The following is a 55301-nucleotide window of genomic DNA, read 5'->3' on the forward strand; positions in this document are numbered from 1 at the left end:
CGCGCGAGCGCGGCGAACGCCGGCACGTCGCACAGCTCCATGCTCTGCGACGCGGGCGCTTCGAGATACAGCGCACGCGTGTTCGGCCGGATCAGCGCGGCGAGCGCGTCAACCGACGCGAGCGGATCGAAGTACGTCGTCTCGATGCCCGCGCGCCGCAGCACGCCGTCGCACAGCTGGCGCGCGGGCTTGTACACCGCGTCCGTCATCAGCAGATGGTCGCCGGCCGACAGGCACGACGACAGCGCGGTCGTGATCGCGGCAAGCCCCGACGGGCACAGCACGACGCCCGCGCCGTGATCGAGCGCGCGCACCGCTTCCTGCAGCGCGGCCGTGGTCGGCGTGCCGCGCCGGCCGTACACGTACGGCTGCGTGTAGCCCAGCAGGTCGGCCACGCTCGGCGCGAGCACCGTCGAGCCGCGATACACCGGCGGGTTGACGAAGCCGTGATAGGCGGCCGGCGCGCGGCCGCCCGTGACGAGCACGGTGTCGACCTGCGCATCGGCCGCCGGGTGGTTCGGGGCGGGCCGCACGGTCAGCCCTTCACGATCCGCACGGCGCCGCGCGCCGCGCTCGTCGTCATCGCCGCGTATGCGCGCAACGCACCCGACACGCGGCGCTGCCGCTTCTCGGGCTGCCACGCGCGCTCGCCGCGCTCCTCCATCGCCGCGCGGCGCCGCCGCAGTTCGTCGTCGGACACGAGGACGTTGATCGAGCGGTTCGGGATGTCGATCTCGATCGCGTCGCCGTTCTCGAGCAGCCCGATCTCGCCGCCCTCCGCCGCCTCGGGCGATACGTGCCCGATCGACAGCCCCGAGGAGCCGCCGGAGAAGCGACCGTCGGTGATCAGCGCGCACTGCTTCGCGAGCCCCTTCGATTTCAGGTAGCTGGTCGGATAGAGCATCTCCTGCATGCCCGGGCCGCCCCGCGGCCCCTCGTAGCGGACGATCACGATGTCGCCCGGGCCGACCGCACCGCCGAGGATGCCTTCGACCGCCTCCTCCTGCCCTTCGAACACGCGCGCGGTGCCGGTGAACTTCAGCATCCCGCCGTCGACGCCCGCGGTCTTCACGATGCAGCCGTCGCGCGCGATGTTGCCGAACAGCACCGCGAGCCCGCCGTCGCGCGAGAACGCGTGCTCGGCATCGCGGATGCAGCCGTTCGCGCGGTCGAGATCGAGTTCGTCGTAGCGGTTGTCCTGGCTGAACGCGACGTGCGTGCGCACGCCGCCGGGCGCCGCGCGATAGAAGCGCGACACCGAATCGACGCGATTGCGCATCACGTCCCAGCGCGCGAGCACGTGCGCGACGCTCGGCGCATGGACGGTCGGCAGCGTCGTATTCAGCAGCCCCGCGCGATCGAGTTCGCCCATGATCCCGATCACGCCGCCGGCCCGGTGCACGTCCTCCATGTGGACGTCCTGCACCGACGGCGCGACCTTGCACAGCACCGGCACGCGGCGCGACAGCCGGTCGATGTCGGCCATCGTGAAGTGCACCTCGCCTTCGTGCGCGGCGGCGAGCAGGTGCAACACCGTATTGGTCGAGCCGCCCATCGCGATGTCGAGCGTCATCGCATTCTCGAACGCATCGCGCGTCGCGATCGAGCGCGGCAGCACGCTCGCGTCGTCCTGCTCGTAGTAGCGGCGCGCGAGATCGACGATCGTGCGCCCGGCCTCGATGAACAGGCGCTTGCGCTCGGCATGCGTCGCAAGCACCGAGCCGTTGCCGGGCAGCGCGAGCCCGAGCGCTTCGGCGAGGCAGTTCATCGAGTTCGCGGTAAACATCCCGGAACACGAGCCGCAGGTCGGGCACGCGACGTTCTCGACCGCGCGCACCTCGTCGTCCGTCACCTGGGAGTCGGCCGCCACCACCATTGCGTCGATCAGGTCGAACGCGCGGCGCTTGCCGCGGAACGTCAGCTTGCCGGATTCCATCGGGCCGCCCGACACGAAGATCACCGGGATGTTCAGGCGCATCGCGGCCATCAGCATCCCCGGCGTGATCTTGTCGCAGTTCGAGATGCAGACCATCGCATCCGCGCAGTGCGCGTTGACCATGTACTCGACGCTGTCGGCGATCAGCTCGCGCGACGGCAGGCTGTACAGCATGCCGTCGTGGCCCATCGCGATGCCGTCGTCGATCGCGATCGTGTTGAACTCCTTCGCGACCGCGCCGGCCGCTTCGATCTCGCGCGCGACGAGCTGGCCGAGATCCTTCAGGTGCACGTGACCGGGCACGAACTGCGTGAACGAATTGACGACCGCGATGATCGGCTTGTCGAAATCGGCGTCGGTCATCCCGGTGGCGCGCCACAGGCTGCGCGCGCCCGCCATGTTGCGGCCGTGCGTGGAAGTGCGTGAACGATAGGTGGGCATCGTGATCCTCGGTTGATTCGTTGCGAAATGGGGCGGGCAGCGGGCTGCCGTCAATGCGGCCTGCCGGCCGCGCCCCAGTTGTTGTCGTTCTTCGCGAGCGTCGGCAGCACGAACGACAGGATCTTTCTCCGGTCGAGATCGGACGACACGCTGAGCTTGTATTCGAGCGCCGTCAGCTTGATCACGATGGACCTGAGCGCCTGGGTCAGGCGTTCGTAGCCCCCTTCGAAATAGAGTGAGCCGCCACGCTGCGCGATCACGCCGTGACGGGACAGGTAATGAAACAGCGCGACCGACGAGCGCGCGTCGTAGTTGTCGAGCGGCGGCGCCTGCAGCGGGTAGCGGATCAGGCGCTCGGCCAGGATGTACTGGATCGAAGCGCGCAGCACGCGGTCGTCCGAGCGCAGCCGGAACAGCGCGAGGATCGACAGGATGTCGACCCGCAACTCCTCCGCGCCCGCACCGTTGCGCGTGCTCTTCGCATCGAGGTACTCCGGGATCGGCAGGAAGCCCGTGCGATGGTGGTACTCGTGCAGGTGGACCCAGATCGCGCTCGCCTGCGTCAGCAGCTCGTCGTCCGCCGCGAGCAGATCCGGGAACGCGGTGGGCGACCAGTTCGCTTCGATTGCCGGGCGCGTATGGCGCTTGAAGCGCTCGACGAACTTGTCGATGAAGTAATACGCCTTGTGATACGCGCGCAGGTCGGCGTCGATGAAGTTCTCGCCGAATACCGCGACCGCGAGCGGATTGAGAAAGCCGTCCGTGCACATGCGGATCTGCACCGGCAGCGCGTTGCCGTCCGGCGCGATCGCGAGCACGCTCGGCGGAATCGGCACGGGCGCGATCGCGGCCGCCTCGAGGAACGCGTCGGCGTTGTAGGGCACGTCGAAGAACCCGAGGATGAAGCTCGGGTCCACCGAGTACGTGAGATCGAGCAGGCGCCCCGATGCGAGGCAGCGGTTCTCCAGCGCCACGAGCAGCGCACGCACATGCGGGTTGTCGGCGTAGTCGCCGAGATGCGCGCGTGCGCACTGCGCGATGCGCGCGACGTCGGTGCGAAAACCGCCGGCGAGGATCTCGCCGCGGCAGCGGTTGGTGGCTAGTACGATTTCGCGTTTCATGTCGGTCATCCTGTCGGCACGCGTCGTCACACGACGCGGAACTCCCGCTGCAGATAGACGAGCGTGTCGTCGTCGGGCGCCGCACAGTGCAGCGCCACCACTTCGCCGACCAGCAGCTCATGCGTCGCCGCGCTCATCGACGCGACGAGCCGGCAGTCGAGCGCGATGCGCGCGCTCGCCAGCACCGGCGCGCGTGTCGCAAGCTCGCCCCACTCGCCCACCGTGAAGCGCGCGTCGCGCTCGTGCGCGGTCCGGCCCGCGAACACGTCGGCGAGAAACCGGTCGGCGGCGCCGAGCGTGTTCACGCAGAACACCTCGTTCGCGATCAGCCGCTGCGCCGATACGCTGCCGCGATTGACGGACACGAGCACCGTCGGCGGCGCATCGGACACCGACAGCACGGCGGTCGCCGTCATGCCGCAGCGCCCGGCAGGTCCGTCGCTCGTGAGTACGTGAACGGCCGACGCCACGCGGCACATCGCGTCGCGAAAGCGCTGCGGCGAGGCGCCCATCGACTGGTCGGGGAACAGTGCGGGTTCGTTGTGGATCATGTCCTGTCTCCGTGCATGGGGGAAAAGCCGCGCATCGCTACCGGTTCACCAGCGCTTTCGGCAGCGACAGCGCAAGCAGTCCGCCCAGCGCCATGCAGCCCGCCATCATGTAGAGGCCCGCGTCGTTCGATGCGGTCAGTTGCTTGAGCAGCCCCATCAGGTAAGGGCCGAGGAAGCCTGCGAGATTGCCGACGGAATTGATCATCGCGATCCCGGCGGCGGCCGCGGTGCCGCCGAGGAACGCGGTCGGCAGGCTCCAGAACAGCGGGATCGCGGTGAGGATGCCCATCGTCGCGAGCGTCAGCGCCGCGATCGCAAGCCCCGTCTGATGCGCCCAGCCCACCGCGAGCACGAGCCCCACCGTGCCCATCGCACCGGGCACCGCGAGATGCCAGCGGCGCTCGCGAAGGCGATCCGAACTGCGTGCGATCGCGATCATCGCGACCACCGCAAGCGCATACGGCACCGTCGACAGCAGCCCGATCGTCAGCGGATCGGCCACGCCCGTCGCATGGATGAGCGTCGGCAGCCAGAAGCCGACGCCGTACAGGCCGATCACGAACGAGAAGTAGATCGCGCACATCAGCCACACGCGCGGATTCGCGAGCACCGCACCGAGCGACAGGTGAGACTTGACCGCGTCCTCGGCATTCACGTTGCGTTCGAGCAGCGCGCGCTCCTCGTCGTTCAGCCACTTCGCCTGCGCGATCCGGTCGTCGAGCAGCGCGTAGACGAGCAAGCCCGCGACGATCGACGGCAGCCCTTCGAGCAGATACAGCCACTGCCAGCCGTGCCACCCGTTGATGCCGTCGAACGCCTTCAGGATGTAGCCGGAAATCGGGCCGCCGACGACGCCCGACAGCGCGACGGCCGTCATGAACACCGTCGTGATCCGCCCCCGCCGATGGGCCGGATACCAGTAGGTCAGGTACAGGATCACGCCCGGGAAGAAGCCGGCCTCGGCGGCGCCGAGCAGGAATCGCATCGCGTAGAACGCCGTCGGCGTCGTGACGAACATCGTCAGCGCGGACACCGCGCCCCACGTCACCATGATTCGCGCGATCCAGACGCGTGCGCCGATGCGGTGGAGGATCAGGTTGCTCGGCACCTCGAAGATGAAATAGCCGAAGAAGAAGATGCCGGCGCCGAGCCCGTAGGCCGCGTCGGACAGCCCGAGATCGCCTGCCATCTGCAGCTTCGCGAAGCCCACGTTCACGCGGTCGAGATACGACACCAGGTAACAGAACAGCAGCAACGGCATCAGCCGCCACGCGACCTTGCGATAGGCGGCGTCTTCCGACACCCGCGCTGCGGGCAACACGGTCGATACGAGCGTCTCCATGATTTTTTTCCTTGTTTGCGATCGATTGTCATTCGTTGCGCACGGCGTCCTGCACGCGTCGCCCGACGGCGGCACCCGCGATCCGGCGCACAAGGCGGCGAGCCGTCCTCCTCCGGTCGGCTCGTTCTCGCATGCGGGGTGCCGCGTGCCGCACACCTGTGTGCGGCACGCCGGGCGGGTGTCGATCCGGCTCGCGGGCGCGGATCAGGTGCGCATCGGCCTCGCGAGGTCCGTTCGTGGCGTTGCCGCAGATCCGGGGGCTCGTTGTACGTCGTTGTGCCCGGGCGCTGCGTCGCAGGCAACGCGCAAGGTGCGCAAAACGCGCGGATGGTCGAAAGCCTTGTTCATGTTCAACCTTTTGCTCACATGCCCGCTTAGGGCGCCTTTAAAACGCTCGTCGACGTTCGAAGTCGCGAACGCACCGCTGGATCGGGCGCTCTTGTGGAGCGCTCGATGCCTTGATTCCGTCATGCCGCACGCGGCGGCCGATCGCGCAGCCCCGCCATGTAGGCGACCGTGCGGTCGCGATACGCCGCCGACACGCCCGCGTCGGCCAGCCCGCGAACCAGCAGGTCGCGGTAGCGCGCGCTCGGCGCGGCGTCGCAATCGAGCGTGACCGCACCGCGATACGTCAGCGCATGTACGCGCTGCCCGCCCGGCGCCAGCACCTCGACCGCATAGCGGACGTAGCGGCCGAGATGCACGCCTTCGCGACGCTCGAGCGCGTCGAGCATGCGCATCGGCAACCGGTACAGCGCGCCCTCGACGATCGCACCGGCAGCCGGCTCGATGTTCGCGCAGCAGACCGGCTCGTTGAGCGACGCGTAATTGAACGCGAGGCGATGGCCGTCGAGGCGCGCCGCGCCCGCGAAGTACGTCGCCGCGTCGCAGCCGAGCGACGTCGACAGGCTCGCGAGGTTCATGCACGAGCCGTATGCGAAATACGCGAACGGCTCGTCACGAAGCAGGTCGTCCGGCGTCATCGCGACGCGCTCGCGGCATGCGACGTGCCCAGCACGTAGTGGTCGTAGATCGCCGCGACCGACGCGATCGAGTCGAGCACGAAGTCGCCGATCGGGATGTCGATCCTGAGCGTCTGCTCGATGAACAACACGAAGTGCACAAGCGACAGCGAATCGAGCAGGTTGGCGTCGAGCAGGTTCGTCTGCGCGGTCACGCGCGCCGGCGCGCCCGGGTCGATCCCGGCCAGAAACGTCTTCACGCTGTCGATCAATTCGTCGAGGCTCATCATCCGCATCACGATCACGCTCCAGAAACGCACGTTCATCCCGGCCCGCGCGCATCGCACTGGCCGGCTTCGTCTTCACCGAACCGCAAGATCCTTCACATCGCCTTTCGCTTTTGACTTTCGATCGGGCGTCATGCACCATGCGACGCGTCGACACGACAAACCCGGTCAGCATCTCCACCAGATATAAATAGGAGACTTAACCAATATGACAACTCATACGCTGTTCTACTGCCCCGGCCATCTTTCGTTTGCACCGCACGTCATCCTGCGCGAGCTGGGCGAACCATTCGAACTCGCACTCGTCTCGATCAAGGACGGTGCGACGCAGAGCGCCGAATTCCGGCAGCTCAACCCGAAAGGCAAGGTGCCCGTGCTGCACACCGGCGACGAAGTGCTGACGGAGTCGTCGGCGATCCTGCTCTATCTCGCGCTGCGCTTTCCGCAGGCGCGGCTCGTGCCCGATACCGCGATGGGCCTCGCACGTGCCGTCGAGTGGATGAACTGGCTGGCGTCAGTGTTGCCCGGAACGGTCGCGCTCAACTTCCATCCGTCGCGTTTCAGCGAAGACCCGGCTGCGCACGACGGCATTCGCGCGAAAGGCCGCGCGGGCATCCTCGCTGCGTATGCGCAGATTGACGAACGGCTCGCGGCGCGCGACTGGGCGCTCGGCGAGCACTACTCGATCGTCGATCCGATGCTGCTGATATTTTTCAAATGGGGGAACATGCTGAAGCTCGACATGCGCGGGTTCGAACATTGGGCCGCGCATACGGAGCGCATGCTCCGCCGCCCTGCCGTCGCGACCGCGTTGTCGGTCGAACAGATCTCGATCTGGGCGTAGCGGCGAAGCCGGGTCGGGTTTGCGCCCGATCCGGAATGCCGCCCGCGTCCGTCGCGTCTCCTTCATCTTCTCAGGTCCTTTTCGCCGCTTTTCTTTGTCTGTTGCGCCGATCCTGCACACGCGCGCGCACATGCGTCGCGCACGCCGCGGATCGTCCAGGCCACGACTCCGGGAACAGGAGCCACGACCGCAATCGCATATGACGTTCTCTGCTTGTGCGGCGCTACACCGCTCAGCTCATTTTCTGCGATCGCATCGAATGCGTGAACAATGCAACATCCATTTCGTGACGTCCAATATATTTTTCGTCTTCCACTAAGTCGCCACGCATATTAATCAGCGATTGGCCGGCGAGTCCGATATTGCCAATCCTTGCGAATTGATTGCGGCGAATCGAGCGGGATTGGCGTGCATTGCCGGGGCAAAATCGGCTTCGACTGGCGACCAACCCCGAGCGGTTTCGATGCTGCACGCCAGCAACGCAATCCAACTTCCGGATTTCGTTGATTGCGGTCACTGAATGCTTCTGCCGCCGGCGTCGTGCCGGCTTGTTCCGCCGAGGTCGTTGGAAGCGCAACGAAAGCCTCGGTGGCCGCGCGGGACAGCGGCCCGCCGCTCACGAACGACAAAGTCGAGCCCGGCTGCATATAACCGAACGCATGGCGCCAGCCAGCCTGTGGGCCATTCGGATCGCCGATGCCGACGCGGCGGCGCAGGTGCGCCGTGCCGCCGAACAAAAGGAAATTGACCGGCTCGCCATCGGCAGCAAACGCGTCGCCGCCTGGGGCCGTGAGCATGACAATGAGAAGCAGGCGCGCTCAACACAAACGCGTGTCGACAAACTCAAGAAAGACCGGACCGTCGCCGCGATGAGCTGCGGTGAGCGCGCACGTCCGCCGTTTCCGGCACGGTCGACGGCCAGCGATCACCCGCGATGATCGGCCTCCCGCACGCTATGCAATCCGCAGGAACATCCCCGCCTTCTCCGGCAGCGACGACGGCTGAAAACCGTAGCGTTCATAGAACTTCGGCGTGCCGTGATCGGCCATCAGGCTGACATACGCGGTCGGCGGCGCATGCTCGTGAACGTAGCCCATCAGCGCCCGCATGATCAGGTCACCTACGCCTTTCTTCTGGTGAGCGGGCAACACCGCGATGTCCACGATCTCGAAGAAGCAGCCGCCGTCGCCGATGACCCTGCCGATTCCGACCGGCACACCGTCGCAGTAAGCCACGACGCTGAAAAGCCCGTTCTTCAACCCGATCGTCGCGGCCTGTTCCGACTTCCTGCTCAACCCTGCGGCAAGACGAATGTCGATGTAGGTGGATACCGGCGGAACTTCGTGTCGAACGATGTATGCCATGCGAGCCTTTCAGGTAAGCCGTACAGGCGGATGGATCGGCCCCGCCGCGGATGAGTCCGTCGAACCCGGCGCCCGAGCGCGCACATCAAACGAGACCATGACGACGAATGGGGCGAGGCGGCAGGCCGCGGGTACAACCACCCACCGCCCACGGCCTCGCCCAGGTCCGCCAAGCGGCTTAGAGAATCCGCTCCAGCGCGTCGGCAAACCGCGCAACCGCACCGTCGACATCATGCAGCTTGTCCAAACCGAACAACCCCAGACGGAAGGTCTTGAAATCCTCCGGCTCGTCGCATTGCAGCGGCACGCCGGCCGCGATCTGCAAGCCCACGTCGGCGAACTTCTTCCCCGATCGAATCCCGTCGTCGTCCGTGTAGCTGACCACGACGCCCGACGCCTCGAAGCCCTCAGCCGCCACGCTCCGGAAACCCTTGTCGGCCAGCAGCGCGCGAATGCGCTTGCCGAGCTCGAGCTGCTCCGCCTTCACCTTGTCGAACCCGTATGCCTCGGTTTCCTTCATCACGTCGCGCAGCGTCGTGAGGCTGTCCGTGGGCATCGTCGCGTGGTACGCGAACCCGCCGCCCTCGTAGGCTTCCATGATCTGCAGCCACTTGCGGAGATCGCACGCGAAGCTGGTGCTGGTCGTGCCATCGATGCGCTCGCGGGCGAGCGGGCTCAGCATGACCATCGCGCAGCACGGCGACGCGCTCCAGCCCTTCTGCGGCGCGCTGATCAGGATGTCCACGCCGCTCGCCTGCATGTCGACCCACAGCGTGCCGGACGCGATGCAATCCAGCACGAACATGCCGCCGACCGCATGCACGGCGTCGGCCACCGCGCGCAGATACGCATCGGGCAGCATCATCCCGGACGCGGTTTCGACATGCGGCGCAAAGACCAGATCCGGCTTGTGTTCCCTGATCGCGGCGACCACTTCGTCGAGCGGGGCCGGCGCATACGCGGCCTGCCGCCCCGCTTCGACCGGGCGCGCCTTCAGCACCGTCGTTTCGGACGGAATGCTGCCCATGTCGAAAATCTGCGACCAGCGGAAACTGAACCAGCCGTTGCGGATGACCAGGCACTTCTTGTTCGTTGCAAACTGCCGCGCGACGGCTTCCATGCCGAACGTCCCGCTGCCCGGGACGATCACGACCGACTTCGCGTTGTAGACTTTTTTCAGTGTGCCGGAGATGTCGCGCATGACGCCCTGAAAGCGTTGCGACATATGGTTGACCGAGCGATCGGTGTACACCACCGAATATTCGAGGAGCCCCTCGCGGTCAACATCGGGAAGTAAACCTGGCATGCTCGCCTCCGGTGAAAAATGAACGATCGATTCCGGGCAGGCAGTGTCCGTGACGCGATACCGCCCTGCCCCAATGCAATTGCGTTGTTTCCTCGACGAAAGCAGATTCTAACGAACGCCGCCCGCCGCTTGGGGCATATTTTGGCGGCTGCCCGGCGCAGGTCCGGCATGACGCACCGCAACGCGGCTGCCGCGGCGCCCGGTCGAATCCCCCGCCCCGTGGCCGCCCGCGTCGGCCGGTGCGGCGCACGAAGCCCTGTTCGACGTATGGATAAACGCCACTTCCCGGGCATGCCGCCTACCATGTCGGCTCACCTTTCACGACAGAGTCTTCGATGATCCCCAACCGCGCATCATCCCGGCAGCCGTCGACCGATCCCGCACTCGCCGAGCGCGTCGATGCGGTACTGTCCCGTCAACTCGAAACACATCGCCTCGTTGGTGCGGTCGTCCTGATCGCACGCGACGGCGAACTCGTCTATCGCCGCGCGGCCGGGTTCGCCGATCGCGAAGCGCGCACGCCGATGCGCGAGGACACGCAGTTCAGGCTCGCATCGGTGACGAAGCCGATCGTCTCGACGGCCGCGATGGCGCTCGTCGCGCAACACAAGCTGTCGCTCGACGACGACGTCACGCGCTGGCTGCCCGGGTTCCGCCCGGCGCTGCGCGACGGCAGCGTGCCGGTGATCAGGGTGCGCCACCTGCTCACGCATACGGCCGGCCTCGGCTATCGCTTCACGGAAGCCGACGCGACCGGCCCCTATGCGCGCGCGGGCGCCTCCGACGGGCTCGATGCCGCATCGATCACGCTCGCCGAAAACCTGCGCAGGATCGCGAGCGTGCCGCTGCAGTTCGCGCCGGGAACCGGCTGGAACTATTCGCTTTCGATCGACGTGGTCGGCGCGCTGATCGAGGCCGTCAGCGGGCTGCCGCTCGCCGACGCCATCGACACGCTCGTGCTCCGCCCGCTCGGCGCCCGCGACACGGGATTCGTCGCACGCGATCCCGCGCGGCTCGCGACGCCCTACGTCAACGACACGCCGCAACCGCACCGGCTCGCCGAAAACGAGACCGTGCCCATCTTCGACGGAACCGTCGGCGTGACGTATTCGCCGTCGCGCGCGCTCGACGCGGATGCCTTCCCGTCGGGCGGCGCCGGAATGGTCGGCACCGCCGGCGACGTGCTGAACGTGCTGGACACGCTGCGTGCGGGCGGCGGCTCGCTGCTGCCGGCCGACCTGGTCGACGAGATGGGCCGCGCCCACACCGGCAACCTCGAATTGCCCGACCTGCCCGGCGCGGAGTTCGGCATCGGGTTCTCCGTATTGCGCGACCCGCTCGCGGCGGCATCGCCGGAGTCCGTGGGCACGTGGCGCTGGGGCGGGGTCTACGGGCATTCGTGGTTCGTCGACCGCGCCCGCGGGCTCACCGTCGTGTCGCTGTCGAACACGCTTTACGAAGGGATGAACGGCCAGTACACGATCGATCTGCGCGACGCGATCTACGGCGCCGGCTGACACGCGCAACAAAAAAGGCCCGACACGGTCGGGCCAATGAGTCGAGACACAAGGAGAATCCCGCCCACCACACCGGGCGGGGCACGCCGCGCTACACGACGTTCTTTTCGACGATCGGCCGGTTTTCCAGCACCCGCGCCCAACCGAGCGACGACAGGTCGAGCGTGTCGTAACGCCCGCCCAGAATGAGTTCGCTGACCCCGCGCCCCGTCGCCGGCCCTTGCTGCAGCCCGTGGCCGCTGTAGCCGTTCGCGAACACGACGTTGTCGAGGTCCGGGTGATAGCCGATGATCGCGTTGTGGTCGAACACGTTGTACTCGTAGTACCCGGACCAGCAGTTCTCCACGCGCAGCGCCTCGAACTCCGGCACGCGGTTCGCGAGCGTCGGCCAGATCACCTCGTCGAACAGGTCGTGGTCGACTTCGTCGAGCGGCAGGTCGTCCGGATCGCGATCCGGGCTCGGCGACGTCCCGCAGATGTACGTGCGCCCTTCCGGCCGGAAATACACGCCGGTCGGGTCGATCAGCAGCGGGCAATCCGTGAGCCTGGCAGGCGACGACACGTTGAAGATGCTGCGGCGCCGCGCATGGACGGGGATGTCGATGCCCATCATCGACGACAGCGTGCGGGCCCACGCACCGGCCGCGTTGACGAGCGTGTCGCACGCGTAACGTTCGCCATCGGCCGTGACCACATGCGTCACCTTTCGGCCGTCGCGCACCACCGCGGTCACGTCGGACGGCACGTAGCGCGCGCCCAGCGCCTGCGCCTTCTTGCGCAATGCCTGCACGAGCCCGTAGCCGTCGAACCAGCCTTCGCCGCTCACGCCATATGAGCCCGAGACGAGATCGTCGACGTTCAGCCACGGAAACTTCGCACGCAGCGCATCGCGGTCCATCAGCCGGATATCCGCGCCGAGGCTCGTCTGCAGCGCATGGTTCTCGCGCAGCGTCGCGTCGCCGGCCGGCGTCGCGAGGAACAGGTAGCCGCCTTCGTGCAGGTCGATCGACGGCTGGTGGCCGTCCACTTCGAGCCGTTCGCCGATCGTGCGCAGGAAGTCGATGCCGAACAGCGACATCTGGATCGACAGCGGCGTCGAGAACTGCTGGCGAATCGACGCGGCCGACAACGCCGACGACGATCTCGCATAGGTGGGGTCGCGCTCGATGACGGTCACGGATACCGTGGGATCGGTGGCGCGCAGGAAATAGGCGATCGAGCTGCCGATCACACCACCGCCGACGATGACGACTTGAGAACTCACGACTGACTCCAGTTGCACATGAAGGGCGCGGCCACCCGGCCGCGCCCGTGGGTTGTTCGTGCCGCGTCGCACGCGGCGTCGCGCGGGCGGACTCGTGCGGTTGCCGCACCGGCGTGCGCCGCGATCGCAACCGATCGCCGATGGCATTTCAGCACGTCCGGCAGCGCCGCGAAAGTCCGCGCGCGCCTGTTGCGTTCAATCCGCCGATTTCGTCGTGACTGGCTGCCACGCGGCGTTCTTCACCTCGTACAGCGTCGAGCTCGGGCTCTTCAGGTCGCCCGTGTTCGTGAACGCGATCGTGCCCGTGATGCCGTCGTAGCGCGTGCCCTTCAGCGCGCCGTTGAAATCGGCCGGCTTCGTCGAGTTCGCCTTCTGCATTGCGTTGATCGCGATCCACGTCGCGTCGTAGGCGAACGGCGCATACGCGAGCATGTCGACACCGTACTTCTGCCGGAATTTCGTTTCGAACGCCTTGCCCTTCGCGAGACGCGACAGCGGCTGCCCGTATTCCCACACGGCCGCGCCTTCCGCCGCGTTGCCGGCCAGCTTGATGAAGTTCGCGTTCATCACGCCGCCGCCCGCGAGGAACTGCGCGCGGATGCCGAGCTGGCGCATGCGTTTCACGAGCATCGCGGCCTGCGCGTCGAGGCCGCCGAAGAACACGAGATCGGCGTTGGTGCTCTTGATCTTCGTGAGCTGCGCGCTGAAATCCACCGCCTTGTCGTTCGTGAATTCGCGCGCGACGATCGTGCCGCCGTTCGCCTTCACGGCCTTCTCGAATTCGTCGGCTTCGCCCTGGCCGAACGCGGTGCGGTCGTCGATGATCGCGATGCGCTTCGCCTTGGTCACGCTCGCCGCATAGGCGCCCGCGTTGCCGGCGTTCTGCGTATCGGTCGCGATCACGCGATACACGGTGCCGAGCCCGGCACGCGTGATGTCGGGATTGGTCGCCGACGGCGTGATCATCGGAATGCCGGCCTTCGCGTAGATTTTCGACGCGGGCAGCGTCGTGCCCGAATTGAAGTGGCCGATCACGACGGCCACCTGCGCGTCGGCGAGCTGCTGCGCGGCCTGCACGCCGGTGCGCGGATCGCTCTGGTCGTCCTGCGACGCGACGACGAACTTCACGGGCTTGCCGCCCACCGTCGGATGCGCGGCATTCGCTTCGTCGACGGCCATGCGCACGCCGTTCTCGATGTCCTTGCCGTAGGCGGCGCCGCCCCCCGTCAGCGGGCCGGCGACGCCGACCTTGACGACCGTCTCCTGCGCGTGGGCCGCGCCCGTCTGGAGCGCGAGAATCGCGGCGGTCAATGCGACGCCGGAAAGCGAACGAATGCGGAACGTCATGACAATCCTTGTTCTGGGGGCCGGGATGCAACGCGCGACCACCGCGCGTCGACACTCTCTCGCGTGCCGGTCGTCTCGTCCGCTACCGGGGCGTCGTGCAACGCACCTGGCCGGTCGATCGCCGCGGCTCCGTCTCCGAAGAGCCTTTCATCGCGAAAGAGGTGAATGGATTGTGGGTAGCCAATACCCGTGCAGCAAACGAAATATCGGAACTATGTAGTGAGGATTTGTCATCAAGTTCCGCATGCGCGGCCTGCCCGCGGCCCGCGCAGCCGTGAACTGCGGGCAGGCAGTTTTCATGGGAAGCTGCGCCGGCGCCCGTCCATCAAGGCCGGTCATGGTCATGCCGGCAGCGCATCATCGTTGCGATGACGGCCCGGCCGGCCGCCGCGACGCCCGCGGCGCCGCGTTATCGGTCAGTGCCGATCGGCGCCCGTCTGCTTGCGCGCCGCATCCGCCGCCTCGCCCGCCTGCTCCTGAAGCTTGCCGGCCTGCTGTTCGGCGACACCTTCCGCTTCCGTCTTGCGGTCGCCCGTGACCTTGCCGAGCGCTTCCTTGACCGAACCCTTGACCTGCTTGAGCTTGCCTTCGATCCGATTCCTGTCCATGGTCGTCTCCTGCGATGGTTGGGGAGAACCGGCGGCATGACGGCCAGCGCCGCGCCGCCGAATGGACAGGATCGCAAGCGGGCGCCGCGCGCGGCAGATGCGGATGCACCAGCGCGCATGGTGCATTCGTACCGACGGCGTCAGTCCCTGCCGTTCTCGCCCGCCTTCGCGCCGCGCGTGCCGTTCGCGTCGGCCGCGCCGACGATTCCGCGTTCGCGCGCCCATACGATCGCCTCGCCGCGGCTGTGCACGTCGAGCTTCGCGTAAATCGTCGCGACGTGATTGCGCACGGTGTTCGGCGCGAGCCCGAGGCGGCCGGCGATTTCCTTGTCGGCGAGACCGTGGCACAGCAGGTCGAACACGTCGCGCTCGCGCGCGGTCAGGTCCGACAGTTGCGCGCCCGCATCCGGCGCGTTCGCGCGCCGCACGTTCGCCAGCTTCTCGATCAGCGTGCGGCTGAACCACGACGCATCCTGCATCGCCGTTTCGATCGCGTACACGAGTTCCATCTCCGTGCGCTTGCGATCGCTGATGTCGAGCAGCGCGACGAGCAGGCAGTCGCGCCCGTGTATCGCGACGGGGTCGGCCGACACGACGCAGTCGCGCACGTCACCGTCGCGCGTGCGAATCTGCACGTCGGCGTTGCGCACGTTGCCGTCGCGCGCGAGCCGGCCTTCGATGCGCTGCCATGCGCCGCGTTCGGCCCACAACCCGATTTCCTCCGCGGATTTGCCGAGCAGGTCGTCCTGCGCATGGCCCGTCATCGCGGCGAACGCGCCGTTCACGTCGAGCAATTCGAAGCGGTCGGCCGTGACGATCGCGGTGGCGACCGGCGCCATCCGGAATGCCGTCGCGAAGCGTTCCTCGCTCTGCCGCAGCGCGCGCTCGGCCTGCTTGCGCGGCTCGAGATCCATGAACGTAAACAGCATGCACGCCTCGTCGTTCATGTCGATCGGCTGCCCGGCGACGACCACGGCCTTCGTGCTGCCGTCCGCGAGTTTCAGCACGGCCTCCATCTGCGGAATCGTCGCGCCTTCGCCGAGCCGCTCGATCGCGAGCTCGCGCCGTTCGGCCTGTTCGAGCACGTCGAGCTCGTACACCGAGCGGCCGAGCACGTCGTCGCGCGCGTGGCCGGTCATGTCCAGAAAACCCTGGTTGACCTTCACGTAGCGCAGGTCGTCGAGCCGGCAGATCACGGCCGGCGCCGGGTTCGCGTTGAAGGTGCGCTCGAAGCGCTCCTCGGCGCTCGCCCATTCGGTCGCGTCGTGCAGCACCAGCGCGAGGCAGTCGGGCTCGCCGGCCGCGTTCGTCAGCACGAGGCTGCGGATGCGGTGGACCCAGCTCACGGTTTCGTCGGCGGCCGATTCCACTTCGACCGTCACGTCGCTGAACTCCTCGCCCGCGATCACGCGATCCATCGGATAGTGGCCGTCACGCACCGGATGGTTGTTCCGGTAGCGCAGCCGGAAGCGCTCGCGATAATCGGTGACGGTCTCGCCGAGCGCCTTCAGCTCGGTCACGCCGTGCATCGCGAGCGCGGCCTCGTTCGCCCAGACGATCCGCTGGTCGGGTTCGACCAGGATCACGCCCTCGGTGAGCCCCGCGATGATCTGGTGCAGCTGGCGCCGGTCGGTATGCGACTTCAGCACCTGTTCGTTTACCTGTTCGTTCATCGAATGCTTGTCCATGTCGTCAGCATGACCGCCGGCCCGGTTGCCGCTTCGTCGACACGCGCCGGCCGGCGCGTGTGGCGATGATCGCGCGCCGCATCCGTGCGCGACAGGCGCGGATGCACTAATCGCCATAGTACATTCGCACCGCGTGCCGCCACCGTGCGGCATCCCGCCGATCCCGGAAGCATTCTCCGCGCCTGCTTTGCGCGCGCCGCACCTCGCGAGCGCACCACCTCCCCTTCACGACACCCCCGTGCAAACGCACTAGCCGATCAGGTGAATTTGCGCGATGCCCGTGCACGTTCGACCCGGTACGCTGGTTCTGCATCGGCGCTCATGCGCTGCCATCCGAACCGCAGAGGAGAAGCACGATGAAGCTGCATCAGGCACCCGATCCGACGCGGCCCGAACCGCCTCCGGACAACCCGCCCGAACCGCCGCCCGGCACCGATCCGCCGGTTCCGCTGCCGCCCGACGTGCCGCGCCCGGACATGCCGCCGCGCGAGCCCGGCTACGACACGCCGATCGCCGGGTAACGCGCGGCACGATCGCGCGGCACGATCCGTGCTCGACGATCGGTCCACTCACCCCATCAATCGAAGGAGAACATCAATGAACAAAATCTCGCACCTTTCGACACTGCTCGCCGTCAGCGCGGCTTTCCTGCTCGGCGCCGCGCCGCTCACGAACGCGGTTGCGCAGGACGCATCCACCGACAACGGCATGAAGACCGAATCGAACCAGCCCGTCACCGACACATGGATCACGACCAAGGTGAAGGGCGAGCTGGCCGCCACCGACGGCCTGAAGAGCGTCGACATCAGCGTGAAGACCGTCGACGGCGTCGTCACGCTGACGGGCGTGCTGCCGACGAAGATCGCCGTGAAGAAGGCGATCGCCGTATCGCGCGCGGTCAAGGGCGTGAAGCACGTCGACGCATCCGGCCTGAAGGCGAAGGCCTGACCTCCCGGCGCGGCACGCCGCCGCGCTTTTTATCCCTGCACGACAAGGAGCACACGATGAACGAGGACAAGATCAAGGGCCAGTGGAAGCAGCTCACCGGCAAGCTGAAGGCCAAGTGGGGCAAGCTGACCGACGACGATCTGGCCGTCGCCGACGGCAATCGCGAGTATCTCGCCGGGAAGATCCAGGAACGGTACGGGATCGCCCGCGACGCGGCCGAGAAGCAGTTGAAGGAATTCGACCGCGAGCTGTGACGCGACAGCACATTCATGCAACCGCCGCGGCGCCGACGGCGTCGCGGCCACCAGGACCTACGACATGGGCAAATACCTGATCGCCTGGCTGCTCGGCGTGCCGGTCGGGCTGCTGGTGCTGTTCTTTCTGATCACGCACGTGTTCTGACGGCACGGGGCGCGGCATGGGCCGGCCGCTTTGCCGCTTTCCACTTTCCCCAACCACATCGATGACCGTGACGCCGCGATCCGGCATTCGCCCGATCGCGCGTATTGCGTTGCATCGCGGGCCGCCGCCCAACGCAAATCGGGCAGGACGCCCTTGCGCCCTGCCCGATCGGCTCATTGCTTCCGAAAGCGGCGTACCCCGCTTTCGCTTCCTTACTTCGCCGCGTTCGCCGTCATCTTGAAGATGCCCTGCGCGTTGCCCGCATCGAAACGCAGGTCGGTCACCCAGCGGCGCGCCGCCTGGTCGAACGTGCGCTTGCGCGTGATGAACTCGTAGAACGAGCCCGGCACGTTGCGCTTCACCGTGCCGCCGTCGCGCGTGCGGAACTCGCGCTCGACGGTGTCGGCACGATACGCGGTCTGGAACACGCGGCCCGAGCGCGAGCGCTCGACTTCCGGCTTCATCGGCCGGCCCTTCGCCTTCTCGTCGTCGGACAGCTTGAACACGTCGGCCACGCGATCGGTCGCATGGTTGAACGCATTGCCTTCGGTCGCGATCCACGCCATTTCCGCCGATTCCATCAGCAGCGTTTCGTAGTCGAGTTCGTTCGGCACATCGTGCTGGCGCGCGAACGCACCGACGATCTCCGGCAGCAGCGCGTGCGCGGCGTCGAGCGACAGCCAGCCTTCGCGCTCGACTTCCCACAGCAGCGCGACGGCCGCCGGCGACAGCGGATCGCGCGACGAGCTGACGACGTTCGTCACGGCCTGCTGGAATTCCTTCGAGAAACGTTCCGGATGCAGTTCGCTGACGAAGAACTGCGCGATTTCGTCCGGCGCGTCTTCATGCGCATACGCGCGGCCCGTCATGCCGAGCTTGTCGAGCGGGTAACGACCGTTCAGGCGGAAGCCGAGCGGACGCAGGATGCGCGTGAACGCGGCCTCGCCCGGCGGCAGCGCGCCCGTGTGCGGCCAGCGCACCGTGCGCAGCGCACCGTGGTCGAAATAGACCGAGCCGCCGCTTTCGATCGCGTCGGCCGTGTACGCGCGGCCGTTCGCCGAACGCTCGAGCAGCCCTTCGAACAGCGCCATGTTCATCGCCTGCGCGATTTCCGCGCGCGTCACGACGCCGTCCTCCCATTCTTCGAGGATGGCCGGCATGTTCAGGGTCGAGAACAGGGCGTCGGTCTTCGCCTGTCCCAGCAGCTTCGTCAGCAAGCTCTCGATATTCGGATTGCGCATCAGGATTCTCGTCTCGGGGGACCGCCGGCAAACGTGCCGGCAACTCGTCGGCCGGCTGCCCAGCGGGCGCCTGACCTTGCGTGGGGAGCATTATTCAAAGGGTTGCAGCCGGGCGTAAAGCGAGATTAAATTGATACGTGATGAGTTTTTGGAATTATCAGCCGTTCCTCGGCCCCGCCTTCCGCCCGACGCCGCGCGGGCCTGACCGTCATACGAATCGAACATCATGCGCAAATTCAAGATCCCCAACATGGGCGCGCTCGTGGCTTTCGAAGCCGCCGCCCGCCACGAGAGCTTCACGCACGCGGCCAAGGAGTTGTTCCTGACCGAAAGCGCGGTGTCTCGGCAGATCGCGACGCTGGAAGCCAGCCTCGGCGTGCGGCTGTTCGCACGCGTGAAGCAGCGCGTCGTGCTGACGCGCGCCGGCAAGCTCTACGGCACGCAGGTGCGCCGCGCGCTGGAGGCGCTCGACCGCGACACGCTGTCGATCATCGCGCACGGCAGCGGCGGCGGCTACCTGGAGCTGGCGGTGCTGCCGACCTTCGCGTCGCACTGGCTGATCCCGCGCATCAAGAGCTTCTACGACCGCACGCCCGACGTGCGCGTGAACATGGGCAGCCGCACCGACCTGTTCTCGTTCGAGGACACGCACTTCGAGGCCGCGATCCACTACGGCAAGCCGACCTGGCCCGGTACGTCGTCCGACTACCTGTTCGGCGAGGAAGTCGTGCCGATCTGCTCGCCCGCGCTGCTCGACCGGCCCGTCGAGCGCGTCGAGGATCTGCTCGCCTACCCGCTGCTGCACTCGACGACACGCCCCGGCGCGTGGGCGCAGTGGTTCGAGACACACGGCGTCGAGGACATCCGCACGATGCAGGGCGTGCGCTACGAGCTGCACACGATGCTGATCAGCGCGGCCGCGGCCGGGCTCGGCGTCGCGCTCGTGCCGAAATTCTTCGTCGAGGAACAGTTGCAGCAGCTCGGCCTGGTCGTGCCGTGCGACGCGGCGACGGTCGGCGATTCGGCGTACTACCTCGTGTATCCGACCGAGTTCAGCCACAGCAAGCCGCTGGAGCTGTTTCGCGGCTGGCTGCTCGAGCAGGCGAGCGCGTATGCGGCGCCGGAGCGCGTGGAGGAGGATGCCGATCTGGAGGATGACGAGGACGTCGAGTAACGCCGCGGTGGCGTCAGCGTGCGGCGGCGTTGCAGGCATGCCGCGCCGGCACGCTGGCCTTGACGACTTTCACCAGCCGCGCGCTATCGGGCGTTTCCAGCCCCGGGCACGCGGTATACAGATCGCGGATCACGAGCGTCGCGCGCCCGTCGAGCAGGCAAACGCCATGCGGCTGCGCGGCGGGCAGCCGCAGCCCGCGCCGCGCAACGTCCTGGTTCGTGAAAACGATCATGCCCGCACGTTGCGAGCGGTCGGGCAAGCGCATCGCCGACGCATCGTCGTCCTCGAACCACACGTCCGGCCCGATCGCTTCATCGTCGTAATCGACCGCGTAACGCCCCGACAGCGTGATCGTCCGGTCGACATGCACGGCATGGCATTCCGGCTCGGCATCGGCCAGGATCGGCTGCTCGCCCGCCGCGGCCGGGCCGCACGCCAGCAACAATACGGCGCACAACGTGCGGGCGCGGCCGGTCAGGTTCGATAAGTCAAACGCTTGGCGGATCATGGGGAGCGAAAGGCGGGCCATCGTGACGACGACCCGCATTGTCGCGCAACGCCCGCGTGATGCGCGTGACGAGCGTCACATATGCCACTTCACCGTCGCGGTGAGCGTGCGCGGGTCGCCGGGCATGTTGTACAGGTCCGCATTGCCGTGCGCGGCAATGAAGTAGCGACGATCGAACAGGTTGTCGAGCGTGAGCGTCACGTCGACCTTCTTGCTGCGATAGCCGGCGCCGAGATTGAACGCGGTGAACGACGGCAGCGTGACGAGATCGCTCGCCGACGTATAACGCGCCGACTGGAACTGCATGCCGGCCGCCGCATAGAAGCCGTACGGCAGCTCGCGCTTGATCCACAGGTTCGCGCTGTGGCGCGGCATCAGCCCGGGCGTGTTGCTCGCCACCGTGACGCCCGCTGCCGTCGATTGCGCCGAGCCGTCGACCGTCCCGTTCAGGTACGCGTAACCCGCATATACCGACCACTTCGGCGCGATCTCGCCGGTGAAGCCCAGCTCCATCCCGTGCACGTGCTGCGTGCCGATCGGCAGCGCGTAGCCGGGATTGTTCGGGTCGCCGATCTGCTGGTTGGTCTGGCGCATGTCGAACAGCGCGACGCTCGCCGTCGCCTTGCCGCCGAGGTCGAAGCGCGAGCCGACTTCATACGCGGTGGTCTTCTGCGGCGCGAGCGCGGCGCCGTTCGCGAACGCGCCGGCACTGATCAGCGTATCGGCGAGCGGCGAGAACGACTGGCTGAACGACCCGTACAGCGTCAGCCAGTCGAGCGGTTCGTAGATCAGGCCGACGCGCGGGCTCCACGCGTGATCGGTACGGTCGAGGTTGACGTTCGACGACGTGTAGTCGTGGCGGATCTGGTTCAGGTAGTCGAAACGCAGCCCCGCGAGCACCTTCCAGTGCTCGGTCAGCGAGATCAGGTCCTGCGCGTAGACGCCCGCGAGCCCGACGACGGTCGACGCGTTCGTCTTCGCCCGCGCGCCCGTCGGCACGCCGGGCAGGATCACCTGCTGCGGATTGAACAGATCGTAGGTCGCGACCTTCGACACGCTGTAGATCGTGTCGAACTTCTGCTGCTGCGACAGCTCGAGCCCGTACAGCAGCTCGTGGCGCATGCCGAACAGCGAGGTCTTCTGCGTGAGCTCGAACAGGCCGTCGATGCCGTGGTCGGTGCGCTGGCGCGTCGACTGGTCGAGCGTGACGACCGGGTGCGCGGCAATCTTGATCGGCTCGTACGTCACGTAGTTCTTGCGTTCGAGCGAGAAGTCGTACGCGCGGATCGCGCCGTGAAACGACAGCGAATCGCTGAAGCGGTGATCGAGCGATACCGTCGCGCTCTTCGCGGAGATGTCGTTGTACGAGCTGTTCGCCGCGTCGGCCGAGCCGTAATACGTATTGATCGGCACGTCGACCGGCCGGCCGCGATACGCGGGCAGGCCCTGGTCGGACGTGCGGCGGTCGTGCAGGTAGTCGAATTCGACGTTCAGCACCGTGTCGCGGTCGAGCTTGAACTGCGCGGACGGCGCGATCGCCTGGCGGTTGAGCTGGAACTGGTCGCGGAAACTGTTCGAGTTCTCGGCCGCGCCGGTCATGCGAAAACGCGCCGCATCGTTCGCGTTCCAGCCGAGGTCGAATTCGCCGCGCCGCTCGCCGCGCGTGCCGAGCGTCACGCCGACGTCGCGCACCGGGTTCGCTTCCGGCCGCTTCAGCACGCGATTCACGATGCCGCCCGCCGAGCCGCGCCCGTACAGCACGGCCGCCGGCCCCTTCAGCACCTCGACGCGATCGACGTTCGACAGGTCGCGGTAATACAGCGCGTCGTCGCGGATGCCGTCGACGTACTGGTCCGTGATGCTGTTGAAGCCGCGGATCGTGATCTGGTCGCGCTGGCCGTCGCCGACCGAAAAACCGATGCCCGGCACGTTGCGCAGCGCATCCTGCATCGACGTCGCGTTCTGGTCCTCGATCACTGCGTGCGGAACGACGTTCACCGTCTGCGGCACGTCCATCAGCGACATGTCGGTCTTGGTCGCCGCGCGCGAGTGGCCGCCGTCGTACGACGCATGCTCGGCAGCCGCATTGACGGAGATCGCGGGCAGGGTCGCCGCGGTGTCGCTCGCCTGCGCGAACGAGGTGCGTGCGCCGGCCAGCGACGTGGCGATCAGAAGCGCATGGCAGGCGCTCTTGTTGAGTTTCATCGTGAACGTAGGGGCTGAAGGAAAAACGGCGAACGAAAACGCATCCGGCCAACGCGCGCATCACGCGGCGAATCGACCGACGAAGCGTTCCGTGAAGGAGACGATGCGCGGGGGATCTCCCCGTCGCATCCGCCGGCCGACGCACAGCCGGCGCGGGTGGCTGCCGGCCGGCGGAACCGGCTCGAAACGAGCCGCGACGTTCTGTCGCGACTTGTAACGGAGCGAAATATTAAACGAGAATGATTCGTGTTTTTAGTAATTTTTCGACGTGTCGCCTGCCCGCAACGTGCATGCGCCCGGCGCTCCGTATTCCTGACGAATACCTTTCCGTTTCGAGCTTTTGTGCGGCCCGAGCGTAATTGAAACGAAAGAATTCCATCTCCCCCATCGGGCGATGAAGGGCCGGTGGCCAGGCGGGATTCGGGATTTGACGACGAAGAGACTGGAGAGGATCACGAAGCATCCGTCGAAGCAGACGGCATGCATTCGAAGTCCGGTGCGCGCCGGACCGGGCAACCCCGACCCGGCGCTCCGGGCAGCCGACCTCGCATCGGCAGTGCGGCGGATTTTCTTCTGTTCTTCACTCCGTGTGCTCTCAGGTTCACTTCATTTTTTTCTTCGCCGCGCCGAGCCATTATCCGCGCAATCCGGCCACAGGGAAACGTTTGCGGGTGCCTGTGGCGTCTTATACCAAGCATTCGGCAACAGTCTTTCCGGATGCTTTCAAGGCATGCGGCACGATTCGGCAAATCTTGCATTCATGCCGGCGTTCCTTTTTAATGGGACTGGTTCCATTCGCTGATTCGGCCATGTTTCCCCGTGACGCTTCGTCGTGCGCGCGTCATCATGCCGATTCAGGATCGAGGATCGCTCAGCTCAGGATTCGCATCGCCCGTCCTTCCCGGACACCCCGTCAAACGAGACCGTCATGCCCGATTCCGCTTCCCTGCAACAGCTGTTTCCCGCCTTTCAGGACATCCCCGCCGAGTACCGGCTCACTTCGCCGATCCACCAGCGCGTGTCGCTCGTCGACGGCGAATTGCGCCCGTGGGACGGCGCGACCAAGACCGTGCTGTCGCCCGTGTGTGTGCGACAGGCGGACGGCAGCGTCGAGCAGGTCGAGATCGGCAGCTATCCCGTGATGGGCGAGCCGGAAAGCGACGCGGCGCTCGACGCCGCGGTGCGCGCGTACGACTCGGGCCGCGGCGAGTGGCCGACGATGAAGGTCGAGCAGCGCATCGCGTGCATGCAGGACTTCATCAAGCGGATGGTCGCGCAGCGCGAGCTGGTGGTGAACCTGATCATGTGGGAGATCGGCAAGAGCCTCGCCGATTCGCAGAAGGAGTTCGACCGCACCGTCACGTACATGACGCAGACGATCGACGCGCTGAAGGAGCTCGACAACGCGAACTCGCGCTTCGTGATCGCGGAAGGCACGATCGGCCAGATCCGCCGCACGCCGCTCGGCGTCGTGCTGTGCATGGGCCCGTACAACTATCCGCTGAACGAGACGTTCGCGACGCTGATCCCCGCGCTGCTGATGGGCAACACCGTGGTGTTCAAGCCGCCGCAATACGGCACGCTGCTGTTCGAGCCGCTGCTCGAGGCGTTCCGCGACGCGTTCCCGAAGGGCGTGATCAACACGATCTACGCGCCCGGCGCGGTGGTCGTGCCGCACATGCTCGCGTCGGGCAAGATCAACGTGCTCGCGCTGATCGGCTCGAGCAAGGTGGCCGACCACCTGAAGAAGCAGCACCCGAAGTCGCACCGCCTGCGCGCGATCCTCGGCCTCGACGCGAAGAACGCGGCGATCGTGCTGCCCGACGCCGATCTCGACCTCACCGTGAAGGAGTGCCTGCTCGGCGCGCTGTCGTTCAACGGCCAGCGCTGCACCGCGCTGAAGATGCTGCTCGTGCACCGCTCGATCGTCGACGAATTCCTGAAGCGCTTCACCGCCGCGCTCGAGCAGCTGAAGATCGGCATGCCGTGGGAGAAGGGTGTCAGCATCACGCCGCTGCCCGGCATGCATCGCACGGCCTACATGACGGACGCGATCGACGACGCGAAGGCCAGGGGCGCGCAGGTCGTCAACCATTCGGGCGGCGAGTTCAGCAAGACGCTGTTCTATCCGGCCGTCGTGTACCCGGTGTCGGAAGGGATGAAACTGTACCGCGAGGAACAGTTCGGGCCGATCATTCCGGTCGCGCCGTTCGACGACGTCGAGACGGCGCTCGACTACGTGACGACGTCGGATCACGGCCAGCAGGTCAGCATCTTCGGCTCCGATCCGGTGCAGATCGGCGCGCTCGTCGATCCGCTCGTGAACCAGGTGTGCCGCGTGAACCTCAACTGCCAGTGCCAGCGCGGGCCCGACGTGTTCCCGTTCGCGGGCCGCAAGGATTCGGCGGAAGGCACGCTGTCGGTGAGCGACGCGCTGCGCGCGTTCTCGATCCGCTCGATGGTCGCGGCGAAGCAGACCGACAGCAGCAAGCAGCTGCTCGATTCGATCGTGTCGGATCACACGTCGAAGTTCATCAACACGGGCTTCATTTTCTGAGTACGGCGGCCGCGCGGCACGGCTCGCTCACTCGCGAGCCGCTTGCGCCGGCCGTGCGCCCGCATGGCCGCCGCATGCACTACACGTTCGACACCAGCAGCCGAATCCCCGCCACGCCGAACACGACGGCGAGACACGCCTCCATCGCGCGCCGGCCGCGCACGTACAGCCGGCGCGCGCCGTTCATCGAGAACACGAGCGCATAGCCGCCGAACACCAGGCACCCGATCACGAGGCAGCCCGGCACGACGGCGCCGTGCGACGCGCCCGCACCATTCGACGACAGCGCGACGATCGACACCCACACGAGGATCGCCTTCGGATTGGTCAGGTGCAGCATTGCGCCGCGTACGTAGAAACGCGACAGCCGTTGCTCGCCCGCTGCGTTCAGCGACGTCGCCGCGTTGCCCGACCATGCCGTGCGCCCCGACTTGAATGCCAGCCACATCAGGTACAACCCGCCGAAGATCTTGATCGCGACCAGCAGCTTCGACCACGCCAGCAGCGCGGCCGACACGCCGAGCGCCGCCACCGTCGCCCAGACCATCGACCCTGAAATCACGCCGAGCGCAAACGCGAGCGCCGCCTTGCGGCCCTGGTTCGCGGCGACCGACATGATCGCGAGATTGCTCGGCCCGGGGCTGGCCGTCCCGATGAAATAGGCCGTGTAGGCCAACAGCAGGTTGGCCGAGAAAAAAGCGTGGACGCTCATGTCGAACCTCGCAGGGATGATCAGCGCATTGTTGGCAAACGCGCGCCGTCTGCCCATGGACAATTGGCCGGCAATTCGCTGGGCCAGTTGGACAGGTCGTGCAGCCGGCTCGCCGTGGGCGAATCCGTCTCGGTTTTGAAACACCCGTCACATTCGCCGCCGGTTTTCGCCGGCCGCGGCGGCCACCCCGCAGCGCCGCCTCCGGCCGGCCGAACGCCTGACAGGCGCAGGCGGCAGGCGCGCGGCGGCCCGTTTCGTCGGCCCGCCATGGAACGCGCGACGCAATTTATCCCCGCGTTACGTTACATCCGTGAAGCATTTCGCTTCGCCGGACCGCCCCGCGCACCCGACATGCATCGCGCCGCGCAGGTAGATGGCCTCCTCGATCGCCGCCACGATCCAGTACCGGCGGGACTCGCCGCCCTGCATCGCCCTGTCGCTCGACATTGCTCGACAATCGCCCCGCCGAGCTGGTACGGAACCTGCGTTCCATTCGGGCGAGACAGCCGCGCCGGTCATCGCGCGGACACAAACCCACCCTCGGGCGCGTCCAGCGGATACGCCCGAACGATTCGCGCAAGCAACGAGGCCCTTCATGGATGCGCTGCCCAATTCGTCCGACACGTCGTTCCAGCTCTTTCTCGCGAAACTGCTCGAACAGCCGTTGCCCGACTGGACCGAAAAACAGCAGATGGAACTCGAGATGGCGCGCTCGCTGTCGACCGAAATGGTCCACCTCGCCGAGGACATGCGCGGCCGCACGCCCGATCTCGCGCGCTGCCTCGTGCTGCTCCGCTACGCGAAGGTGCTCGACTTCATGCTGACGTCGCTCGCCGCGCATCGCGACATTCATCCGCAGACGCTGCGCACGCTGTTCCGCCTCGCGAACCTGAAAGTCGACGATGCGTATCCGGCCTGAGCCGGCACGACGCAGCGGCTGCCGCCGGCGGCAAGCACGGCCACGGCGGCCATTCCCGATTCGCGCGCATGCCCGATAATCTCGCCGCATGAGCATCTGGAACCGGACATCCCGGCTGGCCGGCGCGCTCGGCGTGTTCGTGAAACGCTACGGGCGCAAGGCTCAAAAGCATCTCGACCCGAACGATCGCCGCTACGATCGCGACGTCGAGCGGGCGATGCGGCGCATGTCGCCCGCCGACCTGTCCGATCTGCTCGCCGGCGACGACGACACCGCGAACGACACCCGGGCCGGTTTCGCCGACGCGAGACGCACGCCGTGAACGCCGCCGACTTCGACCGGATCTGGCCGGCCATCTGCGACACCCCGGCCTGGTCCGTGACGAAAGGCCAGGGCAGCTTTCTCACGTTCGAATTCGGGCAGCCCGCGCTGCATGTCAGGGAGCCGCTCGCCGGCTCGCCCGGTCTGTCCGCGGCGTCCCGGGACAGGCTTGCGTCGCGGCACGTGACGGTCGCCGGCAGCGGGCATCTGTGGATCTGCTACTGCCACTGGTCGATCGCGCTCGACGGTCTCGAACTCGCGCACAGCGAATCCCGCTCCGGCGACATCGCCGCCGCCGCGCAACGTCTCGACGGACAGATCCTGCAATCGATTGCGCCGCGCGCCCAGCCGGGCTCGTGGGCGTTCGACTTCGACCTCGGCGGCAAGCTGACGACCTGGCCGTACGGCGACGACCCGGCCGACGAACAGTGGCATCTCTACGACCGGCGCTCGGGCAACGTGCTCACCGCCCGCGCGGACGGCACCTGGTCATATGGCCCGGCGAACGCGCCGCCGGAAAGCGAATCGCCCGGTTCCGGATAGCCGCCGCGCGCGCGCCGCATCCGCTTCCGGCAGCACGCCGGGCTGATGCCGTGCATCAGCGTGACGAGCGGCCCCCCACCGCAAACGGAGGTACAATCGCGCGCCATGAACGCACTTCGCCGCTTCCTGCTCCGGCCAGGCGTCGCGCGACAGCTTCTGTGGGGATTCCTCCTCGTGACGCTGCTGTCCCGCGCGCTGATGTCGGGCGCCGTGATGCTCGATCCGGACGGTCCGGATGCGGGCTCGGTGGTGCTGTGTTCGGGCCGCGGCCCGCTGATCGTCGACGTGGCCGCGCTGGCTGCCCGTTTCGATGCCGGCGCGCCGATCACGCCGGCCAACGATGCGCTCGCGCTCGCCGATGCGCTCAAGCATGACGCGCACGCCGACAACCCGGCTTCTGCCGGAGGCGGCGACAGCCTGTGCGCATTCGGCGCCGCGCTGTTCACGGCGCTCGCGTCGTTCGTGCTGCTGGTGCTGCTGTTTCCGGCCGCCGTACCGCGGCGCTTCCGGATTCACGTCAACCATCTTCCGTTCGTGCGATCGATCTTCGACGATCGCCCGCCTTCCCGCGCGCCTCCCCTGTTCTGCTGACGGTTCCGCCTCGCGGCCCGCGCACATCGATATGCACGGGCCTGCACGCCGTTCGTCTCATACGACCTGATTCAAGCGTTCATCCGCCTGCCCGCACCGCGCGGGCGACGCCGTCATGCGCACCGTCCGCGCATGGCGCCGCGCCGCCCGCTCCGTCGCTGCGCGCAGGCGGGCGCAATGCACGTTGACGTCCGCCGGCACGCGCCGGCGTGGCCGCTCAACGAACACGAGGAGCTGACACCATGTCGACCACCGTCGAGCGGGCCCTCTCGCCCGCCCATTCCGCCCACGCGGGTTACCGGACGCTCTGGCGCTGGCACTTCTATGCCGGCCTGTTCGTCATGCCTTTCCTGGTGATCCTCGCGATCACGGGCACGCTGTATTGCTTCCAGCCGCAGATCGAGCCGCTGCTGTATCCGCACCGGCTCGTCGTCGAGCCTCGTGCCACGCCGCGCCTCGATCCCGACCTGCTGCTCGCGCGCGCGCGCACCGCGATGCCGGCCGGCGCGACGCCGGTTTCCGTCCAGGTCTCGACGGCGCCGGACCGCAGCGCCGAATACGTGTTCCGGCTGCGCGACGGTAGCCGCGAGAGCGTGTACGTGAACCCGTACGACGGCAACGTGCTCGGCACGCTGAGCGTCGAGAACCGCTTCATGCAGATCGACCGGATGCTGCATCGCAAGCTGCTGCTCGGCAAGACGGGCGAACTGCTGATGGAGCTCGCCGCGTGCTGGACCTTCGTGATGATCGGCACCGGCATCGCACTGTGGTGGCCGCGCGGTACGGCGCGCGTCGGGCGCGCATTGCGGCCCGACCTGTCGCTGCGCGGCCGGCCGCTGTGGAAAAACCTCCACGCGACGGCCGGCATCTGGCTCGCGGCCGGCACGGTCGCGTTCATCCTGACGGGGCTGCCGTGGTCGGGTTCGTGGGGCAAGAATTTCAAGGCGCTGGCCGCGACCGTGAACCTCGGCGCGCCGGACGGCGCATGGGGCGGCGCGTCGGTGCGCTCGACGCGCCCGGGTGCCGCTGCGGCGCTCGAGCGTGCGCCTGCGCAGGCCGCCGCGCCGTCCGGCCATCACCACGAATCCGGCGAGTCGATGCCGGGGATGGTGATGGACGACCTGCCGTTGCCGCAAACGCCCTGGGCGGTCGGCAACGTGCCCGTCCCGCATTCGCCGTCGACGCCGACCCCGGCCCCGCTGCCGCTGGCCCGCGCGATCGCGATCGTCGCGGGCCTCGGCGTGACGAGCGGCTACACGCTCGCGCTGCCGTCCGGCGCGGACGGCGTGTTCACCGCGTCGTACTTCCCCGACGACCCGCAGGCCGAGCGGACGATCTATATCGACCAATACAGCGGCGCCGTGTTGAAAGACATCCGCTACGACGACTACGGCGCGGTATCGCGCGCCGTGTCGTACGGCACGTCGCTGCACATGGGCCGCTACTTCGGGCTCGCGAACCAGATCGTCTGCGCTGTGTTGTCGCTCGGGCTGGCCGCGATGGCCGTCACCGGTACCGTGATGTGGTGGAAACGGCGCCCGGCCGGCAAGCTCGGCGCGCCGTCGCGCGAACGCGGCACGCCGCCGATGCGCGGCTGGATCGCGGGGCTCGTGCTGCTCGGCGTCGTCTTTCCGCTGATGGGGGCGACGATCGTCGCGGTCTGGTTGATCGATCGTCTGCTGTTCGGCCGTGCGGCACGCGCGGCAGCCTGATTCGTCGCGCGCCGGCGCACGCCGCGCGCCGACACGGCAAGCCCGGGCCACGGCGTGGCTCGGGCTGTTCGCGCTCGTGCTCGCGCTGGTCGCGCCGCTGATCTCGCAACTGCGCGCGAGCGCATCCGAATCCGTTGGCGGCCTGCCGGCCGCGCCGATCTGCTCGGCAACCGGCAACACGCTCGCGGCGCACGCGGAACCGCATGCACCCGCCGATACGCACTTCGACCGCTGCGGCTATTGCGGCCTGCTCGCCGGCCATCCGCCGTTGCAGTACGCGGTGTTCCTGTCCGCCGCCCCGGCCGTGCGGCATGCGCCGCCCGCGCCGCCGATCCCCGCCGGCCGCGCCCCGTCGAAGCGCTACGCGCTCGCCGCCCGCGGGCCGCCCTCCTCCCGCGCCTGACGCACCTCGCGACCGCGTCGCCGCACATCGCGCGGCGCCGTCCGCTTCGCCTGCCCGCCCTGCCGGTGTCCGATGCCGAGCCCGCGCGCGTGACCACGCGCGGCGGCCGGCGCCGCGCATGGCGCGCATCGTGTCCGTTTCATCATCGTCACCCCAACCATACGTACAACGACATGTTTCCCTTGACCCGTATTGCCGTCGCGCTGTCCGGCGCGATCTCCGTGCTCTCCGCGTCAGCCGCATGCGCACAAGGCGCCGCGCCGACCGACGCGCCGATTGCATCGACACTGCCCGCGATCAACGTCAACGCGACCCGCGCGGCGGACTCGCTGACGTCGAAATCGACCGCCGACCTGAAGCGCACGCTCGACCAGACGGTCGGCTCGGTGGGCTTCGTCGATGCCGACAGCTACCAGAACACCTACGCCTTCACGCTGCGCGACGTGCTGAAGGACGTGCCCGGCGTGTTCGTCGAGAACCGCTACGGCCAGGAGTTGCGCCTGTCGATCCGCGGCTCGGGGATTGCCCGCTCGTATCACACGCGCGGCCTCGAGATCCTGCAGGACGGCATCCCGACCAACCTCGCGGACGGCAGCGGCGACTACTACCAGATCGATCCGCTCGCGCTGCAGGCGGTGCAGGTCTACAAGGGCGGCAACGGCCTCGCGTACGGCGCATCGACCCTCGGCGGCGCGATCGACTTCGTCACGCCGACCGCCCACACCGCCGACGCGCCGAACATCGTGCGCGTGGAAGGCGGCAGCTACGGCACGGTGCGCACGAGCGCGCAGATCTCGCGCGTGATCGGCCCGCTCGACTTCCTCGCGAACTTCAGCGTCAATCATTCGGACGGTTATCGCGACCACTCGAAGGGGCAATACGAGCAGTTCAATGCGAACGTCGGCTACCGGTTCAGCCCGGCCGTCGAAACGCGCTTCTACGTCGGCGTGTACGTCGTCGACCAGCTGCTGCCGGGCACGCTGTCGCTGTCCGACGCGCTGAACAATCCGACCAGGGCAGCGCCGAACGCGATATCGGGCGATCAGGCGCGCAACACGCGCACCGAGCGGATCGCCAACCGCACGACGGTGAAGCTCGATTCGGGCGAACTGCAATTCGACACGTGGGCGATTCACAAGAGCCTCTATCACCCGATCTTCCAGGCGCTCGACCAGGACGGCTGGACCTACGGTTTCGCGCCGCGCTACACCGGCCGCCTGACGCTCGGCGGGATGCGCAACGACCTGATCGTCGGCGCGCGCTTCTTCGGCGGCCGCACGCAGGCGAACCAGTACGTGAACGTCAACGGCAACAAGGGCGCGCAGACGCTCGACTCGACGCAGACGGCGTTCAACTACGAAGCGTACGTCGAGAACCGGCTGTTCTTCATGCCGACCGTCGCGCTGATGACCGGCGTGAAGGCGCTGCATTCGGTGCGCGAGTACATCGACAACGGCGGGCTGCCGCGCGACCCGAACTACCGGTCGACGAACGCGAGCTACAGCGGCGTCAATCCGAAGCTCGGGCTGCTGTGGCAGCCGGACGCGAACACCCAGGCCTACGTCGACATCACGCGCAGCCAGGACGTGCCCGACTTCACCGACCTCACGCAGACCTTCTCGAACACGACGCGCTTCACGCCGCTCGCGGCGCAGCACGCATGGACGATCGAGTTCGGCACGCGCGGCTCGCGCGAGCGTGTGAGCTGGGACGTGACCGCCTATCGCTCGCTCGTGCGCGACCAGTTGCTGCAGTACACGACGAACCCGGACGTGCCGGCGGCGACGTTCAACGCGAACAGGACGGTGCTGCAGGGGATCGAGGCCGGTGCGTCGGTCGAACTGTTGCGCAACGTCACCGGCCGCGGCGCGGGCGACAAGGTCACGCTGTCCGGCATCTGGAACCTGAACGACTTCCGCTTCAAGAACGACCCGCAGTACGGCAACAACCGGATCGCGGGTGTGCCGCTGAACGTGCTGCGCGCGACGCTGGGTTACGCGCGCCCGAGCGGCTTCCACATCGCGGCCACGCTCGACTGGGTGCCGTCGGGCGCATGGGCCGACGATGCGAACACGTTGCGCGTGCCGAGCTACGCGCTGCTCGGGCTGCAGGCCGGCTACGACTTCCGCAACGGACTGTCGCTGTTCGTCGACGCGCGCAACCTGACCAACAAGCGCTACGTCAGCGACATCAGCACCGTCGCGGATGCGCGCACCGCGAACACCGCGATCTTCTATCCGGGCGAAGGACGCAGCGTGTTCGCCGGCATGCGGTACGCGTTCTGATGCGCCGCCTGCCGCATGGCCCGTTACACAGATTCAAAGGAAACCGAAACATGAAGTTCAGTTCGATGCTGCCCGCCGCCTTGCTCGCGGCCTTCGCGCCGGCCGGGCAGGCTCAGGAAAGCAACGCCGCGAACGCCGGCGTCACGCTTGCGCCGATTCGCGTCAACGCACAGAAGGCAACGCCGCTCACGCAACCGCTCGACACCGGCAGCCGTCTCGGCCTGTCGTCGCTCGAAACGCCCGCGAGCGTCGAACAGATCGATCGCAAGACGCTCGACACGCGCGGCGACAGTTCGATCGTCGACGCCGTGAGCCGCGCCGCCGGCATCAGCGCATCGCCGCATCCCGGCAACGGCGGCTCGGAGCTCGGCGCGCGCGGCTTCGTCGGCGCGTCGTCGGTCACGCAGCTCTATGACGGCGTGCGCCCGTACGGCGCGATCGGCGTCACCTTTCCGTTCGATACGTGGTCGGTCGACCATATCGACGTGCTGCGCGGCCCGGCTTCGGTGATCTACGGCGAAGGGGCGATCGGCGGTGTCGTCAACATCGTCCCGAAGAAGCCGACGCGCGGCCCGATCCGCAACGAGCTGCAGGCGGGCGGCGGCACCGAGGGCACGGCGCGGGTCGCGTTCGGCAGCGGCGGCGCGATCAACGACAAGCTGTCGTACCGCTTCGACATCAGCGGCAACCGTTCGTCGAACTGGGTGGACCGCGGCAACTCCCGCAACCTGTCGATCTCCGGTGCGCTGCGCTACGACGTGACGTCCGACCTGTACGTGACGGCGTCGTATGCGCAGGGCTTCCAGCATCCGATGCAGTATTTCGGCGTGCCGCTCGTCAACGGCGCGCGCGATCGCGCGCTCGACAAGAAGAACTACAACGTCGGCGACAGCGACATCGCGTTCCGCGACAGCTGGGCGACGGTATCGGCGAACTGGCAGCCGAGCGACAGCCTGAACGTGACGAGCACGCTGTACCGGATGAAGAGCAACCGTCACTGGAAGGATGCGGAGTACTACACGTACCTGCCGTCGACCGCGCAGGTCCGGCGCAGCAGCTACACGGAAATCTTCCACGACCAGGAGCAGTACGGGAACGTGACGGCGGCCACCGTGACCACCGCGCTGCTCGGCATGCGCAACACGCTCTCGACGGGTGTCGAGTTCAATCACACGACGTTCCAGCACGACAACAACGCGCCCTATTCGGGCACGTCGACGGTCGACCCGTTCAGCTTCGATCCGGGCAGCTTCATCAACACGGCCGGCACCTATCCGAAGTACCGCAGCCAGGCGAACCAGTACGCGCTGTTCGCCGAGAACCGGCTGGCAATCACGCCGCGCTGGTCGGTGATCGGCGGGCTGCGCTACGACCACGCGAGCGTGAATCGCGACGATCTCGTGAACGGCGGCGCGTTCACGAAGGTGTTCGCGAACACGGGCTGGCGCATCGGCACCGTGTACGACGTGCAGCCCGGCCTCGCCGTGTACGGCCAGTATTCGGTCGCGGCCGACCCGATCAGCTCGCTGCTGTCGCTGAATGCGTCGAAGGCGAACTTCACGCTCGCGACCGGCCGGCAGATCGAAATCGGCGTGAAGCAGTCGCTCCTGGACGGCAAGGCGGAATGGACGCTCGCGGCATACCGGATCGTCAAGAGCAATCTGCTGACGGCCGATCCGCTGAACCCAAACCAGTCGATCCAGGTCGGCCGGCAGTCGTCGCGCGGGCTCGAGGCGACGGTCGGCGCGGAGATCGCGAAGGACTGGCGCGTCGACGCGAACGTGTCGATCCTGCGCGCGAAATACGACGACTTCCAGCAAACGTCCGGCGGCGCGACGGTCTCGCGCGCGGGCAACGTGCCGGTGTCGGTGCCGCAGCGGCTCGCGAACCTGTGGGTGAGCTGGCGCTTCGCGCCGGACTGGACGGGCATCGCGGGCGTCAAGTACGTCGGCAAGCGCTTCGCCGATACCGCGAACCAGCTCGTGATGCCGTCGTACACCACGGTCGACCTCGGCCTCGCGTGGAAGCCGCGCAAGGACACGACGATCACGGCGCGCGCGTACAACGTGTTCAATCGCCGCTTCGTGCAGTCCGCGTACTACAACGAGACGCAGTACCTGCTCGGCAACGACCGGCGGCTCGAAGTGCTGGCGAACTACCGGTTCTGACGCGGCGCGCGTGCCGCCGGCACAGGCACGGCGGCGCACATCACCGCGTGCCTGCCGCGCGCCCCGCCATCCACTTGCGGTAGCGCCGCGTCTGGCACTGCGCGGCCAGTTGCTGCCTGACCAGCGCGCGCAGCGGCGACACCTGCGGATGCGTGCGCCGGCCTTCGCTGAGCCGCGTCAGCTGGAACTTGACGACGGCCATGTTGGCCAGCGCACCCAGTGCCTTGTTCTTCCACCGGATCGGCTGCAGCACCGGCGCGCTGTCCTTGCCGGCCCGCCAGTCGCGCGGCAGGTTCGGGTCGATCGACAGCGCGGTCGCGATGCCGACCATCGCCACGCCGCTGTCCACCACCTGCTCGGCCACCGCGCGGCGCCGGATGCCGCCCGTGACCATCAGCGGCATCTGCGCGACCGCCGTGATGTCGCGCGCGAATTCGAGGAAATACGCTTCGCGGGCCAGCGTGCGCCCGTCGCGCGCCTCGCCCTGCATCGCCGGCACTTCATAGCTGCCGCCCGACAGTTCGACGAGATCGATGCCCAGCGGATTCAGCAGTTCGACCACGCGCTTCGCATCGTCGGCGCTGAAGCCGCCGCGCTGGAAATCGGCGGAGTTCAGCTTGACCGCGACCGCAAATTCCGGCGGCACCGTCGCACGCACGTCCCGCACGATATCGAGCAGCAGGCGTGCGCGATTCTCGATGCTGCCGCCCCACCGGTCCTGCCGGCGATTCGTCAGCGGCGACAGGAACTGGCTCAGCAAATAGCCGTGCGCCGCGTGAATCTCCACGCCGGTGAAGCCGCACTGCTGCGCAAGCTGCGCGGCGCGCACGAAACGCCGCTGCACATCGTCGATATCGGCTTGCGTCATCTCCTTCGGCACCGGGAACTGCTTCGACAGCGCACCGAGCTCGAGCGGTATGGCCGACGGCGCGAGCGTCGTCTGGCCGAGCGCCGCCTGCATCTGGCGCCCCGGGTGATTGATCTGCATCCATACGTGCGCGCCGCCCGAGCGCGCCACCTCCGCCCAGCGACGGAAGCGGCCGAGATGCGCGTCGCTCTCGAGCACGACCCCGTTCGGCCCCGTCATCGCGCGGCCGTCCACCATCACGTTGCCGGTCAGGATCAGGCCGACCCCGCCGTCGGCCCACGCCTGGTACAGGCGCAGCAATGCGTCGGATGGCGCGTGGTTCGCATCGGCCATGTTCTCTTCCATCGCGGCCTTGGCCAGACGGTTCGGAATCACCGCCCCGTTGGGCAGTGTCAGCGGCGTAAACAGGTTCATGGAGGGCACCCTCGATTGACGATGCCCAACGATAACTTTAAAGTCAACTTCAAGGTCAAGCCCCCTCGGAGCACCGCATGAAAATCGGCGAACTGGCACGCGCCAGCGGCATCGCGGCGTCGCGCATCCGCTTCTACGAAGCGAGCGGCCTGCTCGAACCGGCCCGACGCCAGGCAAACGGTTATCGGGAATACGGGTCGGAAGCGTTGACGCGGCTCGCGATCATCGACCGCGCGCAGCGCGCGGGTTTTGCGCTCGACGAAATCCGCGCGCTGCTGCCGCCCGATCTCGGCGCGTGGCCGCGCGACGAACTGCTCGTCGCGCTGCGCCACAAGGTCGACGAAATCGTGCTGCTCGAACAGCGTCTCGCGCAGAACCGGCAACATCTCGAAACGCTGATCGACGAGATCGAGAACAAGCCGGCGGGCGAGGATTGCGCGGGCACCGCGCAACGGATGCTCGACCGGCTGTGCGCGCAGGCCGACGCACCGCCGGCGCCCGCGCCCGCGCCGGTCCCGAGGCCGACGCGCAAGCGCGCATGACCGGTTACACTGCGCCCCCCCGACGAACAATCAACCCGCGCTGCGGCGAGACGAGTCGGCGCGTGTGCGCCGGCTTTCGCGGCGCGACCTCCAGACCCGATCCGCATGACGATCTCCCGCATCACAGGATTCCTCGTCGCCGCGCTGCTGACGTTCGGCATCGGCGGCACCTACGCCGCGACGTGCGGCGACACGCCTTCTTCGATCCGTTGCCCGGATACACCCGATCTTCCGGACGACATCGTCGCGCAGCTTCCCGCCGGCTACGAAGCGCTGGATGCCGCGTCGGGGCGCCTGACCGACAGCCCCCGCATCGGCTATGTCGTCGTCGCGCACCAGCCCGACGATTCGATGCGCAACGCATCGCCGCGTCCGCTGATGATCTTCCTGCCGGGCAAGGACGGGCACTACCGGCTCGCGGCGCGCAACGACACCGTGATCATGAAAGCCGACGAAGGCGGGATGGGCGACCCGTATCTCGATGGCGTCGCCGAGAACGCGCTCACGATCGAACCCCGCACCTTCACGGTCGAACAGGGCGTATTCGCGGGGCCGAGCCACTGGCGCGACCGCGTGACGTTTCGCTACGACGCCGCGCACCGCACGTGGGTGTTCCATCGCGAAGTCATGCGGAACTGGCGGCTCAACGACGACCCGAACGGCGATGCGCTGAAAGCCGACCCGGTGCGCGTCACGCGCGCCAATGCGGCGAAAGCCGTCACGTTCGAAGCGTGGCGGCCGGGTTACTGGTGCGATTCGGCCGAGCGGCGCGGAACCGATCCGGCTTGCAGCAAGCAGCATTGACGGCTGCGTTGCCGCGCGGCTGACGATACGTGCGTGCTTGCTTGCGGGCAAGCGATATGCGTGGATGCTGCCGCACCCCACGGGCGGCGTGTCTGCCGGCACGCGCCATCGTTCGCGGCCGTACGAATTTCCTTACGTCGCAGGTAATCGACGCGCGCCGCCCGCGCCGCGATCATGGCTCCATCGACTCACCTCACGCCACGGAGCCCGCCATGACCGCCTACGCCATCGCCCACCTGCACGACGTCGAGATGTGCGACGACATCGTCGAGTACCTCGAGCGCATCGACGGCACGCTCGCGCCGTATGACGGCCATTTTGTGATTCACGGCGCACGGCCGGAAGTGCGCGAAGGCGTGTGGCGCGGCGACCTGGTCGCGATCGCGTTCCCCGATCTCGCCACCGCGCGTGCATGGTACGAATCGGATGCGTACCGGCAGATCCAGCCGCTGCGCGCACGTCACGCGAGCGGCCCGCTGATCCTGATCGACGGCGTCGACGCGCGGCACCGCGCGACCGACATCCTGCGCTGAACCGCGGCCGCAGCGACGCCGGCGGCGCTTACGACGCGTTGCGCTCCATCGGCTCGCCGACGACGAACCCGCCGCCCTGGAACCGCTGCGCGGGATCGTCGTAGTCGGCGGTCGGCGCCGCCACCGGGAACAACCCGGCGAACTGCTCCGAACTGTCGCGCGGGCGGAAGCCGAGGAAGCCGGCCTTCGTGTTGTCCCACCACTTCACCGGGTTGTCCGACGCGCCGTACACGATCGCATGCCCGACGCGGTTCGTCAGCAGCGAGCAGCGCACGAGCTCGATGAAGTCGCGATAGCTGAGGAACGTCACCAGCATGCGCGGATTCTTCGGTACTTCGAACGACGAGCCGATCCGCAGGCACACCGTCTCGATCCCGAAACGGTCGAAGTAATAGCGCGACAGCGATTCGCCGAAGCACTTCGTCACGCCATACAGGCTGTCGGGGCGCAGCGGCGAATCGGCATCGAGCACTTCCGTGACCGGATGGAAACCGATCGCATGATTCGAGCTCGCGAACACGACGCGCTTCACGCCATGCTTGCGCGCGGCTTCGTACAGGTTGTACGTGCCGGTGATGTTCGCACCGACGAGATCGTCGAACGGCGCATCGACCGAAATGCCGCCGAGGTGGACGATCGCGTCCACGCCGTCGACGAGCTGCATCACGGCCGGGCGATCGGCCAGGTCGACGACGCGGGTTTCTTCATGCGCGGCCGCGTCGCCGAGCGTCGCGATGTCGCTGACGCGCACGACGTCGGCCCAGTCGGCGAGCGCGCCGCGCAACTGGCGGCCGAGGTTGCCGGCCGCGCCCGTCAGCAGCAGGCGCCCGAACGGTTTGCGCGCGCCGGTGGATGAGGCGTTCATCGAATCTCCTTGAATCTGACCTGAAATCTGACTGGATCGGAAAACGTTTTCCAACTATACGCGGGAGCGCGGCCGAACGTCAATGGCCGAACCCGCTCGCAGCCATCCGCACTTTCCCGATATCGGCGCGTGGCCGCACGGCCCCGTTTTCTGCCACAATCCGGCGTTATCGAACGAAAACGTTACCCTCCGCATGAAAAAAGTTTCCCCGACGATCCGCGACGTGGCGGCGGAAGCCGGCGTGTCGGTCGCGACGGTATCGAAGTACGTGAACGGCACGCAGCGCTTTTCGCCGACCGTCGAAGCCCGGCTCAAGGAGGCGATCGACCGGCTCGGCTACCGTTCGAACCCGCTCGCGCGCTCGATGATCACCGGCCGCACGCGCACCATCGGCCTCGTGATCCTCGACATCAGCAACCCGCACTTCACGAACGTGGTGAAGGGGGCGAACCGCGTCGCGCTGCAGCACGACTACACGCTGCTGCTCGTCGATACCGAGGAGAGCCAGGCACGCGAACGCTCGCTGATCGAGGCGCTCGCGCAGCGCGTCGACGGGCTGATCGTCAGCACGCGGATGCCCGACGACGAAGCCGGCTGGATGCTCGACCTCAACAAGCCGCTCGTGCTGCTGCGCCGCAGCCCCGGCCTGCCGATTCCGAGCGTCGGCATCGACAACCGGCTGTCGACCTACATGCTCGCGCGCCATCTGCTCAATCTCGGCCACACGCGCATCGCGTATCTCGGCTTCGGCACCGCGCGCGTGAACGACGAGCGGATCCAGGGCGCGCGCGACTGCCTCGCCGAAGCCGGGCTCACGCTCGACGTGCACGATGCGCATGCGCCGACCGCCGAGGCCGGCGAGCGCGCGTGTTCGCGCGTGATGCTCGGGCCGCAGCGTCCGCAAGCCGTGATCTGCTACAACGACCTGATCGCGCTCGGCTTCATGAAGGAAGCCGCGTCGCTCGGCTTCCGGCTGCCGCAGGACGTGTCGGTCGCGGGCATCGACAACGTGCCGTACGGCGAATACGCGGCGCCCGCGCTGACGACCGTCGACATCCAGAGCGAGAACATGGGCGAGCTCGCGATGCAGAAGCTGATCGATGCGCTCGCGGGGCGCACCGATGCGAGTTATTCGACGTTCGAGCCGCGGCTGATCATGCGCGCGTCGACGGCCGCGGCCGGTTGAGTGCCCTGCCCCGCGCCTCCAAAAGAAAACGCGCCGCCCAAGGGCGGCGCGTTCGTTTGCGGACATGCGATGAAGTGACTACGTGACTACGCGATCACCCCGTCACGCGTCGAGTTGCGCCGGCTTCATCTTCGGCGTGAGCATGTGCATCACGGCCAGCGCGAGCAGGTAGGCCGACGCACCGATCGCGAACAGCACCCAGTAGTGGCCCGTGCGCTGCAGCACCTGGCCGATCACTTCCGAGAACAGCACGCCGCCGATCGAACCGGCCATCCCGCCGATCCCGACCACCGATGCAACCGCGCGGCGCGGAAACAGGTCGGACGCCGTCGTGAACAGGTTCGCCGACCAGCCCTGGTGCGCGGCGGCGGCGAGGCCGACGATCAGCACCGCGACCCACAGGCTCTGCACCTGCGACACGAACGCGATCGGCAGCACGCAGCACGCGCAGATCAGCATCGCCGTCTTGCGCGCGCGGTTCACGCTCCAGCCCGCGCGCAGCAGCATCGACGACAGCCAGCCGCCGCCGATGCTGCCGACCGTCGTCAACGCATAGATGCAGACGAGCGGCAGGCCGATGTGCTGCATGTCCATCCCGCGCGATTCGTTGAGCCACTTCGGCAGCCAGAACAGGTAGAACCACCACACCGGGTCGGTCAGGAACTTGCCGATCAGGAACGCCCACGTTTCGCGCTTGCGGATCAGTTCGCCCCAGCGCGGCGCGCCGGCGTTCGCGTTCGCCGCGTCGAGCGCCTCCGCTTCGTCGCGCGGCTCGTCATATTCCGCGGCGAGCGCGCGCGTATCGGCCTGGCGATAGAGCACGAGCCACACCGCGAGCCACACGATGCCGATCGCGCCGATGATCACGAACGCCGCACGCCAGCCGTAGGCCACCGCGATGGCCGGGATGATCGCCGGCGCGAACACCGCGCCGATGTTCGCGCCCGAGTTGAAGATGCCGGTGGCGAGCGCACGTTCGCGGCGCGGAAACCATTCGGCCGTCGTCTTGATCGCGGCCGGGAAGTTGCCGCCCTCGCCGATCCCGAGCAGCGCACGCACGAACGCGAAACCCATGACCGAGCCGACCGCCGCGTGCAGCATCGCGGCGATGCTCCACACCAGCATCGCGACCGCGTACGAGACGCGCGTGCCGAGCCAGTCGACGATCCGCCCGAAGCCGAGCAGGCCGAGGGCATAGAACGCGGAAAACGCCATCACGATGCGGCCGTATTGCACCTGGGTCCAGCCGATGTCGTGCTGGAGCATCGGTGCGAGCAGGCCGAGGATCTGCCGATCCATGTAGTTGATCACGGTCGCGAAAAACAGCAGCGCACAGACGGTCCAGCGGTAGCGGCTGGCGGCCGCGCGCACGGCGCCGACGACGGCAGATTGCATGAATGTCTCCGATGCGCGGCCGCGCCCGTCGCGCCGCACGGTATTCGTTGACCGGCGACCGGCGCCGGGGCGGACGGCGGCGCGCTGTCGCGCACGGCCGAATCCGCCGATCAATCTGGAAAACGTTTTTCAAAGGATAGGTCGTCAGCCGGCGCCCTGTCAGTCGGGGATTTCGATGAGTCATCTCAAATTGGTCGCGGCAAAAGAGACGACTGTTTCGTGGCTGGGCATTAACCGTTTTCTGGGAGGCAACATAAAGCCGGACGCCGCCGCACGGGGTCAGGAGATCACGACGTCGCGCCGGAAAACACAGCCCTACAGGTTCCACGCGCCGGGCACCGAACCCGCCTCGCGCTCGGAACAAATTTCAACTGCCGTCCCGCCAATGGAGGCACGCTTGAGTACAACGCGCGATGCACGCGGCCAGATGCTTCACACGCCGCATGCGTGCCGTAGAGCACAATTTCGCGAATCGTTACGATGACGGCCACTACCAATGCGCCCTGTCAGTCAATACAAGGCCGTCAAACAATCCAGTACACTCGTCACAAAGCCCGACCTCGAAACGTCACAACAACACAAAACTGTCGTCATGCTCAAAATCCTTTGCACCTGCCTGCAAATCCTCATTGGCTTCTATTGGGCGGGGGACATGGCGCGCCAAAATCCGAAAATCAATGATTTCGTCGCGCATCTCGAGAATGGCTACGGGAGCTTCAATAATCGCCTGAAGGATATCAAAGTAATCGAGGGCTTGAATTCCTTGAGAAAGGTATACCGCTATATATCAATAGCATCGATTGCGTTATTTTTCATCCTGCCCAGGATGATCGGCCCCAATCGAATGTTGGCCGGTTATCTGTCGACCATCGGCATGCTCAGCATGTTCGGCTGGTTTTCAATAAAGTGGTGCGTGGATCACAAGAGTGCAATCACGGGAATAAGACCTCAGGTAGGTCTGATGATATTCGGACCGATCGTTCTAGGCGCATCGGACGTGTTCCTCGGCACTCCGTTTATGGCAATCCTTTCGCAGCCGCTCTATAAAATTGCCACCATCTCCGGTTTCCATGCTCCGCAATTGACCAATCCAATTGCAATTGGCGGGAGCCTTTCCCTTGTCTTCGCGGCATTCTTTCTCATTTACTACGTAATCACGTGGTTAGTTGCCGCACCGGCTGCATTTCTCTCCGCTGCGCTGATCTTGCTGCCCGTTGCGGCGGCGAGACTGATTCATACGATCGCGCCGCGAAAAGCCTTCGTCGGCCTGACCTTTATACTTTTCGCAGCGGCAAGCCTTGGCCTGCTCTCGCTCTAACCACGGATACAACGACGGCATATGCGGCCCCTTCACGGAGAGATGTTGCGATGACTCCCGCTCACCTGATTCCGAGCCCGCTGGGCGACATCGCGGTACGTATCGAGGACGATGCGCTGACGGGCCTCTACTTCGTCGGCCAGAAATACTTCCCGCCGGTTGCGATCGTGACCGAAGCGGACGCGCTCGCGACGCCACCGATCGCGCGCAAGGTCGCGGAAGAAATCGCCGAGTATTTCACCGGCACGCGCGAAACGTTCTCGGTGCCGATTCAACTGCGCGGCACCGCGTTTCAGCGACGTGTATGGAAGGAACTGCTCGCGATTCCGTTCGGCGAACTCGTGACGTACGGCGACATCACCGAGCGCGTCGGGTTGCCGATGAGCGGCGCGCGCGCCGTGGGCGGCGCGGTCGGGCGGAACCCGGTGTCGATCATGGTGCCGTGCCATCGCGTGGTCGGCGCATCGGGCAGCCTGACCGGTTATGCGGGCGGGATCGACCGCAAGCGTGCGCTGCTGTCGCTCGAAGGCGCGGGGTTCGAGCGCGGCGCCCGCCATCCGGCGCAGCAGGCGCTCGCGTTCTGAGTAAGGGCGGCCAGCCGCGTCACGCGCTCAGCACGGGCCGGCGCGCTTCACGCTTCGCATACGCGCCGGGCGTCACGCGGAATTTCGCCTGGAACAGCGCGATGAACGACGACGTCGAGTCGTAGCCCAGTTGCGCGGCCACCGCGCCGATCGGCTCGCCCGCATCGAGCAGCGGCAGCGACGCCAGCAGCCGCACCGCCTGCCGCCATTCGGTGAACGACAGCCCCGTGTCCTGCCGGAACAGCCGCGACAGCGTCCGTCGCGTCGCACCGACCTGATGCCCCCATTCGTCGAGATTGCGCGTATCGCCCGGATACGCATGCAACGCACGCGCGATTTTCAGCAGACGCGGATCGCGCGGCAGCGGCACCGTCAGCGGCGCCGCCCGCATCCGTGCGATCCGGTCGGCGATCAGGCAGACGAGCGCGCCGTCCGGCCCCGCTTCGTCGTAATTCACCGGCAATTCGGCCGTGGCGATCACCAGCTCGCGCAGCAGCGGCGTCATGCAGAGGATCGCGCAATCGTCGTGCACGTCGTCGCGCGCGATCGCCGCGTCGAGATACAGGCTGTGGAACGCGACACAATCGCGCGTCGACACCGCGTGCGGCACGTGCGGCGGTATCCACATCGCATAGTGCGGCGGCAACAGCTGCCGGCCCGACGGCGTCGACACCTCGAGCACGCCGCTCGTCGCATACATCAGCTGCGCCCACGGATGACTGTGCGCGTCGACGCTCGCGTTGCCGGGAATCTCGAACGCACGCACATACAGCGGCCTCGGCAGGCGTGCCATCGGCGGCACCGCGTAAGGGTCACCCGATTGTCCCGCCAGCAACATAAGACGTCCTCCGAAGGTCATTGCACGAACGAGCGCGATGCTACCGTGGCGGCTCTTCTTTCACACGGCTTCAGCCCATGAGCGCTCATACCCGCACCACCCGCAAGACCGTCACCGCGATCCGTTCGACCAAGGGCATCGGCAGCCTCGTCTCGCTGACCGCCTACTCCGCGCCGATGGCGAAACTCGTCGACGAAGTGGCCGACGTGATCATCGTCGGCGACTCCGTCGGCATGGTGCTGTACGGGATGCCCGATACGCTGCGCGTCACGCTCGACATGATGATTGCACATGGCGCGGCCGTCGTACGCGGCGCCGCGCAGGCGTGCGTCGTCGTCGACCTGCCGTTCTCGACTTATCAGGAATCGCCTGCGCAAGCGTATCGCTCCGCCGCGCGCCTGCTCGCCGAAACCGGTGCGCAGGCCGTGAAGCTCGAGGGCGGCAGCGAGATGGCAGACACGATCCGCTTCCTGACCGAGCGCGGCATCCCGGTGATGGCGCACGTCGGCCTCATGCCGCAGCAGGCCAACGCGACGGGCGGCTTCCGCGCGCAGGGGATGGACCCGCGCTCGGCCGCGCAGGTGTTCGACGCCGCGTGCTCGGCCGAACGGGCCGGCGCGTTCGGCGTCGTCATCGAAGGCACCGCCGAAGCGCTCGCGCGCCACCTGACCGAAACGCTGACGATCCCGACGATCGGCATCGGCGCATCGCCGGCGTGCGACGGGCAGGTGCTCGTGACCGAGGACATGATCGGCGCCTTCGATGCGTACACGCCGCGCTTCGTGAAGCGTTACGCCGATGCGAACGCCGTGATGCGCGACGCGATCCGCCAGTACGCGCACGACGTGCGGCAGCATGTGTTCCCGGAGCCCGCGCATTGCTTCGGGTATGGCAAGCCGCTGCAACTGATCGAAACGGCCGACGCGGCCGCGTAATCGCATCGCCGGCGCATCGCGGACGCAAAGCGAACCGTGCGATCGCTTCACGCGCGCTTGCGCATCGCATGCGTGACCCGCGCGTTCGCCTCGAATTTCGCGCGATGCGTCGAGAAGAACGTCCGCACGTTACGGACGTTCGATGCGCCGGTGAACAGCCGGCGCGCGAATTCGTCGTATTCGGCGACGTCGGCCAGATCGGCCACCACGACGAAATCGGGCCCCGGCGACACGCGGTAGCACTGCGTGACCGCCGGCTCCGCGCACACGTACGCCTCGAACGCGTCGTAGTCTTCCGCCGTCTGCCGGTCGAGACTGATCTCGATCAGCGCGGTGACGGCCGTGCCGATCGCCACCGGGTCGAGCACCGCGACCTGCCGGCGGATCACGCCCGCCTCCGTCAGCCGCCGCACGCGGCGCATGCAGGTGGGCGGCGACGACAGCGCGCGCTCGGCGAGTTGCAGGTTCGACACCGACGCGTCGTCCTGCAGGATCGCGAGAATGCGCAGGTCGAGATCGTCGAGGGTGATGCCGGCCATCGGCGGCTCCTTCCGGTCAGGGTGTGAAATTTAATTTCAACATGATAGACGATCAACCATCCATTTCATTTGTTCTTGTATTTTGAAATTTAATTCCATAAGACGACCTCTACCATCGCTCTCACTGATCCAGACAGGACATTTACGGAGCGCGATATGTGTGGAATTGTCGGGGCGGTCGCCCAGCGGGACATCCTGCCGAACCTGGTCGACGGCCTGAAGCGGCTCGAATACCGCGGTTACGATTCATGCGGCGTGGTGGTCTACCGCGACCGGGCGTTGGCGCGCGCCCGCAGCGTCGACCGCGTCGCGAACCTGCAGCGCGAGATCGCCGGGCAAGCGCTGTCGGGCTACACCGGCATCGCGCACACGCGCTGGGCCACGCATGGCGCGCCCGTCACGCTCAACGCGCATCCTCACTTTTCGCCGAGCGACGCGAACGCGCGCATCGCGCTGTCGCATAACGGGATCATCGAAAACTGCGATCAACTGCGCGCCGAACTGCAGGCGCAAGGCTACGTGTTCGCGAGCCAGACCGACAGCGAGGCGATCGCGCACCTGGTCGACCACCTGTACGACGGCGATCTGTTCGATGCGGTACGGCGCGCGGTCGCGCGACTGCGCGGCAGCTATGCGATCGCGGTGATGTGCCGCGACGAGCCGCACCGGATCGTCGGCGCGCGCGACGGGATGCCGCTCGTCGTCGGCGTCGGTGAGGGCGAGAATTTTCTGGCGTCCGACGCGATTGCGCTGTCGGGGATCACCGATCGGATCGCGTACCTCGAGAACGGCGACGTTGCCGATATCCAGCTGCATCGCTACTGGATCGTCGATGCGGACGGCCAGCGCGTCGAGCGCGCGGTGCAGCGGGTCGCCGCGCATAGCGGCGCGGCCGATCTCGGTTCGTATCGCTACTACATGCAGAAGGAGATCTTCGAGCAGCCGCAGGCGGTGGCCGATACGCTGCTCGACGTGTCTTCGATCATGCCGGAGCTGTTCGGCGACGGTGCGTGGCGGGTTTTCAACGACGTCGATTCGGTGTTGTTGCTCGCATGTGGCGGGAGTTATCACGCGGCGCTCACGGCGAAGTACTGGATCGAGAGCATCGCGAAGCTGCCGGCCAGCGTGGAAATTGCGAGCGAGTTTCGTTATCGCGACAATGTGCCGAATCCGCGCACGCTCGTCGTCGCGGTGTCGCAAAGCGGCGAGACGGCCGACGTGCTCGGCGCCGTGCATGTCGCGAAGCAAAGCGGAATGATGCATACGCTCGCGATCTGCAACGTTGCGACGAGCGCGTTGATGCGGGAATGTGCGCTGCAGTTCGTCACGCGCGCGGGAGTCGAGATCGGGGTAGCTTCGACGAAGGCTTTTACGACGCAGCTCGTCGCGCTGTTTCTGCTCACGCTATCGCTTGCGCAAATGCGTGGGCGGTTGAGCGACGACGCGGAGAAGGAACATCTGCGGGCGCTGCGGCATCTGCCCGATGCAATGTCGAAAGTGCTCGCGCTGGAACCGCAGATCATGGCGTGGTCGGAACTGCTCGCGAGGCGCGACAACATGCTGTTTCTCGGGCGCGGGATGCATTATCCGATCGCGCTCGAGGGCGCGCTGAAGATGAAGGAGATTTCTTATATTCATGCGGAGGCTTATCCGGCCGGGGAGCTGAAGCATGGGCCGCTGGCGCTCGTCAGCAACGAGATGCCGGTGATTGCAGTGGCGCCGAACGACATGCTGCTCGAGAAACTCCGGTCGAACATGCATGAGGTCAGTGCGCGAAATGGCCGTCTTTTTGTGTTCGCGGATGTGGACTGCGGGTTGGTGCCGGGCGACGGGATCGAGGTCATTCGGCTCAACGAATACTACGGGCCGCTTTCGCCGATTCTGCATACGGTGCCGATGCAACTGCTGGCGTATCACGCGGCGTTGGCGCGGGGGACGGATATCGATAAGCCGCGGAATCTGGCGAAGTCGGTGACGGTGGAGTGAGGTGAGCCGGGTGTGCTGAGGTGCTGTTCGCAGAAAATGAAACTGTTCCGTGGGGTCTCATAGAAGCGTTCCGTGGACGGGGGGCGAGCTGCCCCGAAGCATTGCCAGACCTGTCCGGAACGCTTTTGATGCGGTACACGACGGTCGATTCCACGATGGCGCATCACCATACGCGATTGAAGCACCACCGGCCCTTGCAAGCAGTTTCTCATCCGGTTCTCCCGCACCTCGGGAGGCGCGCCGGTTTGAACGACACCGAACCGGAACAGCAGGTCGGGTAGCGCTCGCTACAGCACTGACCGCTGCCACTTGTCCTTAAAATTGACGAATTCCTTTTTTCTCACCCTCCACTCGCCCGCGTCGTTCTTCATGGTGATTCGGAATATCGCCAACATCCCGACGGTTTGACGAATGATGAAAACCACCTCTCCGTCGGCGGATTCCACGCCATCTTCAACGTCAGTTTCAGGGTCGTATGTCGGCGGATCCGAGCAACCCAAGTCAATCAGACGACCTTGGTTTGTCTTATCCCGCAATGTCCATCTCTCGAAAATACCCGAAAGCGCCTTCCGAGCACAATCATCGACTTCCGATACGTCGAGCCCACTCTCCAGGGCACTGCGCTTCTGCTTATAAAAACCCTTTTCCCAATGATTCATTTCCAACATGAATGATCTCAATGCCGTTCGCGCCCGCACAAAATCATCATCCATCATCTTCAATCTCTCATGATTGAGAATATCGCCCACAATCAGCCAAGGAGTCGGCAGCAGGCCCGTCGATATCTTACCGTCCTGGGTCAGCGTGCCTTTGAGTCGGTCGCATGCATGTGGAGTGGCACGCGCGCAACGAGCAACAGGCGGCTCGACTTCGCTCCGCACAAGTCTCTCGGAAATGTTCAATGAATTGGCACTGGCCGCGCGGCGATCAAAGGGCGGCCGTGGGAAAAAATACCGGTGGCGTCCAATGTGCACGCGACGCAGAGCGCTTTCATTTGGCACCAACATCAGCCGAGCGGCGACAACGATCATGCATCGCCTGACGGCCACCCTCCGGTCAATTCCCGGAGGCGGCCGAACCGGCACGAACGAAATGATGTTCCATCCTCGTGCGCAGCACGCCATCGAGCGCGGCAAGTCGATCGCGCAGCCGAACCGCTTGCCCTTCCGTCATTTCCCCGAGAACGATCTTCTGCTCGAGAACGTCGCCACAGCGGGCGATGGCCCACCGGTCGACCGTGGCGGTTTCGCCTTCGAGTACGGCAGCCGCTGTCGACACGATGCCCGGATTCAATCCCGAAACGAGATGAACCGTATGCGTGAGCGTGAAACCGGGAAGGAGGTGCGACCAGTCTTCACAGACGGTCTGGCGGGAAGCAGCGGTATCCTGGCGCATGATTGCTCCGGTTGAGTGGTTATCGAACCGGTGCCAGCCATGCTGCTCCCGTTTCGTTGCCGTAAATCGGCCGCATCGCCTCAAGGGCGTCCACCTTGCCCGGGAGGGCAGGTTGGCGTCGGATAATCCGACTCTGGATGCTTGGTTTCTCTCGTTCGACATTCCGAACGATGGTTCATTATACCGAAAAGCACGCGTAGCGCAAGAAGTGTCGGGAGAGCGGCACTTTAGCCGGATGACCTCACCGATCCAGCCCTTGTAAGCGACGCGACAGGAAGAGCTGTGTCAGCCCTCCTCACCGCCCTCCAACCACCCCGAAACCTACGCCCTCACGCGATATACCTGTTCTTGATCCGGATATCCCGCCCCTGGAACGGCCCCGTATCGTGCTCATGCAGATGCACGACCACCTGCTTCGGATCGAACAGCCTCGACACCTCGCGGAAATCCTGATTCACGCGCTTCATACCCTCGACCATCTCGCCATGCAGCGCCGCATCGTCGAGCGGCATCGGCGCACTGCCCAACGCCCGTTCGAGATGGAGGTGCAGGAAACTCGTCAACTGCGCATCCTCGGTCGTCGCGAGCTGGAACGTGCTGATCGCGTCATGCAGCACCGGCGAAGCGGACAGAACCTGCTCGATGTCGGACGGGAACACTTTCGCGCCATAGAACGGCACGCTCGAATCGTTGCGGCCGTACACGAACAGGAACGGGAAATGGCTGGTCCGCGCGGCAAAATCCTGCAGGCGCATGCCATGCGCCGACAGACGCCTGTTCAGCTCGCGGAATCGATACGTCCCACCCGAATCGCGAATGTTGTACCGGATCTTCGGCGCGGCGCCCGACTGCCGCCCGATGGTCACCAGCAGCTCGCCATCGTCATTCGTTTCGATCACGTAATCGAGCGCGTTGTACTGGAAAATCATCGGCGGCGTATCGCGGCCGAACAGCTCGCGGCACAGCTCGGGCCGCGTGAGCAACGCACGCCGCAGACCGATCGTCGTCGGCGTCTCGACGCCGATGTTGATCTCGAGGTCCGACGCGCCATACGACGAGATCACCGTGCTCGCCTTGCGCAGCAGATGGTCGCGCAACGCTTCCGACAACCCTTCCCCGCCGACGATGAAATCGATGTGGTACGCGCTCAGGTCGAGATCGCATTCGTCGACCACCGAACGGATGAACGGCGGGTAGCCGAATATCAGGTACTGGTATTTCGGCCCGAACAGCTTCAGCGTGTTGATCAGCTTGGCCTTGTCGGGGCCGATCGACTTCATGATGCCGACGTCGACGAGCGACATCGACACGTTCATGCCGGTCGCCCACGGCCCGAGCGCAAAGCAGTTCAGCAGCATCTTGCCGGAGTCGCGGAACACCAGCTGATAGTTCAGTTGCAGGATGCGCTTGACGTCGCTGCGTTCGGCCGCGCTGCGCACCCAGTTGTTCGGCTGCCCCGTCGACCCCGACGATTCGTCGATGACGACACCCGACTTCGGAATGGCACCACCGTAGCAGCGCAGCTCGATCGAATAGCGCTTGATGTAATTCTCCTTGGTCATGGCGGGCAGGTCCGCCAGCCGCCATTTGCCGCCGGCCTTGTAGCCTTCGGCCTTCAGGAACTCGATGTAGGCCGGGCACGACGTGCTCGCCTTGAGGAACGCGACGCGGGCGCGCATGCGGCCGACATAAGCCAGATAGGGCTGAAAAATCGGCGCGTTGAGGAACACATAGAGACGTCCGTCGACGCTGATCACGCGGCGAAGGAACCAGAGCGTCCAGAGAACGGCTTCGAGAAAGAGGCGAATGAGCGTGTTCATGCGGATTGCGGCGAATGGGATGGAACCGGCGCGTCGACGAGGATGTCGGCAAGCGCCCTGCGCTGGCTTTGCGGCGGCGTACGCGAGTAGCCGACCTTGAACACGAGCCATGCGCGGTCGACCCCGGCATGCGTGCTGAACCACGCGGCAGCGTCGGGGTTCGTGACCAGGTTGCCGTACGGATGCAGGTACAGGCCGAGGCTCGTCAGCGCCAGCCAGAAGCGCAGCAGGAAGCGGCCCGACTCGATCGCCTTCTCCGGATTGAAGAAATCGCCGCTCAACACGCCGATCGCCGGAACATGGCCGAGCTGCGACCGGTACCGGCGCTTGAAATAGAAGCGCGTCGGCTTGAACGTCAGGATCTTCGACAGACGCGCGGACATCCAGAACTCGGCGCGCGACAGGTTCATGCAGCGCCAGTCGAGACCGTCGCGATGTCGGGCAGTCGAGCGTTCCGTGAACCGGAACCAGGCCGTGATTTCATCGTGGTAGTCCGCGACGTTCATGTCATGAAACACGGCGTCGATGTTCGCCGCGATGATCGGCTCGATCAGTTCCGCACCCGACAGATGCGTATATCGATGCCCCCATTCGTCGGCCAGCGCAGCCAGTTGCGTGACGGCGGCATCCGGCACCGGTGTCGGATCCATCGAAATGCGCGACGTGCGGCGCGCCAGCATCAGCGCGGACGGATCGTCGCGCGGCGCATCCGCGTTGGTGTTGGCGACGAGCCGCAGCGCAGCGAACGGAATCAGCCCCGGCGGCGTCGGCCGGGACAGGATGGCCGCGAATTCCTGCACCGGGCGATGCAGTTGCCATTCGACGCACAAGCCATGCGGTGCCGCGAGCAGATCGATCGCGTCGATGAACATGCCCATCGCGGACAACAGGAACGCGCCGGTCGTGTCTTCTTTCGGCAGCGTGCGCGTGCCGTCGATGAACAGCTCGGCGCAATCGTCCGAGATCAGTTGCACCCGCCACGGCTGAACGTTGTGCGGCGACGGTGCGTGTCGGGCCACGGACAGGATCGTGTGCCAGACAGTAAAGGTTTCAGCGGGAATCCCCGGCATTTCTCGTGGCTTCCTTGTTGTTGTGCGGCTGATTGCCGTTGTGGCGCGAGAACCGGCCCCTCTCAAGACCGGGTGAAGCTGTGCGCATCTTACATGAGGGCCGAGGCAGCCTCACGGATGCCCGGACGGCAGATCGACTGCGACGCAACCGTCCGCGCCCCGAAGCATCGTCCGCCGTCACATGCGGAGCTTCGTGGCCGGTCGAAGCCCCGTTCGAGAACCCCGCTACTTCGACAAGTGCAGCTTCTTCGACACGACGATGCCGCTCGACTCACTCACCAGCGAGATGTCATGGATATCCATGTGCAGCGTGGAGATCCTCGTCGTGATGTCGGTCGGCTCGTCGATACTCGGATCGACATGCTCGGTTTGTTCCGTCAGGTAAGGCCGAACCAGCCGCCCGGAGAAAACGAGTGCGAATTCGCCGCTCGCTCGTGCGTGCTCGGCGGGCGATAGCCGCATGCGGCTACGAATCGCGGTCTTTTTGCCTTGGCCGGAATCGAGTTCGATGATGTCGACGTGCTGGATGTACCCTTTCGCCTTCGCTTCGGGTGCGATCACGAGCCCGCGCCCTCGCGGCCCCGTCGTGACTTTTCTGAGCAGGATGCCCGTCCGGTCGTTGCGCTCTGCGTCGAACAGGTCGACGTCCAGCGTCAACAGGTGCCGGCGTGACGAGTACCTCAGCCCGTACCGCACCGGTACCACGAACGTCACGTCACGATCCAGATCGACGGACGCCAGGTCGGGATTCGGGCCACGCCGGTCGACCGCGCTGGAGACCAGGCCGCGTACCCGGTCGCGCAACGAAGGGGAGAGGGTAGTGATGTGCAGCTTCTTCAGTGCATCCCGGATTGCAACCGGGTCGTCGCCGGCAATCGGTCGTGCCGGCGACGTGTCGGGATGGACAGCCGACGCGATGCGCGCCGTGCCGTCCGCAGCCTCCGCCGCGGCATGCGCCGCGACCGGCGCCAGCATCATCGCCAGGGCGACGATGCACGCGAAGTTCGAGCGACCCAATGTGAATTTCCGGTAAAACACGACGAACTCCTGATTTTCAACGACGAGCACTATAGGGTGGAATGATCGGCAACGCACCCACCGTTTGACATTCACGGACGGCCGGCGCGCCCATCATAGGTTCGTCGTCGGCACGGCGGCAGGCCAACGGACACACTACCGTGTTGCCCGGGCGACAACAACCGGCGGGAAACGCGCAGCGCCCCCGCGTCAGGAATCCGCACACTCATCCCCGCCCGTCCTCGCGCCGATACTCCGCCGGCGCCTTCCCCACCAGCTTCCGGAAGTCGCGCGTGAAGTGCGCCTGATCGAAATACCCCAACGCCTGGGCCAGTTCCGCGAGATCGACCGCCTCGCCGCCCGCGAGCTTGTCCGCGGCTTCGTGCAGGCGATAACGACAGATCACCCATTTGGGCGTCACCCCGACATGGCTGGAAAAGAGCTGCTGCAACGTGCGTTCGCTCAACCCCGCACGCTCGGCCAGGTCGCGCACCTGCGTGAGCCCGATGTCCTGCTGCAGCATCTGCAAGATGGCATGAATACGCTCGACCTGCGGATCGGGTGGCGGCAGCACCCGCAACAGCAGCGCCTCGGCCGCCGCCACCATCCCGGCATCGTCCCCGGCGCCGAGCACGGCCGCTTCGGCTTCCGCATCGCCGCAGCCGAACAGCGTCGACACCGGCAGCACCTTGTCGGTCGTCAAATGCACCGGTTTGCCGAAAAACGCCCGGAACGCGCCCGGCCGAAACCGCAAGCCGATCACCCTGCCGGCGCCCGCGAGCGTCGTCTCGAACGCCCCCGACACCACACCGAAGATCCCCGTCTGCCGCCGGTCGAACACCACATTCACGCACGGATACGGCAGTGTGCGCTGCACGTAAGGCGGCTGGCCGCGCAGATCCCATTCGACGATCCAGTGGTGATCCAGCACGCCGGCCAGTTCGGCTCGCGGGTGATAACGATTGAGACGGAAGCGCTGATTGATCGCCTTCGGGCCGACCACGCCCTTGGGCGTGTCGGTCACGTTACGCAGGTCGGCCATGGTCGGGAACCGATGAGGTGAAGGCGCAATGATGCACCGCCACAGCGGGTTTTTCCAAGACGAGGGGGCGCAACCGTCCTACATTCGAATCCCTGTCGACAAACGCACCCACCGGAGCCCGCCATGCCGCAAGACCGTCACCTGACCCTGTTCCACTCTCCGCGTAGCCGCTCGGCCGGCGTGCGGATGCTGCTCGAGGAACTGAGCGCCGACTATGAATTACGCGCGTTCGATCTCTCCACCGGAAAACACCGCGACGCCGAATACCTGCGCATCAATCCGCTGGGCAAGGTTCCCGCGCTGCGTCACGGCGACGTGATCGTCACCGAGCAGGCGGCCGTCTACCTGTATGCGGCGGAACTGTATCCGGAAGCCGGCCTGTCGCCGGCGCCGGGCGATTCGCTGCGCGGCCCCTATCTGCGCTGGATGACGTTCTATGGTTCGTGTTTCGAGCCGGCCCTCGTCGACCGATCGATGAATCGCCCGCCCGCGGCCTACTCGACGTCGCCCTATGGCGACTTCGATACCGTCGTCGACACGATCGATGCGCAACTGGCGAAGGGACCTTACCTGCTGGGCGAGCGCTTTACCGCGGTCGACGTGCTGTGGGGCTCGGCGCTGAACTGGACCACGATGTTCAAGCTGGTGCCCGAGACGCCGCGCATTCGCGCCTACATCGATCGCGTGCTTGCGCGCCCGGCCATCCAGCGCGCGCAGGCGGCAGATGCCGCGCTGGCGGCGGAACAGGACAAGGCCAAAGAGGCGGCCGCAGCGGCAGGGTAATCCGTTGGCGGGCCGACCTTGGCCCCGGACCCGCCCGCCGCCCCGTCAAAACACCGTATGCAGCCCCACCCGCGCCACCGTCTGGTTCGCAGAACCTGAA

General features: G+C 66.5%; 57 protein-coding genes and 1 riboswitch (2 of these 58 cut by a window edge). Of the genes, 26 read left to right on the forward strand and 31 right to left on the reverse strand.

The genetic code is table 11. The features are described from left to right. From metC to ABIC51_RS15720, 7 genes are all read right to left on the reverse strand, one after another. Positions 1–533: the 5' end (the start) of a cystathionine beta-lyase gene (gene metC, locus ABIC51_RS15690; RefSeq protein ID WP_175899276.1), read on the reverse strand. It extends 658 nt beyond the left edge of the window; only the first 533 of its 1191 coding nucleotides appear in the window; it begins with the start codon at positions 531–533; the stop codon falls past the left edge of the window. 2 nt (positions 534–535) lie between these two features. Further along, the gene (gene ilvD, locus ABIC51_RS15695) at positions 536–2377 is read right to left on the reverse strand and encodes a dihydroxy-acid dehydratase (protein ID WP_059692842.1); all 1842 of its coding nucleotides are present in this window, start codon (positions 2375–2377) and stop codon (positions 536–538) included. Between the two features lie 50 nt (positions 2378–2427). After that, on the reverse strand, positions 2428–3498 hold the full coding sequence (locus ABIC51_RS15700) for a DUF6421 family protein (protein ID WP_225723293.1): 1071 nt from the start codon (positions 3496–3498) through the stop codon (positions 2428–2430). Between the two features lie 26 nt (positions 3499–3524). Further along, on the reverse strand, positions 3525–4049 hold the full coding sequence (locus ABIC51_RS15705; protein WP_027790681.1) for a flavin reductase: 525 nt from the start codon (positions 4047–4049) through the stop codon (positions 3525–3527). 37 nt (positions 4050–4086) lie between these two features. Further along, entirely contained in the window at positions 4087–5391 is a 1305-nt protein-coding gene (locus ABIC51_RS15710; RefSeq protein ID WP_034196018.1) for an MFS transporter, read from the reverse strand. Between the two features lie 467 nt (positions 5392–5858). Beyond that, complete coding sequence (locus ABIC51_RS15715) at positions 5859–6374, reverse strand: gamma-glutamylcyclotransferase family protein (protein WP_027790679.1); 516 nt, start codon at positions 6372–6374, stop codon at positions 5859–5861. Beyond that, a complete protein-coding gene (locus ABIC51_RS15720) occupies positions 6371–6679 on the reverse strand; it encodes an acyl carrier protein (RefSeq protein ID WP_059692833.1) in 309 nt (102 codons plus the stop codon). The genes ABIC51_RS15715 and ABIC51_RS15720 overlap by 4 nt, the downstream gene beginning before the upstream one ends. Positions 6680–6848: 169 nt before the next feature. Here ABIC51_RS15720 and ABIC51_RS15725 point away from each other — a divergent pair, with 169 nt between their 5' ends. Beyond that, on the forward strand, positions 6849–7484 hold the full coding sequence (locus ABIC51_RS15725; RefSeq protein ID WP_059692831.1) for a glutathione S-transferase family protein: 636 nt from the start codon (positions 6849–6851) through the stop codon (positions 7482–7484). A gap of 232 nt (positions 7485–7716) precedes the next feature. Here ABIC51_RS15725 and ABIC51_RS15730 read toward each other — a convergent pair whose 3' ends face one another. Further along, the gene (locus ABIC51_RS15730) at positions 7717–8001 is read right to left on the reverse strand and encodes a hypothetical protein (RefSeq protein WP_175899274.1); all 285 of its coding nucleotides are present in this window, start codon (positions 7999–8001) and stop codon (positions 7717–7719) included. Positions 8002–8143: 142 nt separating this feature from the next. Here ABIC51_RS15730 and ABIC51_RS15735 point away from each other — a divergent pair, with 142 nt between their 5' ends. Then, positions 8144–8422, forward strand: a complete 279-nt coding sequence (locus ABIC51_RS15735; RefSeq protein ID WP_175899272.1) for a hypothetical protein — start codon at positions 8144–8146, stop codon at positions 8420–8422. A 15-nt stretch (positions 8423–8437) separates the two neighbouring features. On the opposite strand, the gene ABIC51_RS15740 is transcribed toward ABIC51_RS15735, so the two are convergent. Both ABIC51_RS15740 and ABIC51_RS15745 read right to left on the reverse strand, forming a co-directional pair. Then, positions 8438–8848, reverse strand: coding sequence for a GNAT family N-acetyltransferase (locus tag ABIC51_RS15740; RefSeq protein WP_027790676.1), 411 nt, complete (start codon positions 8846–8848; stop codon positions 8438–8440). Positions 8849–9026: 178 nt separating this feature from the next. Then, the gene (locus ABIC51_RS15745; protein ID WP_175899270.1) at positions 9027–10154 is read right to left on the reverse strand and encodes an aminotransferase class V-fold PLP-dependent enzyme; all 1128 of its coding nucleotides are present in this window, start codon (positions 10152–10154) and stop codon (positions 9027–9029) included. A 335-nt stretch (positions 10155–10489) separates the two neighbouring features. Here ABIC51_RS15745 and ABIC51_RS15750 point away from each other — a divergent pair, with 335 nt between their 5' ends. Then, positions 10490–11671 carry a serine hydrolase domain-containing protein gene (locus tag ABIC51_RS15750; RefSeq protein WP_175899268.1) on the forward strand — a complete coding sequence of 394 codons (1182 nt, stop codon included), beginning with the start codon at positions 10490–10492 and terminating at the stop codon, positions 11669–11671. Positions 11672–11762: 91 nt separating this feature from the next. On the opposite strand, the gene ABIC51_RS15755 is transcribed toward ABIC51_RS15750, so the two are convergent. The 4 genes from ABIC51_RS15755 to ABIC51_RS15770 all read right to left on the reverse strand — a co-directional run bounded on the left by ABIC51_RS15755 (position 11763) and on the right by ABIC51_RS15770 (position 16563). Further along, complete coding sequence (locus ABIC51_RS15755; protein WP_059692821.1) at positions 11763–12935, reverse strand: NAD(P)/FAD-dependent oxidoreductase; 1173 nt, start codon at positions 12933–12935, stop codon at positions 11763–11765. A gap of 195 nt (positions 12936–13130) precedes the next feature. Further along, a complete protein-coding gene (locus tag ABIC51_RS15760) occupies positions 13131–14282 on the reverse strand; it encodes a branched-chain amino acid ABC transporter substrate-binding protein (protein ID WP_027790672.1) in 1152 nt (383 codons plus the stop codon). 416 nt (positions 14283–14698) lie between these two features. After that, on the reverse strand, positions 14699–14890 hold the full coding sequence (locus ABIC51_RS15765) for a CsbD family protein (RefSeq protein ID WP_027790671.1): 192 nt from the start codon (positions 14888–14890) through the stop codon (positions 14699–14701). Between the two features lie 140 nt (positions 14891–15030). After that, positions 15031–16563 carry a PAS domain S-box protein gene (locus ABIC51_RS15770; RefSeq protein ID WP_175852185.1) on the reverse strand — a complete coding sequence of 511 codons (1533 nt, stop codon included), beginning with the start codon at positions 16561–16563 and terminating at the stop codon, positions 15031–15033. Between the two features lie 371 nt (positions 16564–16934). On the opposite strand from ABIC51_RS15770, the gene ABIC51_RS15775 reads away from it, so the two are divergent. The 3 genes from ABIC51_RS15775 to ABIC51_RS15785 all read left to right on the forward strand — a co-directional run bounded on the left by ABIC51_RS15775 (position 16935) and on the right by ABIC51_RS15785 (position 17780). Continuing rightward, positions 16935–17099, forward strand: a complete 165-nt coding sequence (locus ABIC51_RS15775) for a hypothetical protein (protein WP_334053972.1) — start codon at positions 16935–16937, stop codon at positions 17097–17099. Positions 17100–17175: 76 nt separating this feature from the next. Then, the gene (locus tag ABIC51_RS15780) at positions 17176–17526 is read left to right on the forward strand and encodes a BON domain-containing protein (protein ID WP_027789765.1); all 351 of its coding nucleotides are present in this window, start codon (positions 17176–17178) and stop codon (positions 17524–17526) included. Between the two features lie 56 nt (positions 17527–17582). Then, a complete protein-coding gene (locus ABIC51_RS15785; RefSeq protein ID WP_021162617.1) occupies positions 17583–17780 on the forward strand; it encodes a CsbD family protein in 198 nt (65 codons plus the stop codon). A gap of 360 nt (positions 17781–18140) precedes the next feature. Here ABIC51_RS15785 and ABIC51_RS15790 read toward each other — a convergent pair whose 3' ends face one another. Continuing rightward, on the reverse strand, positions 18141–19169 hold the full coding sequence (locus tag ABIC51_RS15790) for a DUF1338 domain-containing protein (protein ID WP_027789766.1): 1029 nt from the start codon (positions 19167–19169) through the stop codon (positions 18141–18143). Positions 19170–19395: 226 nt separating this feature from the next. Here ABIC51_RS15790 and ABIC51_RS15795 point away from each other — a divergent pair, with 226 nt between their 5' ends. Then, positions 19396–20343, forward strand: a complete 948-nt coding sequence (locus tag ABIC51_RS15795) for a LysR family transcriptional regulator (protein WP_027789767.1) — start codon at positions 19396–19398, stop codon at positions 20341–20343. 13 nt (positions 20344–20356) lie between these two features. Here ABIC51_RS15795 and ABIC51_RS15800 read toward each other — a convergent pair whose 3' ends face one another. After that, positions 20357–20890, reverse strand: coding sequence for a hypothetical protein (locus ABIC51_RS15800; RefSeq protein ID WP_301762516.1), 534 nt, complete (start codon positions 20888–20890; stop codon positions 20357–20359). A 36-nt stretch (positions 20891–20926) separates the two neighbouring features. Beyond that, positions 20927–23056: a TonB-dependent receptor gene (locus ABIC51_RS15805; RefSeq protein ID WP_175899265.1), complete on the reverse strand. Its 2130-nt coding sequence runs from the start codon at positions 23054–23056 to the stop codon at positions 20927–20929. Positions 23057–23984: 928 nt separating this feature from the next. Between ABIC51_RS15805 and ABIC51_RS15810 the strand changes: the two genes are divergently transcribed. After that, positions 23985–25613, forward strand: coding sequence for an NADP-dependent glyceraldehyde-3-phosphate dehydrogenase (locus ABIC51_RS15810; protein WP_175860758.1), 1629 nt, complete (start codon positions 23985–23987; stop codon positions 25611–25613). A 79-nt stretch (positions 25614–25692) separates the two neighbouring features. On the opposite strand, the gene ABIC51_RS15815 is transcribed toward ABIC51_RS15810, so the two are convergent. Continuing rightward, positions 25693–26325: a LysE family translocator gene (locus ABIC51_RS15815; RefSeq protein WP_060312442.1), complete on the reverse strand. Its 633-nt coding sequence runs from the start codon at positions 26323–26325 to the stop codon at positions 25693–25695. Between the two features lie 297 nt (positions 26326–26622). Continuing rightward, positions 26623–26772, reverse strand: coding sequence for a hypothetical protein (locus ABIC51_RS15820; RefSeq protein WP_175899263.1), 150 nt, complete (start codon positions 26770–26772; stop codon positions 26623–26625). 148 nt (positions 26773–26920) lie between these two features. On the opposite strand from ABIC51_RS15820, the gene ABIC51_RS15825 reads away from it, so the two are divergent. The 8 genes from ABIC51_RS15825 to ABIC51_RS15860 all read left to right on the forward strand — a co-directional run bounded on the left by ABIC51_RS15825 (position 26921) and on the right by ABIC51_RS15860 (position 35267). After that, entirely contained in the window at positions 26921–27244 is a 324-nt protein-coding gene (locus tag ABIC51_RS15825; protein ID WP_021162626.1) for a hypothetical protein, read from the forward strand. 88 nt (positions 27245–27332) lie between these two features. Continuing rightward, the gene (locus tag ABIC51_RS15830; RefSeq protein ID WP_175899261.1) at positions 27333–27566 is read left to right on the forward strand and encodes a hypothetical protein; all 234 of its coding nucleotides are present in this window, start codon (positions 27333–27335) and stop codon (positions 27564–27566) included. Next, positions 27563–28108 carry a hypothetical protein gene (locus ABIC51_RS15835; RefSeq protein ID WP_175899259.1) on the forward strand — a complete coding sequence of 182 codons (546 nt, stop codon included), beginning with the start codon at positions 27563–27565 and terminating at the stop codon, positions 28106–28108. Before ABIC51_RS15830 ends, ABIC51_RS15835 begins: the two co-directional genes overlap by 4 nt. 105 nt (positions 28109–28213) lie before the next feature. Continuing rightward, positions 28214–28699 (forward strand): hypothetical protein, encoded by a 486-nt coding sequence (locus ABIC51_RS15840; protein WP_175899257.1) that lies wholly within the window; start codon positions 28214–28216, stop codon positions 28697–28699. A gap of 242 nt (positions 28700–28941) precedes the next feature. Further along, positions 28942–30411, forward strand: coding sequence for a PepSY-associated TM helix domain-containing protein (locus tag ABIC51_RS15845; RefSeq protein ID WP_175899255.1), 1470 nt, complete (start codon positions 28942–28944; stop codon positions 30409–30411). Beyond that, positions 30389–30814, forward strand: coding sequence for a DUF2946 family protein (locus ABIC51_RS15850; protein ID WP_175899253.1), 426 nt, complete (start codon positions 30389–30391; stop codon positions 30812–30814). The genes ABIC51_RS15845 and ABIC51_RS15850 overlap by 23 nt, the downstream gene beginning before the upstream one ends. A 173-nt stretch (positions 30815–30987) precedes the next feature. Then, entirely contained in the window at positions 30988–33099 is a 2112-nt protein-coding gene (locus ABIC51_RS15855) for a TonB-dependent receptor family protein (RefSeq protein ID WP_175899251.1), read from the forward strand. Positions 33100–33149: 50 nt separating this feature from the next. Next, a complete protein-coding gene (locus ABIC51_RS15860) occupies positions 33150–35267 on the forward strand; it encodes a TonB-dependent receptor (RefSeq protein WP_175899249.1) in 2118 nt (705 codons plus the stop codon). A 40-nt stretch (positions 35268–35307) separates the two neighbouring features. Here ABIC51_RS15860 and ABIC51_RS15865 read toward each other — a convergent pair whose 3' ends face one another. Next, entirely contained in the window at positions 35308–36549 is a 1242-nt protein-coding gene (locus ABIC51_RS15865) for an NADH:flavin oxidoreductase/NADH oxidase family protein (RefSeq protein ID WP_175899247.1), read from the reverse strand. 77 nt (positions 36550–36626) lie between these two features. On the opposite strand from ABIC51_RS15865, the gene ABIC51_RS15870 reads away from it, so the two are divergent. The 3 genes from ABIC51_RS15870 to ABIC51_RS15880 all read left to right on the forward strand — a co-directional run bounded on the left by ABIC51_RS15870 (position 36627) and on the right by ABIC51_RS15880 (position 38428). Further along, positions 36627–37091, forward strand: a complete 465-nt coding sequence (locus ABIC51_RS15870; protein ID WP_027789778.1) for a MerR family transcriptional regulator — start codon at positions 36627–36629, stop codon at positions 37089–37091. Positions 37092–37196: 105 nt separating this feature from the next. Beyond that, positions 37197–37895: a hypothetical protein gene (locus tag ABIC51_RS15875; protein WP_175864345.1), complete on the forward strand. Its 699-nt coding sequence runs from the start codon at positions 37197–37199 to the stop codon at positions 37893–37895. Positions 37896–38107: 212 nt separating this feature from the next. After that, positions 38108–38428, forward strand: a complete 321-nt coding sequence (locus ABIC51_RS15880) for a DUF1330 domain-containing protein (RefSeq protein ID WP_060286015.1) — start codon at positions 38108–38110, stop codon at positions 38426–38428. A 28-nt stretch (positions 38429–38456) separates the two neighbouring features. On the opposite strand, the gene ABIC51_RS15885 is transcribed toward ABIC51_RS15880, so the two are convergent. Next, a complete protein-coding gene (locus ABIC51_RS15885; RefSeq protein WP_021160051.1) occupies positions 38457–39293 on the reverse strand; it encodes an NAD-dependent epimerase/dehydratase family protein in 837 nt (278 codons plus the stop codon). An 82-nt stretch (positions 39294–39375) separates the two neighbouring features. On the opposite strand from ABIC51_RS15885, the gene ABIC51_RS15890 reads away from it, so the two are divergent. Continuing rightward, on the forward strand, positions 39376–40479 hold the full coding sequence (locus ABIC51_RS15890; RefSeq protein ID WP_027789782.1) for a LacI family DNA-binding transcriptional regulator: 1104 nt from the start codon (positions 39376–39378) through the stop codon (positions 40477–40479). A gap of 102 nt (positions 40480–40581) precedes the next feature. On the opposite strand, the gene ABIC51_RS15895 is transcribed toward ABIC51_RS15890, so the two are convergent. Continuing rightward, positions 40582–41874 carry an MFS transporter gene (locus ABIC51_RS15895; RefSeq protein WP_059589565.1) on the reverse strand — a complete coding sequence of 431 codons (1293 nt, stop codon included), beginning with the start codon at positions 41872–41874 and terminating at the stop codon, positions 40582–40584. Here ABIC51_RS15895 and ABIC51_RS15900 point away from each other — a divergent pair. The 3 genes from ABIC51_RS15900 (at position 41873) to ABIC51_RS15910 (ending at position 43776) form a co-directional block, all read left to right on the forward strand. Next, positions 41873–42358: a hypothetical protein gene (locus ABIC51_RS15900; RefSeq protein ID WP_155637854.1), complete on the forward strand. Its 486-nt coding sequence runs from the start codon at positions 41873–41875 to the stop codon at positions 42356–42358. The two genes, ABIC51_RS15895 and ABIC51_RS15900, sit on opposite strands and share 2 nt — an antisense overlap. Before the next feature lie 108 nt (positions 42359–42466). Next, positions 42467–43192 carry a hypothetical protein gene (locus ABIC51_RS15905; RefSeq protein WP_175899245.1) on the forward strand — a complete coding sequence of 242 codons (726 nt, stop codon included), beginning with the start codon at positions 42467–42469 and terminating at the stop codon, positions 43190–43192. A 50-nt stretch (positions 43193–43242) separates the two neighbouring features. Continuing rightward, positions 43243–43776 carry a methylated-DNA--[protein]-cysteine S-methyltransferase gene (locus ABIC51_RS15910; RefSeq protein WP_060085685.1) on the forward strand — a complete coding sequence of 178 codons (534 nt, stop codon included), beginning with the start codon at positions 43243–43245 and terminating at the stop codon, positions 43774–43776. Between the two features lie 19 nt (positions 43777–43795). Here the strand turns inward: ABIC51_RS15910 and ABIC51_RS15915 are convergent, their stop codons facing one another. Then, entirely contained in the window at positions 43796–44614 is an 819-nt protein-coding gene (locus ABIC51_RS15915) for an AraC family transcriptional regulator (RefSeq protein ID WP_060085686.1), read from the reverse strand. Between the two features lie 77 nt (positions 44615–44691). Between ABIC51_RS15915 and panB the strand changes: the two genes are divergently transcribed. Next, on the forward strand, positions 44692–45549 hold the full coding sequence (gene panB, locus ABIC51_RS15920) for a 3-methyl-2-oxobutanoate hydroxymethyltransferase (protein ID WP_060350211.1): 858 nt from the start codon (positions 44692–44694) through the stop codon (positions 45547–45549). A 47-nt stretch (positions 45550–45596) separates the two neighbouring features. Here the strand turns inward: panB and ABIC51_RS15925 are convergent, their stop codons facing one another. Beyond that, complete coding sequence (locus tag ABIC51_RS15925; RefSeq protein ID WP_021160045.1) at positions 45597–46088, reverse strand: Lrp/AsnC family transcriptional regulator; 492 nt, start codon at positions 46086–46088, stop codon at positions 45597–45599. Between the two features lie 156 nt (positions 46089–46244). On the opposite strand from ABIC51_RS15925, the gene glmS reads away from it, so the two are divergent. After that, entirely contained in the window at positions 46245–48074 is a 1830-nt protein-coding gene (gene glmS, locus ABIC51_RS15930; RefSeq protein WP_146252412.1) for a glutamine--fructose-6-phosphate transaminase (isomerizing), read from the forward strand. Positions 48075–48361: 287 nt separating this feature from the next. Here glmS and ABIC51_RS15935 read toward each other — a convergent pair whose 3' ends face one another. The 6 genes from ABIC51_RS15935 to ABIC51_RS15960 form a co-directional block, all read right to left on the reverse strand. Next, positions 48362–49105, reverse strand: a complete 744-nt coding sequence (locus tag ABIC51_RS15935) for an NTF2 fold immunity protein (protein WP_158605818.1) — start codon at positions 49103–49105, stop codon at positions 48362–48364. 25 nt (positions 49106–49130) lie between these two features. Next, positions 49131–49469: a hypothetical protein gene (locus ABIC51_RS15940; protein ID WP_148668956.1), complete on the reverse strand. Its 339-nt coding sequence runs from the start codon at positions 49467–49469 to the stop codon at positions 49131–49133. Between the two features lie 42 nt (positions 49470–49511). Beyond that, positions 49512–49615, reverse strand: a riboswitch (SAM-I-IV-variant riboswitch). 183 nt (positions 49616–49798) lie between these two features. After that, positions 49799–51289, reverse strand: a complete 1491-nt coding sequence (locus tag ABIC51_RS15945) for a phenylacetate--CoA ligase family protein (protein ID WP_175899243.1) — start codon at positions 51287–51289, stop codon at positions 49799–49801. Continuing rightward, positions 51286–52308 carry a nitroreductase family protein gene (locus ABIC51_RS15950; protein WP_334053969.1) on the reverse strand — a complete coding sequence of 341 codons (1023 nt, stop codon included), beginning with the start codon at positions 52306–52308 and terminating at the stop codon, positions 51286–51288. The genes ABIC51_RS15945 and ABIC51_RS15950 overlap by 4 nt, the downstream gene beginning before the upstream one ends. 276 nt (positions 52309–52584) lie before the next feature. Then, positions 52585–53397 carry a hypothetical protein gene (locus tag ABIC51_RS15955; protein ID WP_175899461.1) on the reverse strand — a complete coding sequence of 271 codons (813 nt, stop codon included), beginning with the start codon at positions 53395–53397 and terminating at the stop codon, positions 52585–52587. Between the two features lie 205 nt (positions 53398–53602). Further along, positions 53603–54418, reverse strand: coding sequence for a helix-turn-helix domain-containing protein (locus tag ABIC51_RS15960; protein ID WP_059692772.1), 816 nt, complete (start codon positions 54416–54418; stop codon positions 53603–53605). 123 nt (positions 54419–54541) lie between these two features. Here ABIC51_RS15960 and ABIC51_RS15965 point away from each other — a divergent pair, with 123 nt between their 5' ends. Continuing rightward, entirely contained in the window at positions 54542–55201 is a 660-nt protein-coding gene (locus tag ABIC51_RS15965; protein ID WP_175899239.1) for a glutathione S-transferase family protein, read from the forward strand. Positions 55202–55246: 45 nt separating this feature from the next. Here ABIC51_RS15965 and ABIC51_RS15970 read toward each other — a convergent pair whose 3' ends face one another. Next, a protein-coding gene (locus ABIC51_RS15970) for a porin (RefSeq protein WP_175899237.1) crosses the window boundary here: on the reverse strand, positions 55247–55301 show its end. It continues 1034 nt past the right edge of the window; only the last 55 of its 1089 coding nucleotides appear in the window; the start codon falls outside the window, past its right edge; its stop codon occupies positions 55247–55249.

Origin of the sequence: Burkholderia sp. 572, assembly GCF_040545135.1 — a bacterium.
Lineage (GTDB): Bacteria > Pseudomonadota > Gammaproteobacteria > Burkholderiales > Burkholderiaceae > Burkholderia > Burkholderia cepacia.

Excerpts from the sequence above, each read along its gene's own strand:
- ilvD (WP_059692842.1), bottom strand. The coding sequence starts at position 2,377 with ATGCCCACCTATCGTTCACGCACTTCCACGCACGGCCGCAACATGGCG.
- ABIC51_RS15700 (WP_225723293.1), bottom strand. The coding sequence starts at position 3,498 with ATGAAACGCGAAATCGTACTAGCCACCAACCGCTGCCGCGGCGAGATC.
- ABIC51_RS15705 (WP_027790681.1), bottom strand. The coding sequence starts at position 4,049 with ATGATCCACAACGAACCCGCACTGTTCCCCGACCAGTCGATGGGCGCC.
- ABIC51_RS15710 (WP_034196018.1), bottom strand. The coding sequence starts at position 5,391 with ATGGAGACGCTCGTATCGACCGTGTTGCCCGCAGCGCGGGTGTCGGAA.
- ABIC51_RS15715 (WP_027790679.1), bottom strand. The coding sequence starts at position 6,374 with ATGACGCCGGACGACCTGCTTCGTGACGAGCCGTTCGCGTATTTCGCA.
- ABIC51_RS15720 (WP_059692833.1), bottom strand. The coding sequence starts at position 6,679 with ATGAACGTGCGTTTCTGGAGCGTGATCGTGATGCGGATGATGAGCCTC.
- ABIC51_RS15725 (WP_059692831.1), top strand. The coding sequence starts at position 6,849 with ATGACAACTCATACGCTGTTCTACTGCCCCGGCCATCTTTCGTTTGCA.
- ABIC51_RS15735 (WP_175899272.1), top strand. The coding sequence starts at position 8,144 with ATGGCGCCAGCCAGCCTGTGGGCCATTCGGATCGCCGATGCCGACGCG.
- ABIC51_RS15740 (WP_027790676.1), bottom strand. The coding sequence starts at position 8,848 with ATGGCATACATCGTTCGACACGAAGTTCCGCCGGTATCCACCTACATC.
- ABIC51_RS15745 (WP_175899270.1), bottom strand. The coding sequence starts at position 10,154 with ATGCCAGGTTTACTTCCCGATGTTGACCGCGAGGGGCTCCTCGAATAT.
- ABIC51_RS15750 (WP_175899268.1), top strand. The coding sequence starts at position 10,490 with ATGATCCCCAACCGCGCATCATCCCGGCAGCCGTCGACCGATCCCGCA.
- ABIC51_RS15760 (WP_027790672.1), bottom strand. The coding sequence starts at position 14,282 with ATGACGTTCCGCATTCGTTCGCTTTCCGGCGTCGCATTGACCGCCGCG.
- ABIC51_RS15765 (WP_027790671.1), bottom strand. The coding sequence starts at position 14,890 with ATGGACAGGAATCGGATCGAAGGCAAGCTCAAGCAGGTCAAGGGTTCG.
- ABIC51_RS15770 (WP_175852185.1), bottom strand. The coding sequence starts at position 16,563 with ATGAACGAACAGGTAAACGAACAGGTGCTGAAGTCGCATACCGACCGG.
- ABIC51_RS15775 (WP_334053972.1), top strand. The coding sequence starts at position 16,935 with ATGAAGCTGCATCAGGCACCCGATCCGACGCGGCCCGAACCGCCTCCG.
- ABIC51_RS15780 (WP_027789765.1), top strand. The coding sequence starts at position 17,176 with ATGAACAAAATCTCGCACCTTTCGACACTGCTCGCCGTCAGCGCGGCT.
- ABIC51_RS15785 (WP_021162617.1), top strand. The coding sequence starts at position 17,583 with ATGAACGAGGACAAGATCAAGGGCCAGTGGAAGCAGCTCACCGGCAAG.
- ABIC51_RS15790 (WP_027789766.1), bottom strand. The coding sequence starts at position 19,169 with ATGCGCAATCCGAATATCGAGAGCTTGCTGACGAAGCTGCTGGGACAG.
- ABIC51_RS15795 (WP_027789767.1), top strand. The coding sequence starts at position 19,396 with ATGCGCAAATTCAAGATCCCCAACATGGGCGCGCTCGTGGCTTTCGAA.
- ABIC51_RS15800 (WP_301762516.1), bottom strand. The coding sequence starts at position 20,890 with ATGCGGGTCGTCGTCACGATGGCCCGCCTTTCGCTCCCCATGATCCGC.
- ABIC51_RS15805 (WP_175899265.1), bottom strand. The coding sequence starts at position 23,056 with ATGAAACTCAACAAGAGCGCCTGCCATGCGCTTCTGATCGCCACGTCG.
- ABIC51_RS15810 (WP_175860758.1), top strand. The coding sequence starts at position 23,985 with ATGCCCGATTCCGCTTCCCTGCAACAGCTGTTTCCCGCCTTTCAGGAC.
- ABIC51_RS15815 (WP_060312442.1), bottom strand. The coding sequence starts at position 26,325 with ATGAGCGTCCACGCTTTTTTCTCGGCCAACCTGCTGTTGGCCTACACG.
- ABIC51_RS15820 (WP_175899263.1), bottom strand. The coding sequence starts at position 26,772 with ATGTCGAGCGACAGGGCGATGCAGGGCGGCGAGTCCCGCCGGTACTGG.
- ABIC51_RS15825 (WP_021162626.1), top strand. The coding sequence starts at position 26,921 with ATGGATGCGCTGCCCAATTCGTCCGACACGTCGTTCCAGCTCTTTCTC.
- ABIC51_RS15830 (WP_175899261.1), top strand. The coding sequence starts at position 27,333 with ATGAGCATCTGGAACCGGACATCCCGGCTGGCCGGCGCGCTCGGCGTG.
- ABIC51_RS15840 (WP_175899257.1), top strand. The coding sequence starts at position 28,214 with ATGAACGCACTTCGCCGCTTCCTGCTCCGGCCAGGCGTCGCGCGACAG.
- ABIC51_RS15845 (WP_175899255.1), top strand. The coding sequence starts at position 28,942 with ATGTCGACCACCGTCGAGCGGGCCCTCTCGCCCGCCCATTCCGCCCAC.
- ABIC51_RS15855 (WP_175899251.1), top strand. The coding sequence starts at position 30,988 with ATGTTTCCCTTGACCCGTATTGCCGTCGCGCTGTCCGGCGCGATCTCC.
- ABIC51_RS15860 (WP_175899249.1), top strand. The coding sequence starts at position 33,150 with ATGAAGTTCAGTTCGATGCTGCCCGCCGCCTTGCTCGCGGCCTTCGCG.
- ABIC51_RS15865 (WP_175899247.1), bottom strand. The coding sequence starts at position 36,549 with ATGAACCTGTTTACGCCGCTGACACTGCCCAACGGGGCGGTGATTCCG.
- ABIC51_RS15870 (WP_027789778.1), top strand. The coding sequence starts at position 36,627 with ATGAAAATCGGCGAACTGGCACGCGCCAGCGGCATCGCGGCGTCGCGC.
- ABIC51_RS15875 (WP_175864345.1), top strand. The coding sequence starts at position 37,197 with ATGACGATCTCCCGCATCACAGGATTCCTCGTCGCCGCGCTGCTGACG.
- ABIC51_RS15880 (WP_060286015.1), top strand. The coding sequence starts at position 38,108 with ATGACCGCCTACGCCATCGCCCACCTGCACGACGTCGAGATGTGCGAC.
- ABIC51_RS15885 (WP_021160051.1), bottom strand. The coding sequence starts at position 39,293 with ATGAACGCCTCATCCACCGGCGCGCGCAAACCGTTCGGGCGCCTGCTG.
- ABIC51_RS15890 (WP_027789782.1), top strand. The coding sequence starts at position 39,376 with ATGGCCGAACCCGCTCGCAGCCATCCGCACTTTCCCGATATCGGCGCG.
- ABIC51_RS15900 (WP_155637854.1), top strand. The coding sequence starts at position 41,873 with ATGAATGTCTCCGATGCGCGGCCGCGCCCGTCGCGCCGCACGGTATTC.
- ABIC51_RS15895 (WP_059589565.1), bottom strand. The coding sequence starts at position 41,874 with ATGCAATCTGCCGTCGTCGGCGCCGTGCGCGCGGCCGCCAGCCGCTAC.
- ABIC51_RS15905 (WP_175899245.1), top strand. The coding sequence starts at position 42,467 with ATGCTCAAAATCCTTTGCACCTGCCTGCAAATCCTCATTGGCTTCTAT.
- ABIC51_RS15910 (WP_060085685.1), top strand. The coding sequence starts at position 43,243 with ATGACTCCCGCTCACCTGATTCCGAGCCCGCTGGGCGACATCGCGGTA.
- ABIC51_RS15915 (WP_060085686.1), bottom strand. The coding sequence starts at position 44,614 with ATGTTGCTGGCGGGACAATCGGGTGACCCTTACGCGGTGCCGCCGATG.
- panB (WP_060350211.1), top strand. The coding sequence starts at position 44,692 with ATGAGCGCTCATACCCGCACCACCCGCAAGACCGTCACCGCGATCCGT.
- ABIC51_RS15925 (WP_021160045.1), bottom strand. The coding sequence starts at position 46,088 with ATGGCCGGCATCACCCTCGACGATCTCGACCTGCGCATTCTCGCGATC.
- glmS (WP_146252412.1), top strand. The coding sequence starts at position 46,245 with ATGTGTGGAATTGTCGGGGCGGTCGCCCAGCGGGACATCCTGCCGAAC.
- ABIC51_RS15935 (WP_158605818.1), bottom strand. The coding sequence starts at position 49,105 with ATGATCGTTGTCGCCGCTCGGCTGATGTTGGTGCCAAATGAAAGCGCT.
- ABIC51_RS15940 (WP_148668956.1), bottom strand. The coding sequence starts at position 49,469 with ATGCGCCAGGATACCGCTGCTTCCCGCCAGACCGTCTGTGAAGACTGG.
- ABIC51_RS15945 (WP_175899243.1), bottom strand. The coding sequence starts at position 51,289 with ATGAACACGCTCATTCGCCTCTTTCTCGAAGCCGTTCTCTGGACGCTC.
- ABIC51_RS15960 (WP_059692772.1), bottom strand. The coding sequence starts at position 54,418 with ATGGCCGACCTGCGTAACGTGACCGACACGCCCAAGGGCGTGGTCGGC.
- ABIC51_RS15965 (WP_175899239.1), top strand. The coding sequence starts at position 54,542 with ATGCCGCAAGACCGTCACCTGACCCTGTTCCACTCTCCGCGTAGCCGC.